Source organism: Pseudomonas uvaldensis (assembly GCF_021271205.1).
Lineage (GTDB): Bacteria > Pseudomonadota > Gammaproteobacteria > Pseudomonadales > Pseudomonadaceae > Aquipseudomonas > Aquipseudomonas uvaldensis.
The window spans coordinates 1-55,778 of the sequence record NZ_JAIWKS010000004.1 but is presented as its reverse complement, the minus strand read 5'-3'; the positions used below and the strand labels follow the sequence as shown (position 1 = coordinate 55,778).

Genomic DNA, 55,778 nt, shown 5'->3' with positions numbered 1-55,778 from the left:
TGACCGCTGCATAGCCACTTTCCACCGCCAGCACCTTGGCACCCATGTCCTCGAGCAGGGTTTGTACCAGCAGCAGGTTGGCCGGGTTGTCGTCCACGCACAGCACTTTGGGCGCACGGCTGGCCACCGGTTCGCTGGGTTCGTTGCGGGGTGGACGTGGATTGATCAGGTCGGACAGCGACCGGCGCAACTTGCGGGTACAGGCCGGCTTGGCCTGCAGTTGGCTGTGGGGGTTGGGTACTGAAAGGTGATACAGCGTCTGTTCGGTGGTAGGGCACAGTACCAGGACCTTGCAGCCCAGGTGTTCAAGATCCCAGACATGCTGGTTGAGGCGCTCAGGGGGCATGTCGTTGCTGGTGATGCCCAGCACCGCCAGATCGATGGCCTGGTCGGTCTGGTGAGCGATGGTCACACCGTTGGTCAGGCTTTCCAGCGTGTTGAACGGTGTGACCTGCAGACCGCAGTCTTCCAACTGGTGCTGCAAGGCCTGGCGGGCCAGTTCATGGTTTTCCAGCAGGGCCACGCGGCGGTTCAGCAACGGCGGGCCGGGCAGGTCTTCCGCGTCATCACGGGTCTTGGGCAAGCGCAGGCTGATCCAGAATTCCGAGCCTTCGCCCGGTGTGCTATCGACGCCGATCTCGCCGCCCATCTGTTCCACCAGGCGCTTGGATATCACCAGGCCCAACCCAGTGCCGCCCGGTTGCCGGGACAGTGAGTTGTCGGCCTGGCTGAACGCCTGGAACAGCGCCCGAACGTCCTGGCTCGACAGGCCGATGCCGGTGTCCTGGATGCTGATACGCAGCTGCACGCTGTCTTCGAGCTCATCTTCGAGCATGGCACGGGCGACGATGGTGCCCTCGCGGGTGAACTTGATGGCGTTGCTCACCAGGTTGGTGAGGATCTGCTTGAGGCGCAGCGGGTCGCCCACCAGCGACAGCGGGGTGTCGCGATAGACCAGGCTCACCAGCTCGAGTTGTTTGGCGTGGGCGGCAGGCGCGAGGATGGTCAGGGTGTCTTGCAACAGGTCCCGCAGGTTGAAGGGAATGCTGTCGAGCACCAGCTTGCCGGCTTCGATCTTCGAGAAGTCGAGGATCTCGTTGATGATGCCCAGCAGGCTGTCGGCGGATTTCTCGATAGTGCCCAGGTAGTCGAGCTGGCGCGGGGTCAGCTCGCTTTTCTGCAGCAGGTGGGTGAAGCCCAGGATGCCGTTGAGCGGCGTACGGATCTCATGGCTCATGTTCGCCAGGAATTCGGACTTGATCCGGCTCGCCTCCAGGGCTTCCTTGCGGGCCAGGTCCAGCTCGATGTTTTGGATCTCGATGGTTTCAAGGTTCTGGCGCACGTCTTCGGTGGCCTGGTCGATGCTGTGTTGCAATTCTTCCTGGGCGTTCTGCAGGGTGCTGGCCATGCGGTTGATGCCCGACGCCAGCTCATCCAGCTCCTGGCTGCCCAAGGGTGGCAGGCGGGTTTCCAGGTGGCCGTCCTTGAGTTGCGTCACGGCTTGCTTGATCTGGCTCAACGGCCGATTGATGGTGCGGCCCATGCGCAGGGCCAGCAGCGCGGTGAGGCCCAGGCCGGCGGCAATCAACAACAGACTGGCGAACAGGCTGCGGTAACCGCGTAGCAACATGCCGCTGTGGGACAGTTCCAGCTCGACCCAGCCCAGCAGGCGGTCGGCTTCTTCGGGTATCAGTTCGCCGGCCAGGTTGCGGTGCTTGCCGAAGACCGGCAGCAGATAGCGCGTGGCGTCGTTGCCGGTGCGTTGCAGCAATTGGGCGCTGTTGCCCTCCGGGGCCCGGTTGAGCATGGTCGGGCCCGCATGGGCCAACGGCGTACGATCGGGCGCGAGGAACGTCACGGCGCGCACGTCCGTCTGCTCCAGGGATTGTGTGGCGATGCGCTCCAGCAGGTCGGTGTCCTGGCGGCTCATGGCCGGTGCGACCAGTGGTGCAAGCTGTTCTGCAATCATTTCGCCGCGTTGCAGCAACTGGGCGTGCAGGTCAGATTGCTGCATCCAGGTGAAATAGCCGCCCAGGACCAGCGCCATCAGGCTGGTCGGCAGCAGGGTCAGCAGCAGTACGCGGCCTTTGATTCCCAGTTTCTTGAGCACACTTGTCTCCTGCATCCAGCGGTCAGATCGAACTTGCACGCATCCGGCATGCAATACCTGCGCAGTGTAGCGATTTGCGGATGGGCAATCTTCGTAAAATTCACGTCGCGGTTGCGGTGCCTTTACCTGCTCAAGCTTTGGAACCGCTACGCAGGCAGGCGCAAGCAAGCTCACTCGTCACCACCTTGGCTCGCTTATTCCCATAAGCCATAACCACCACACTTTGCGTGATATGGCCTGGCAACGTTTGCCGGTATGATAGGCGCCCCCGCAGCCCGGATTGCGAATACGCCATGACATTGCAGTACCCCACCATCGCCGATTGCGTCGGCAACACCCCGCTGGTCCGTTTGCAGCGCCTGCCTGGCGCCACCAGCAACACGCTTTTGCTCAAGCTCGAAGGGAACAACCCGGCGGGTTCGGTCAAGGATCGGCCGGCGCTGTCGATGATCACCCGGGGTGAACTGCGTGGACAGATCCGGCCCGGCGATACCCTGATCGAGGCGACGTCCGGCAACACCGGAATCGCCTTGGCCATGGCGGCGGCCATCAAGGGCTACAAGATGATCCTGATCATGCCCGACAATTCCAGCGCCGAACGCAAGGCAGCGATGACCGCCTACGGTGCCGAATTGATCCTGGTGTCCAAGGACGAGGGCATGGAAGGCGCCCGGGACCTGGCCGAGCGCATGCAGGCCGAAGGGCGTGGCAAGGTGCTGGATCAATTCGCCAACGGCGACAACCCCGAGGCCCACTACACCAGCACCGGCCCCGAGATCTGGCGCCAGACCGGCGGCACCATTACCCATTTCGTCAGTTCGATGGGCACTACCGGTACCATCATGGGAACCTCGCGCTACCTCAAGGAACAGAACCCGGGCGTGCAGATCATCGGTCTGCAGCCGATGGAGGGCTCGGCCATTCCGGGCATTCGTCGCTGGCCCGAGGAATATCTGCCGAAGATCTACCAGGCCGAGCGCGTGGACCGCATTATCGACATGGCCCAGAGTGAGGCCGAGGACGTGACCCGTCGGCTGGCCCGGGAAGAGGGTATTTTCTGCGGCGTGTCTTCGGGCGGTGCCGTGGCGGGCATGCTGCGCTTGTCCAAGGAAGTTGAAAACGCGGTGATCGTCGCGATCATCTGCGACCGGGGTGACCGTTACCTGTCCACCGGCATTTTCGACGCGCCCAACTGATGGCCAGGCATGAAAGAGGCCTGCGCTTCCAGCCCAGCGGCGGAAGCCGGGCCCCCCAGGTGCCCACTGGCAAAAAGCAGCGCTTGAGCATCGAACGTCTGGCCAACGATGGCCGGGGCATTGGCTTTGTCGATGGCCGTACCTGGTTCGTTATCGGCGCCTTGGCCGGCGAGGAAGTCGAGGCACGGGTGCTCGGCGCCCATGGCAAAGTAGTCGAAGCGCGCGCCGAGCGCGTATTTCAGGCCAGTGACCTGCGCCGCCCGGCACCTTGCGCCCATGCCGGCCAATGCGGTGGTTGCAGCGTCCAGCATTTGCCCCACGACGAACAGCTCGCCCTGAAACAGCGCATGCTCGCCGAGCAGTTGTCGCGGGTGGCCGGCGTCGAACCTCAGGAATGGGCCGCGCCGCTGAGCGGGCCGGAGTTCGCTTATCGACGTCGCGCCCGAGTGGCCGTGCGCTGGGATCAGAAAGCGAAGAAGCTCGAGGTGGGTTTCCGTGCCGCCGGCAGTCAGGACATCGTCGCCATTGGCGATTGCCCCGTGCTGGTACAGCCCTTGCAACCGATCATGAGTCGTCTGCCGGATATGCTCAGGCGCCTGAGCAAACCCCAGGCGCTGGGCCATGTGGAATTGTTCGCCGGCTCGTCCCTGGCGGTGTTGCTAAGGCACATGGCACCGCTATCGGAGGCCGACCTGACGATCCTCAAGGATTTCTGCGCGTTCCATGAGGCCCAGTTGTGGCTTCATGGCGAGGGAGAGCCGCAACCGGTGGAGCCCGGCCAGACCCTGGGTTATCGCCTGGATACCTGGGACCTGGAGCTGGCCTATCGACCGGGGGATTTCATCCAGGTGAACGCCGGCATCAACGAGGCGATGATTGCCCAGGCCCTGCAATGGCTTGCTCCTCAACCTGAGGAGCGAGTCCTGGATCTGTTCTGTGGCCTGGGCAACTTCGCCCTGCCGCTCGCCAGGCAGGTGCGTCAAGTAGTCGCCGTCGAAGGTGTGCAGACTATGGTGGACCGGGCGGCGACGAATGCGCTCAGCAACAATTTGCATAACACTGCCTTTTTTCAGGCCGATTTATCCCAGCCCCTGGCGGGGGCCGAATGGATCGGCGAGGGCTTTTCTGCGGTACTCTTGGACCCACCCCGTGACGGTGCTTTCGAGGTGGTGCGCAAACTGGCATCCCTGGGTGCCGGGCGGTTGGTATATGTATCGTGCAACCCGGCAACTTTGGCCCGGGACACGGTCGAATTGATCAAGCAGGGCTACCGGTTAAAACGTGCCGGGATTCTCGATATGTTTCCTCAGACGGCGCATGTCGAGGCCATGGCGTTATTTGAAGCGAGCCAGGATGGCTTGTCCGACTGACCCGTTCGTGCCAACCCGCTACAGTCCTGGGCGGAAGCACGGACAACGAAGGTCAGCGATGTTGACGCATTGAATCTGCGTCATAGGGAAGGTAAGTAAAGATGGTACAGGTGAGAGCACACCAGCCGATCAACACTGACGGCAGTATCAATCTCGAGGCTTGGCTCGATCACGCGGTCAGCATCGACATGGCGTTGGATCGCGAAGCCTTGAAGGAAGCTTGCGAGTTCGCTCGCGAGGCGGAACAGCAACACAATGCGGCGAAGAACCTCTGGTCCGAAGGCACCTCGAGTTTTCATACGGGCCTGGAGATTGCCGAGATCCTCGCCGACCTCAAGCTCGACCAGGATTCCCTCGTGGCCGCGGTGCTCTACCGCGGTGTGCGTGAGGGGCAGATCCCGCTCCCGGTGGTCAGTCAGCGCTTCGGTGCCGTCGTCGCCAAACTGATCGACGGCGTGCTGCGCATGGCCGCCATCAGCGCCAGTCTGAGCCCGCGCCACTCCATGGTCCTGGGCACTCAGGGCCAGGTGGAAAACCTGCGCAAGATGCTCGTGGCCATGGTCGACGACGTGCGCGTCGCGTTGATCAAGCTGGCCGAGCGGACCTGTGCGATCCGTGCGGTGAAGTCCGCTGATGACGAAAAACGCAATCGCGTCGCCCGGGAGGTATTCGACATCTATGCGCCCCTGGCCCACCGTCTCGGTATCGGTCACATCAAGTGGGAGCTGGAGGACTTGTCCTTCCGTTACCTGGAACCCGACCAGTACAAGCAGATCGCCAAGCTGTTGCATGAGCGACGCCTGGATCGTGAGCGTTTCATCACCGACGTGATGACCCAGTTGCGTGAAGAATTGCAGGCCACCGGCGTGGAAGCCGATATCAGCGGCCGGGCCAAGCACATCTATTCGATCTGGCGCAAAATGCAGCGCAAGGGCCTGGAGTTCAGCCAGATCTACGACGTGCGGGCCGTTCGCGTACTGGTCCCGGAAATGCGCGACTGCTATACCGCCCTGGGGATCGTCCATACCCTGTGGCGACACATTCCCAAGGAGTTCGACGATTACATCGCCAACCCCAAGGAAAACGGCTACCGCTCGCTGCACACTGCGGTGATCGGCCCCGAGGGCAAGGTGTTGGAAGTGCAGATCCGCACCCACGCCATGCATGAGGAAGCCGAGCTGGGTGTCTGCGCGCACTGGAAATACAAAGGCACCGACGTCAAGTCCGGCTCCAACCACTACGAAGAAAAAATCTCCTGGCTGCGCCAGGTCCTCGAATGGCATGAGGAACTGGGTGATATCGGCGGCCTGGCGGAACAGCTGCGGGTGGATATCGAGCCGGACCGGGTCTATATCTTCACCCCCGACGGGCATGCCATCGACTTGCCCAAGGGCGCGACACCGCTGGACTTCGCCTATCGGGTCCATACCGAGATCGGCCATAACTGCCGTGGCGCCAAGATCAACGGGCGGATCGTGCCGCTCAACTACAGCTTGCAGACCGGTGAACAGGTCGAGATCATCACCAGCAAGCACGGCACGCCGAGCCGCGACTGGCTGAACCCGAACCTGGGCTATATCACCACGTCACGGGCGCGGGCGAAAATTGTCCATTGGTTCAAGCTGCAGGCGCGTGACCAGAACGTCGCCGCCGGCAAGACCCTGCTGGAGCGCGAGCTGAGTCGTCTGGGCCTGCCGCAGGTGGATTTCGACAAGTTGGCCGAAAAGGCCAACATGAAAACCGCCGAAGACATGTTCGCCGCCCTCGGTGCTGGCGATCTGCGTCTGGCGCAACTGGTCAACCTGGCCCAGCAACTGGTGGAGCCGGAGCGCGGCAACGAGCAACTGGAGCTGATTCCGCGCAAGGCCGCCGGCTACAAGCCGGGCAAACGCGGCGATATCCAGATCCAGGGTGTCGGCAACCTCATGACCCAGATGGCCGGTTGCTGCCAGCCATTGCCGGGGGATGCCATCGTCGGTTACATCACCCAGGGCCGTGGCGTGAGCATTCACCGTCAGGACTGTGCCTCGGTGCTGCAACTGGCCGGTCGTGAGCCGGAACGGATCATCCAGGTCAGTTGGGGGCCGGTGCCGGTGCTCACCTATCCGGTGGACATTATCATCCGTGCCTATGACCGCTCCGGATTGCTGCGTGACGTGTCCCAGGTGCTGCTCAACGAGCGAATCAACGTGCTGGCGGTCAATACCCGCTCGAACAAGGAAGACAACACTGCGTTGATGTCCTTGACCATCGAGATTCCGGGGTTGGATGCGTTGGGGCGGTTGCTGGGACGGATTTCCCAGTTGCCCAACATCATCGAGACCCGGCGTAACCGGACGCCGGGGTAAGCGCAGTCCGAAAATGTGGGAGTGAGCTTGTGGGAGCAAAGCTTGCTCCCACAAGGTTTTTGTGTGATGGGATGATTTATGTACAGCCTCCAAGACCTGCTCCACCTGATGAGCCGCCTGCGCGATCCGCATTACGGCTGCCCGTGGGACATCAAGCAAACCTACGCAACCATCGTCCCCCATACCCTGGAAGAAGCCTATGAAGTAGCCGATGCCATCGAGCGCGGCGACTTCGATCACTTGCAGGGTGAGTTGGGCGATTTGTTGTTCCAGGTGGTGTATTACAGCCAACTGGCCCGGGAGGAAAACCGCTTCGAATTCGCCGGTGTAGTCGACAGCATCACCCGCAAGCTTATCCGTCGTCATCCCCATGTGTTTCCCACCGGGGACCTTTACGCTCCCCTGGACATGCCGCGCCTGAGCGAAGAACAGGTCAAGCATCGCTGGGAAGAAATCAAGGCCGAGGAACGGGCCGAGAAGGCTTCGGCCCCCGAGCAGTTGTCATTGCTCGATGATGTGCCAGCGGCCCTGCCGGCGCTGTCCCGTTCGGCGAAATTGCAAAAGCGTGCGGGCCAGGTCGGTTTTGACTGGCGGGTCCGTTGCCGGTCTTCGATAAGGTTCGTGAGGAGCTGGACGAAGTGCTCGAAGCCATGTCGGAAAACGATCAGGCTGCGGTGGCCGGGGAAATCGGTGATCTGCTGTTTTCGGTCGTCAATCTGGCCCGGCACCTCAAGGTCGACCCGGAAACCGCCCTGCGCGGCGCCAATGGGAAGTTCGAGCGACGCTTCCGATTTATCGAACAGGCATTGCGCGACACCCACCGTCCCATGGAAGATTGCACCCTCGAAGAGTTGGACGCCTTGTGGGGCGAAGCCAAACGTCAGGAAAAGAATTTGCCCAGCTGCGGCTGAGGCCGTTGCCTAAGTGAGTAAGCATCATGAGCCTTTCCCTTCGCGACCAGTTGCTCAAAGCAGGGCTGGTCAACCAAAAGCAGGTCAAGCAGGTCGGCAAAGAGAAGCAGAAACAACAGCGTCTGGCCCATAAAGGCCAGATCGAACTGGACGACTCCCAGCAACGCGCCGCCCAGGAAGCCATGGCCGAGAAGCTCAAGCGCGACCAGGAGCTCAACCGCCAGCAGCAGGAAAAGGCCGAGCAGAAGGCGCGTGCAGCCCAGATCAAGCAGCTGATCGAGGTTTCGCGCCTGCCGAAACTGACCACCGACGATTACTACAACTTCGTCGATGACAAGAAGGTCAAGCGCATTTCGGTCAATACCCTGATGCGCAACAAGCTGAGCAGCGGTTCGCTGGCGATTGTCCACCATGCCGGTGGTTACGAAGTGATCCCGCGCGAGGCCGCGCTGAAGATCCAGGAGCGCGATCCCAAGCGCATCGTCCAGCTCAACACCCAGACCGAAGAAGTGGATGCCGACGATCCGTATGCGGCGTATCAGATTCCTGATGATCTGATGTGGTAAACAGGACGGTAAGGTAAACGCGAAACCTGTGGGAGCGGGCTTGCTCGCGAAGACGGTGTGTCAGTCGACTGAATGTTGGCTGGTCATCCGCCTTCGCGAGCAAGCCCGCTCCCACAAGTGTTTCCATCTTCAGGATTCTGCCGCTTCACCCGAGCGCTGTCTTTCCTGCCTCTCCAGCTCGGCCTTATAGCGGTTCGCATCCGTCTCGGAATGGAACATACCCACCAACAGGTCCTGCTGAATCACATCCCAGATCCGGATCCCGGCGGCAATGGCTTCGTGGGACATGTGGGCATCGTCGCGTTCATTTACTTTCACAGTCATCTTGCAAACTCCAATCTTTGTCATCTGCAGCAAGGCGTGTGCAGGGCTTTGTTATAGGTTTGCGTAGCCTGCTAAGTAAATGCTTCGGTCGGTTAAGAAGTTTTCATGGAAAGCGCAGCGGTGCTACAGGCCCGACGGTGCGCGGCATTCGGTCGCAGGAATGGCTCATGAAAAAGGTTTCATGTTGCACGGTATTCCTTAAAACACGCAGACCTCTTGTGGGAGCGGGCTTGCTCGCGAATGCGGTGCGTCAGGCAGTCAGGTAGTGATTGACACACCGCCTTCGCGAGCAAGCCCGCTCCCACAGGGGCAGGTGTTGTGCATGAAATGACGGGCAAAAAGAAGCCCCGCATTGGCGGGGCTTCCTGGTGTTACGTGTTGATCAGCTGCCTTTCACGGTCTTGCCGTTGACCGTACCGTCCTGGAGCATGATGTTGTACTCCTTGCCGTCGGTTTCGACCTGCTGCAGGCGTACCAGCAGGTAGTCCCAATCCTTGGCGAACCAGAGCACGGTGATGCGTTTGCTTTGGGTCGGATCGCGTACACGCTCGACTTTGATCGCGTCGATCTGGCCTGCCTTGGTTTCGACCTTCTCGGCGCCCAATACACGGAAATCGTAGGTGTCGACTTCGCCATCATCGACCACCTGGTAACTCATGCTCTTCTTGCCAGCGGCCACATCGTGCTGGAGGGCCAACTGGTAAGTGGATTTATCCACCATGCCACGGTTCAGCGGCAGCTTCACCGCGTCGCCGCGATCGGTGCCGGTGACCATCTTCGTGCTCCAGTCGAAGTCCAGGTCGGCCTTCTTGGCCTTGCCCAGGCCGCTGCGCTCGAAGTGGTAGGACTGTGGCAGCAGGGTGTCCTTGTCCAGGGTCAAGGTGCTTTCTTCCGTCAGGCCGGCAATCATCATCGATGCCTTGAAGCTCAGCTTCCAGGTGCCGTTGGCCTCCTTGGTCAGGCTTCGTTCGGCGGTGCCGCTCATGGGCAACTGCTTCCAGTCGGCGGTGTAGCTGGCGGAGAAGGGTTGAAGCTCCGCAGCCTGTGCCAGAGGCAGGGCAAGCAGGGCGCAGGCGAAGAGCAGGGCGCGACGCATAAAATCTCCTAGTATCGAATCAAATGGCCGCTGGCGGCGAGTAACTGGCCGTCCAGCGAGGCACCACGATCGTCGAGGGTCAGCCTTCCTTCGGCAAACCAACGCACGGCCATCGGGTAGATCTGGTGTTCCCGGGCGTGGACCCGTTGTGCCAGGCTTTGCGGCGTGTCGTGCAACTCTACCGGTATTACTGCCTGTACGACCAGTGGTCCGCCATCGAGTTCCTCGGTGACGAAGTGCACCGAGCAGCCATGCTCCGTGTCTCCGGCCTCCAGTACGCGCTGGTGAGTGTGTAACCCTTTGTATTTGGGCAGCAGCGAAGGGTGGATATTGAACAGGCGCCCCTGGTAGTGACGCACGAAGCCGGCACTGAGGATGCGCATGAAGCCGGCAAGGACTACCAGGTGGGGGCTGAAGGCGTCGATCTGTTCGATCAGCGCGGCGTCGAAGGCTTCGCGCCCCTCGTATGCCTTGTGATCCAGAACGCGGGTGTCGATACCCGCATCCCTGGCACGTTGCAGGCCGTAGGCATCGGCGCGGTTGGAGATCACCGCGCGGATACGGACCGGGCTGTCTCCGGTCCGCGTGCTGTCGATCAGGGCCTGCAAGTTACTGCCGGTGCCGGACAACAGCACCACGACGTCACAGGTTGCAGACATCCGTTCTTGCATCAGTGAGCCTTAAGGTTTTTCAGCTCGACCTGGGCAGCGCCTTCGGCCGCAGCAGCGATCTGGCCGATGACCCAAGGTTGTTCGCCGGCTTCACGCAACACGTTCAAGGCGGTCTCGACGTGCTCCTGGGCCACGCAGATGACCATGCCCACGCCGCAGTTCAGTACGCGGTGCATTTCGGTTTCATTGACGTTGCCCTTCTCCTGCAGCCAGTCGAATACCGCCGGACGGGTCCAGCTCGCCACGTCGACTACCGCCTGGGCGCCTTTTGGCAGCACGCGTGGAATGTTGTCCAGCAGGCCGCCGCCGGTGATGTGAGCCATGGCCTTGACGGCGCCCGTTTCCTTGATCAGCTTGAGCAGCGGCTTGACGTAGATGCGGGTCGGGGCCATCAGCAGGTCGGTCAACGGCTTGCCGTCGAGCTGGGTGTTTTCGATGTCGGCGCCGGACACTTCGATGATCTTGCGGATCAGCGAGTAGCCGTTGGAGTGAGGACCGGAGGAGGGCAGTGCCAGCAGGGCATCGCCAGTGGCGACTTTCGAACCGTCGATGATCTCGGCTTTTTCCACGACGCCGACACAGAAACCGGCCAGGTCGTAGTCTTCGCCTTCGTACATGCCTGGCATCTCGGCGGTTTCACCACCGACCAGGGAGCAGCCGGACAGCTCGCAGCCGGCGCCGATGCCGGTCACGACCTGGGCGGCAGTGTCGACGTTCAGTTTGCCGGTGGCGTAGTAATCGAGGAAGAACAGTGGCTCGGCGCCGCAGACGACCAGGTCGTTCACGCACATGGCCACCAGGTCGATACCGATGCTGTCGTGCTTGTTCAGGTTCAGGGCCAGGCGCAGCTTGGTGCCCACGCCGTCGGTGCCCGAGACCAGCACGGGTTGTTTGTAGCCGGCCGGGATCTCGCAGAGGGCGCCGAAACCGCCCAGGCCGCCCATGACTTCAGGGCGCGCAGTGCGCTTGGCGACGCTCTTGATGCGTTCGACCAATGCTTCACCGGCGTCGATGTCTACACCGGCGTCCTTGTAGCTCAGGGAGGGTTGCTTGCTCATGATCCAGGCCTTTAAAGGGGGGATTTCTGGGTAACGACCGGTCGCCGGGCCGTGAACAACCGTTGTGCGGATGATTCCGGGTGCCCAGCCGTTGCCGGTCTGCGAAGGCGCGCGATTTTATCAGGCTTGTCGGGCAGCGGCCATCCTCGCGCCGACGGGCAGGGCCATATCCATGGAAAAAACCGAGATTTCTTCTATTGGTGCTGCGCGGCGCGGCTGTATAAGGTGTAGTCGTAACCGGCTATTGTGACGACCGTGCAAAACTTCCATCGGTGCGTGAGTGTTTTGCCGCAAGCGGTGGTCACATCCATGCTCGTTTTCTTCACTCGGCCTGTTCCAGCCATCCATGCTCGGGAATCTTCCATGCGTCTGTTCAAATTCTTGTCTGTGGGCTGCCTGTCGTTGATCAGCCTGGCGAGCCATGCCGAAACCCTCAATGGCCTTTATCAAGTGTATGAGCCTGTCAGCAGCCAGTCGCCCGACGAGCGTAATCAGGCGACGCTACGCGCCCTGGACACGCTGGTGCTGCGCCTGACCGGCGACGCCAAGGCCGTGCAGAATCCTGGCTTGGAGGCGATCCGCAAGGATCCGCAGCAGATCATTCTTCAATATGGCTATGACGCCGGCCCTCCCGAGAGCCTCAAGGTGGATTTCGATCCGGCGAGTACCGATCGCGCCTTGCGTTCGGCGGGGCTGTCGCTGTGGGGCGCGAATCGTCCTTCGATCCTTGGCTGGTGGCTGAACGATTCGACGGAAGGGTCAAGCCTGGTGGGTGATGGCCAGGCCAGCGCCACGCCGCTGCGCCGCGCCGCCCAGCATCGCGGCTTGCCGTTGCAGCTGCCGTTGGCGGACTTGAGCGAGCAGATCGTCGCCACTGCACCGAATCTGGAAGGCACTGATCCGGCACCGTTGCGCGATGTGTCGGAGCGTTATGGCGCCGATGCCTTGCTGGCGGTCCATGCCAAGGAGGAGGGCGGCCAATGGCGCGGGACATGGCGGCTGTGGCTGGGAGATCAGCGCGAACAGGGCAGCGTCCAGGGCGCCGATGCAGCTGCGTTGGCCGACGCGGTGATGCTGGCGGTGAGTCAGCGTCTGGCTCCGCGTTTCGTCGCCAAGCCAGGAGTGGCCACTGAACAGTTGCTGGAAGTACAGGGCATGAATTTCGAGCGTTATGCTGCGCTCGGGCGTTTGCTCGAGCCGTTCGGCGGGCAGTTGCAGCGTGTGGAAGGGGACCGGATCGTCTATCGGGTCAACGGCAGCGCAGAGCAACTGAAGGCGCAGCTGGCCCTGGCGAAACTCCAGGAAATTCCGGCTGGAGAGGCTGTCGCGCCGGTACCCGCGCCGCAACCGGCCGCGGACGGTTCGGTTCCAGTCGCAGCGCCGGCCCCCGCGCCGACGGCCAACCTGCGGTTTCGCTGGTAAATTTCTTTCTTCTATATAGCCAGGAGTGGTTCATGGGCGATACGCGGCGTTGGTTCTGGTTGGGTGGGGTCGCCCTGCTGTTCGCGTTTATCTATTTGTTGCATCCGATCCTGACGCCGTTCCTGGTCGCGCTGCTGTTGGCTTACCTGTTCGATCCAGTGGTGGATCGCCTGGAAAAACTCGGCTTGTCTCGAACCTGGGGTGTGGTGGCGGTGTTTGCCTTGTTCACCCTGATCATTGGCGCACTGTTGCTGGTATTGATCCCCATGCTGGCCAAGCAACTGCTGCGCCTGTACGAGCTGGCGCCGCAGATGCTCGACTGGCTGCAGCACACGGCGGTGCCATGGGTGCAGTCCAAGCTGGGCCTGGCCGACGGCTTCTGGAAATTCGACAGGGTCAAGGCTGCCATCAGCGAGCACATGGGCCAGACCACCGACATCGTCGGCGTGGTGCTGAGCCAGGCCACCGCTTCCAGCCTGGCGCTGATCGGCTGGCTGGCGAATCTTGTGTTGATCCCCGTGGTGAGCTTTTATCTGCTGCGTGACTGGGACCTGATGATGGCCAAGATCCGCATTCTGCTGCCGCGTCATCGTGAGGAGCGGATCATGACCCTCACTGGCGAGTGTCACGAGGTACTGGGTGCGTTCGTGCGCGGGCAGTTGCTGGTGATGGTGGCGCTGGGTTTCATCTACGCGGCGGGGCTGATGTTGGTGGGGCTGGAGTTGGGCCTGTTGATCGGCATGATCGCGGGGCTGGCGGCCATCGTGCCGTATATGGGGTTCGTGATCGGTATTGGCGCGGCGTTGATTGCCGGGTTGTTCCAGTTCGGCGGGGATCTCTATCCCATGATCGGCATCGTGGCGGTATTCATGGTCGGCCAGGCCCTCGAGGGTATGGTGTTGACTCCGTTGCTGGTGGGGGATCGCATTGGCCTGCATCCCGTGGCGGTGATCTTCGCGATTTTGGCGGGTGGCGAGTTGTTCGGTTTTACCGGGATTTTGCTGGCGCTGCCGGTGGCGGCCGTCATCATGGTGCTGGTGCGCCATGCGCGTGACCTGTACAAGGATTCGGACCTCTACAGTGGTGTCGAAGAGCCCGATCTGTAGGGCAGGATGAGCGACGAGAGCGGTCGCCCCGGTGTCAGCGAAACCGTCACCGCGCCTCGTTGCCGTTGCAAACCTTTGATTTTGCTCGCAGACCGGCGCATTGTGCGGCCCGCTTCACGAGTATAAACTTTGCGAACTTTACACAGAGGCCACTAACGGTTCCCAGGAACTGTCCAGCCAGCATGAAACCGATTCAGCTGCCCCTAGGTGTGCGTCTGCGTGATGACGCCACCTTCGTCAACTACTACCCAGGCGCCAATGCCGCTGCACTCGGCTATGTCGAGCGACTATGCGAAGCCGACGCCGGCTGGACCGAGAGTCTGATTTACCTCTGGGGCAAGGATGGGGTAGGGCGTACGCATCTGTTGCAGGCGGCTTGCCTGAGGTTCGAGCAGTTGGGTGAGCCAGCGGTGTACTTGCCATTGGCCGAGTTGCTGGATCGTGGTGTCGAGATCCTCGACAACCTGGAGCAATACGAGCTGGTCTGCCTGGACGATCTCCAGGCAGTGGCCGGCAAGGCCGACTGGGAAGAAGCGCTGTTCCATCTGTTCAATCGGTTGCGCGATAGCGGTCGGCGCTTGCTGATTGCCGCATCGACGTCGCCACGGGAGCTACCCGTGAAGCTGGCGGACCTCAAGTCCCGTCTCACCCTGGCGTTGATCTTCCAGATGCGGCCGCTTTCCGACGAAGACAAACTCCGCGCCTTGCAACTACGTGCCTCCCGGCGCGGACTGCACCTGACCGATGAGGTCGGACACTTTATCCTCACTCGTGGCACTCGCAGCATGAGTGCATTGTTCGAATTGCTCGAACGTCTCGACCAGGCCTCTCTTCAGGCCCAGCGCAAGCTGACCATTCCATTTTTGAAAGAAACCCTGGGCTGGTAGAACCTGTCCGACTAGTGGCTCTTGGCCTGCTTTGCGCAGGGCGAAATCCGCGGCGCTGCTGGGTTGCAGGCCACGCGTCATTCAAAATGGGCTTAAGCGCTTAGATGTGGCGGCAAAACCTGGAAGTCACATTTTTATCGATTGAATTTGCAAATGATTTCGATAGAGGGCATAGTCTCGCCATCTTTACAACTACAGCCACGGTCGTGCCCATGCTAAATCGCTTCGCACCCCTCGTGCCTCTCGCACTCGTTACCCTGTTGTTCGGTTGCGCTGCCCACTCTCCAGTGACCCAGCAAGTGCAGCAACCCCAGGTCAAGAATTCCGTTACCGCCCAGTCTTCCTCCGTTGCGTTCCAGGAAGAAGTGGCTTCCGACAAAGAGCTGGCGGCCTTCGCCAGCAACAAGCCTTATCAGCTTCCCGTGCTGGCCGACAGCATCCTGGAGCGCGGCATGTCTCTGATCGGTACGCGCTACCGTTTTGGCGGCACCTCCGAGGCTGGCTTCGATTGCAGCGGTTTCATCGGTTATCTGTTCCGCGAGGAAGCCGGCATGAACCTGCCGCGCTCCACGCGTGAAATGATCAACGTCGACGCCCCACTGGTAGCCCGCAATCAACTGGAGCCGGGTGACCTGCTGTTCTTCAGCACCAACGGGCGTCGTGGACGTGTCAGCCATGCTGGCATTTACCTGGGCGACAACCAGTTCATCCATTCCAGCAGTCGTCGCAGCGGTGGCGTGCGTATCGACAGCCTCGGCGACAGCTACTGGAGCAAGACCTTCATCGAAGCCAAGCGCGCCCTTGCCATGGCTCCGACGGTGGTCACTGCTCGCAAGTAAGCGCACAGTTTATAAGGCAAACTTAAAGTCTTACTTGAAGTTTGCCTCATAGCCGCTAGAATCCTTGATCATTGATTGATGGCAATCCGCCTGCGTACTACGCGGGCGGACTTGTTTTCATGCCTTCGGTGGAAAACGCCGAATCCCGATCAGGATTGTTTCGCCTATGTCGACGCCGGCCCGCTTCGCTCTCCTGCTCCTCGTCACGCTGCTGGGCGCGTGTTCAAGTCGTGCTCCAGCCCCCGCACCCGTACGGGCCCCGGTCGTATTTGCTCCTTCGCAGCCCATATCCCCGGCCGCCGAAGATGTGCTCTTCAGAGCGCTGGGCCTGGTGGGTACACCTTATCGCTGGGGCGGCAACACGCCCGACTCGGGATTCGATTGCAGTGGCTTGATCGGTTACGTCTACCGCGACGCAGCCGGTATTTCCCTGCCGCGCTCGACCCGTGAAATGATCGGCATGCGAGCCCCGGACGTCGGCAAGGACGCATTGCAGAGCGGGGACCTGATTTTCTTCGCCACCAACGGCGGCTCCCAGGTGAGCCACGCCGGCATTTATGTCGGAGAAGGCCGTTTCGTCCATGCGCCGGCTACCGGTGGTACGGTCAAACTCGACAGTTTGTCCAAGGCCTATTGGCAAAAAGCCTACCTCAGTGCCAAGCGCGTTCTGCAGCCGGAACACCTGGCGCGTAATCCCTGATGCATGGGTTGTGGCGAGGGAGTGACTCCCCCGCGCCACAGGGGACTATTTTCCCGACACCCGCCAAACCTTGTTCCCCACGTCATCGGCTACCAGCAACCCACCTTGCTTATCGATCACCACGCCCACCGGGCGGCCCTGGGCTTTTTCGTCAGCGTTCAGGAAGCCGGTCAGCACATCGACTGGTTGACCCGTCGGCTTGCCACCGTTGAACGGCACGAAAATCACTTTATAGCCACTGTGGGGCTTACGGTTCCATGAGCCGTGTTGTCCGACGAATGCTCCTTCGGTAAACGGTGCGGGCAGGCTGCTGCCTTCGGCGAAGGTCAGGCCCAGCGACGCGGTGTGTGGGCCGACGGCATAGTCCGGGGCGATGGCTTTGGCCACCATTTCCGGGTTTTGAGGTTCTACCCGTGCGTCGACGTGTTGCCCGTAGTAGCTGTATGGCCAGCCGTAGAAGGCACCGTCCTTGACCGAGGTGATGTAATCCGGCACCAGGTCGCTGCCGATCTCATCCCGTTCGTTTACCGCCGTCCATAACGCTCCGCTGCGCGGTTCCCAAGCCAGGCCGTTGGGGTTGCGCAGGCCCGAGGCGAAGATGCGGTGGCTACCGCTGGCGCGGTCCACCTCCCAAATGGCCGCGCGCCCCTCTTCGGCCTCCATACCGTTCTCCGCGACGTTGCTGTTCGAGCCGGTGGTGACGTACAGCTTGCTGCCGTCGCGGCTGGCGATGACGTTTTTGGTCCAGTGATGGTTGAGCGTGCCGCCCGGCAAGTCGACGACCTTGGTGGGTTGCGCCTTGATTTGCGTATCGCCTTCCTTATAGGGGAAGCGGATCAGCCGATCGGTGTCGGCTACATACAAGTCGCTGCCTACCAGCGTCATGCCGAACGGCGAATTGAGATTTTCCAGGAACACCGTGCGGGTTTCGGCGACGCCATCGTGATTGGCATCACGCAATAACGTGATGCGATTGGGGCTCGGCACGCCCGCGCCCGCGCGGCCCATGACCTTCTTCATCACCCAGCCACGAATGCCCTTGGCATCGTCCGGCTTGGGTGGGGCATTGGTTTCCGCCACCAGCACGTCACCGTTGGGCAGCACATAGAGCCAGCGTGGATGGTCCAGCCCTTCGGCGAATGCCGCCACTTGCAGGCCCTGGGCCGGCGTTGGCTTGGCGCCTTCCGGCCAGCCGACGGCTTCGGCGATGTTCACGGTGGGGATCAGGGTCTTGTTCGGTTCGGGCAGTTTTGGCGATGGGCCGGTGCCATCGGAGACTTGCAGCGTGGAAGACTCGCCACAAGCGACAAGCCCTGCGGCGAGGGCGATGGTCAGGAGATGAGGTGGCTTGAGCATGCTGGCTTCCCTATGAATGCATGTGGTTATTCATAGAGAAGCGTAGACCGGGGATGGTTCAACCTGTGGTTATGCCAGGACCTTATGGCATCAGCCGTGGGCCTGTTTGAACAGCACGGCGATGCCCGGGTGGTAGTGGCCGGCTTCGTTGCGCAACTTGCGATAGGCATAGGGGAAGTACCAGGCAACGGCGCAGGTGTTTTCCTTCTGCAGTTCATCGACCATGTCCTGCAACTCTTCGGGCGTGGTGCTTTGCTGGGCTTTCTGCGGCGCCACGAACAAACAACCCAGCTTCAGGTCGCTGGCATAGCTGATGCGTTTGGCATCGCTGGCGGCCTCGCTCAGGGGCTGGGTCAGGTTGAGGCTCTTGACCTTCGGCCAACGCTGGGTGGCCTGGATGAAGGCGCGCTCATCGGTGCTGGCGATGAACAAGTCGGCGCTGACGTTGCGCTCGCCTTCTTCATTCTGCTTGCGGGTCGGGGTGTGCTGAAGCGTGACCATCTCGGCCATCCAGGCGGCCGCCGAGAGCAATCCCAAATTGGCTTTTTCATCGAACCAGTAAGGGGTGTCGTTATCGCCACGCACGGCGTTATACCGGTCGATGCAGTCGAACCAGCGCTCCAGGACCGGGCGCAGGAATTCCAGTTTCGGATTGCTGATGATCATGCCTTGCATGCTTTTGCCCTCTTGTTATTGATATCGGGTCGTGATGCCCATTTGATATCACTTGCTGTAGCGTGGCACAAGATTGGCGTCACTTTATTGATTCGGGCCAATAAGTGGCGTTGAGCCTGCGGCAGCTTTAATTGACGCTCCAACCCCAACCCTCTAACCTTCGCGGCTTGTTTCAGGTGCTTTGTGGTCGCAGGCCGACAAAGTGAAACAGGGAAGCCGGTGAGCCAATGCGAACCCGGCGCTGCCCCCGCAACGGTAAATGAGTCAACGCTGCGCCTAGGCCACTGTGTCCGCGGACATGGGAAGGCGCGCAGCTCGGCATCGCGCCGCTCATGAGCCCGGAGACCGGCCTGATACATCCAACGGCATCACGGTGGGCGATGCCAGGCTTGTTGCCGTCTGTTTTCGTGCCCGCCCGCCGTTATCCTGTCCCCAACGGAGGCTTCCCCCATGACCGGTTCCCCCACCACCGATGCGTCCGAGCGCGACGAGCGCCATCTGGCGCGCATGCTGCGCAAGAAAGCCGTGATCGATGAGCGTATCGCCAACTCACCGAACGAGTGCGGCCTGCTGCTGGTGCTGACCGGCAACGGCAAGGGCAAGAGCAGTTCGGCCTTCGGCATGTTGGCCAGGGCCATGGGGCACGGTATGCAGTGCGGGGTGGTGCAGTTCATCAAGGGCCGCAACAGCACCGGTGAGGAACTGTTCTTCCGTCGCTTCCCGGAACAGGTGCGTTTTCATGTCATGGGCGAGGGCTTCACCTGGGAAACCCAGGACCGCCAACGCGACATCGTCGCTGCCGAGGCGGCCTGGGCGGTGTCGCGCCAATTGCTGAGCGACCCTTCCGTTGGGCTGGTGGTGCTCGATGAACTGAACATCGCCCTCAAGCACGGTTACCTGGATCTGGATCAGGTGCTGGGCGACTTACAGGCCCGTCCGCCCATGCAACACGTGGTGGTGACCGGTCGTGGCGCCAAGCCGCAGATGATCGAACTGGCGGACACCGTGACTGAGATGGGCATGATCAAACATGCCTTCCAGGCCGGCATCAAGGCGCAGAAAGGCGTCGAACTGTGATCAACCCTTGCATGAGCAGTCGCCAGTGCCCGGCGGTTTTGATCGCCGCCCCGGCCTCGGGACAGGGCAAGACCACCGTCACCGCCGCCCTGGCCCGGTTGCATCGCAACCAGGGGCGCAACGTGCGTGTCTTCAAGTGCGGTCCTGATTTTCTCGATCCGATGATCCTTGAGCGTGCCAGCGGTGCGCCGGTGTACCAGTTGGACATGTGGATGGTCGGCGAGCAGGAAAGCCGGCGGTTGTTGTGGGAAGCCGCCGCCGAAGCGGACCTGATCCTGATCGAAGGCGTCATGGGGTTGTTCGACGGTACGCCCTCCAGTGCCGATCTGGCGCGGCATTTCGGTGTACCGGTGCTGGCGGTGATCGACGGGACGGCGATGGCCCAAACGTTTGGTGCGCTGGCGCTGGGACTGGCTCGGTATCAGCCGGACTTGCCGTTTGCCGGGGTCCTGGCGAATCGGGTCGGCACTTTGCGCCATGCACAACTGCTCGAAGGCAGCCTGACCGAAGGTCTGCGCTGGTATGGCGCGCTGTCCCGCGAAACCGGCATCGAATTACCCAGTCGCCACCTCGGGTTGGTCCAGGCCCGTGAGTTGAACGATTTGGACCTGCGCCTCGACGCCGCCGCCGAGGCGTTGGCAAGCAGTTGCGAAGTGACCCTGCCGCCCGCTGTAACGTTCGCCGCACCTGAGTTGGTCGTTGCGCAACCGTTGCTCGAGGGCGTGCGCATTGCCGTGGCCCGGGACGAAGCATTCGCTTTCACCTATGGCGCGAGCCTCGACCTGCTGCGGGCCATGGGCGCGCAACTGAGCTTCTTCTCGCCGATTCATGACACAGCGCTGCCCGAGGCGGACAGTCTTTACCTGCCTGGCGGCTACCCTGAGTTGCACCACGTTGCCTTGGCGCAAAACACGCCGATGCTGACGGCGATCCGTGCTCATCACGAAGCGGGAAAACCCTTGTTGGCCGAATGTGGCGGCATGCTCTACCTGCTGGATTCGCTGACCGATGTCGAAGGGACCTGCGCTGAGCTACTGGGCCTGCTGCCGGGTGATGCGCAGATGCAAAAACGCCTGGCCGCCTTGGCCCTGCAATCGGTGGAACTGCCGGAAGGCCTTCTGCGAGGGCATACCTATCATCATTCATTGACCCGTACTGAACTCGCGCCGATTGCCCGCGGCCATAGCCCCAATGGCGGGCGCGGGGCGGAGGCGGTTTTCCGGCAGGGGCGGATGACGGCTTCCTACGTGCATTTTTACTTCCCGTCCAATCCGAGGGCGGTTGCCGCGTTGTTCGCACCCGATCCTGAGGCCGCTATCGCGAGCAGGCCATGACAGACACCGCTTTCTCCCCAGCCGAACGCGAAGCTGTCTATCGCGCCATCGCCGAACGGCGCGACATGCGTCATTTCATCGGTGGCACGGTCGAGCCGGCCTTGCTGCGTCGCTTGCTGGAAGCCGCGCACCAGGCTCCCAGCGTGGGCCTGATGCAACCGTGGCGGTTCATCCGCATCAGCGACCGCGCCCTTCGCGGCGATATCCAGCAACTGGTGGAGCAGGAGCGCATCCGGACGGCCGAGGCCTTGGGCGAGCGCAGCGATGAGTTCATGAAGCTCAAGGTCGAAGGCATCAACGACTGTGCCGAAGTGCTGGTGGCGGCGTTGATGGACGGCCGGGAGCGGCACATCTTCGGTCGCCGGACCTTGCCGGAAATGGATCTGGCCTCGCTCTCCTGCGCCATCCAGAATCTGTGGCTGGCGGCCCGCGCCGAGGGGCTGGGGATGGGCTGGGTATCGCTGTTCGAACCCTTGGCCCTGGCTGACCTGCTGGGCCTGCCTGCCGGCGCGAAGCCGCTGGCGATCCTGTGCCTGGGACCGGTCGAGGGCTTTTACCCGGCTCCTATGCTCGCCCTGGAAGGCTGGGCACAGCCGCGTCCGCTGCATGAACTGCTTTATGAAAACCGTTGGGGAATTCGCCCATGAGCGTGGCATTGCTCAGTGCTGCCGCCGTGGCGCTGGATGCGCTGCTGGGCGAACCCCGGCGCGGGCATCCACTGGTGGCGTTCGGTCGGTTTGCCGATCGTATCGAACAACGTTTCAACTCCGGTGGGCGTGGCTGGCGCAGCCATGGGGTGACAGCGTGGATCATCGCCGTGGTGCCGTTGACCTTGTTGGCGACAGCCTTGTCCTGGGCGCCACTGGTGGGTTGGCTGGTGGACATCCTGGCGTTGTACTGCGCCCTTGGCCTGCGCAGCCTGGGTGAGCATGTCGAGCCGGTGGCCCGGGCGTTGCGCTGTGGGGAGCTGGATGAAGCGCGTCGGCGGGTGGGTTATCTGGTCAGTCGCGAGACCCGTGAGCTGGACGAGACCGCCGTCGCCCGTGCCGCCACCGAATCGGTGCTGGAGAACGGCAGCGATGCGGTGTTCGCCGCGCTGTTCTGGTTCGCCGTGGCGGGTGCGCCCGGCGTAGTGTTGTATCGACTGAGCAACACCCTCGATGCCATGTGGGGCTATCGCAACGAGCGTTTCGAGCGGTTCGGCTGGGCAGCGGCCAAGATCGACGATGTGCTCAATTACATCCCCGCGCGATTGGTGGCATTGACTTACGCGCTGCTGGGGAAAACCCGCCTGGCGCTGCAATGCTGGCGCCGCCAGGGGCCGACCTGGGACAGCCCCAACGCCGGGCCCGTCATGGCGTCCGGTGCGGGGGCGCTGGGTGTGGAGCTGGGTGGCGCGGCGGTTTATCACGGCGAACTGCATCAGCGCCCACCTCTGGGCGAGGGCGTGCCGGCGAGTGCCGATTCCATCGATCGCGGCTGGCAATTGGTCCAGCGCGGGGTATGGTTGTGGCTACTGATTCTCTGCGTGGGGGCTGAGTTCTATGCTTGAACACGGTGGGCGCCTGCGCAATGCGGCCTGGCAATATGGAATCGCCGAGGCAGACTGGCTCGATTTGTCCAGTGGCCTGGCCCCCTGGCCATTCGAGGTCCCGGAGATTCCACTGCGGGCCTGGGCGCGCCTGCCGGAAACCGACGATGGCCTGGAGCAGGCGGCCCGCGATTACTACGGCGCTGAGCATGTGCTGCCGGTGGCGGGTTCGCAGATGGCCATCCAACTCCTGCCGCGCCTGCGCCGGGCCGGCAAGGTCGGCGTGCTGTCTCCGTGCTACGCCGAGCACGCCGAAGCCTGGCGCCGTAATGGCTATATCGTGCGCGAAGTGCTGGAAGCCGAAGTGGATTTCTTCCTCGACAGCCTCGACGTGCTGGTGGTGGTCAACCCCAACAATCCGACGGGCCTGAGCCTGACCCCGGAGCGTCTGCTCGATTGGCACGCCCGTCTGGCCCAGCGCGGGGGCTGGCTGGTGATGGATGAAGCGTTCATGGATGTCACGCCGCAACTGAGCGTGGCCGGCCATGCCCATCAGGTCGGGCTGATCGTGCTGCGCTCGTTCGGCAAATTTTTCGGTCTGGCCGGGGTTCGCCTGGGGTTTGTTCTGGCCGAGCGGCACTTGCTCAAGTTACTTGCCGAACAGGTCGGTCCATGGGCGGTCAGTGGGCCGACCCGGGTCCTGGGCCAGGTGTGTCTGCGGGACACTGCCGCCCACGCCCGGCAGCGGCAGCGCTGCGAAGCCGCCAGTCTGCGACTGGCGCTGATGCTGGAACGTCATGGCTTCAAGCCCCACGGTGGTTGCGGATTGTTCCAATGGCTGATCACCGGAGACGCCCAGGCGCTTCACGACTTCATGGCTCATCGCGGCATTCTCCTGCGGCTGTTTACCAACAACAGCAGTCTGCGTTTCGGCCTTCCTGCCGATGACGCACAATTTTTGCGCCTCGAACAGGCTTTCGAGGCTTACGCCAAGGACACGCCATGACGACCTTGATGGTGCAGGGCACCACGTCCGATGCGGGCAAAAGTACTCTGGTAACCGCGTTGTGCCGCTGGATCCGTCGCCAGGGCGTGAGCGCAGTGCCGTTCAAGCCGCAGAACATGGCCCTGAACAGTGCGGTGACTGCCGATGGCGGTGAAATCGGTCGCGCCCAGGCGGTGCAGGCCCAGGCCGCCGGCCTCGAGCCCCATACCGACATGAATCCGGTTCTGCTCAAGCCCAACAGCGATACCGGCGCTCAAGTCATCATCCACGGGCGCGCCGTCACCACCATGAATGCTGTCGCTTATCACGACTACAAGGCCATCGCGATGCAAGCGGTGTTGGCCTCCCACCAACGATTGAGCGCGGCCTATCCGGTGGTGATGGTAGAGGGCGCCGGATCGCCGGCGGAGATCAATCTGCGGGCCGGCGACATCGCCAACATGGGATTTGCCGAGGCGGTGGATTGCCCGGTGCTGTTGATCGCCGATATCAATCGTGGCGGAGTCTTCGCTCATCTGGTGGGCACCCTGGAGCTGCTGTCGCCCAGCGAGCAGGCGCGTGTCAGAGGTTTCATCATCAATCGCTTTCGTGGCGACATCGCCTTGCTGCAGCCGGGCCTGGACTGGCTGCAAGCGCGCACCGGCAAACCGGTGGTCGGCGTGCTGCCCTACGTGATGGATCTGCACCTGGAAGCCGAAGACGGCCTGGACCAGCGCCAGGCCGACAAGGCCGAACAGGTGCTCAAGGTGGTAGTGCCGGTGCTGCCGCGTATCAGCAACCACACCGATTTCGATCCGCTGCGCCTGCATCCGCAGGTGGATTTGCAATTCATTGGTCCCGGCCAGGCCATCCCGCCAGCCGACCTGATCATACTGCCCGGCTCGAAAAGTGTGCGCAGCGACCTGGCCCATTTGCGTGCCAACGGCTGGGAAGCGGCTATTCAGCGTCACTTGCGTTATGGCGGCAAGGTGCTGGGGATTTGCGGCGGATTGCAGATGCTCGGCCAACAGGTCCACGATCCCCTGGGGCTCGAAGGGGCAGCGGGCTCCAGCGCCGGGCTGGGGCTGTTGGCGTTCGAAACGACCCTGGAGCAAGAGAAGCAGCTACGTAACGTGCGAGGGCGGCTGATGCTGGAAGATGCCGAGATCAGCGGCTACGAAATTCATGCCGGCGTCACCGTCGGCCCAGCCCTGGAAACCCCCGCAGTGCAGTTGGATGACGGCCGCTGCGACGGTGCCCGCAGTCTGGATGGACAGATTTTCGGCACCTACCTGCACGGTCTGTTCGAATCGCCAGCGGCCAGCAGCGCCTTGTTGCGTTGGGCCGGGTTAAAAGATGTGCAGGCGGTGGACTACCACGGCTTGCGCGAGCGGGACATCGAGCGGTTGGCGGATCTGGTGGAGCGGCATTTGGATACCGGGCTGCTGCGTGAGCTCTGTGGGATTTGAGGTGGATGGGCTGGCCTCATCGCGAGCAGGCTCGCTCCCACAATGGATCGGCATTCACAATTTCCTGTGGGAGCGAGCCTGCTCGCGATGAGGCCAGCCGCCACACCACCTATTTAAAGGCAGAACTCCATGCTCCAACTCATCCTCGGCGGCGCCCGTTCCGGCAAGAGTCGCCTGGCGGAAAAACTCGCGGCGGATACTGGCTTGCCGGTGACCTACATCGCCACCAGCCAACCCCTGGATGGCGAGATGAACGAACGGGTCGCCCGCCATCGTCAACGACGGCCGGTGCACTGGTCACTGGTGGAGGAGCCGCTGGCCCTGGCGCGGGTGCTGCGCGAGAACGCCGGCCACGGGCAATGCCTGCTGGTGGATTGCCTGACCCTCTGGTTGACCAACCTGCTGATGCTCGATGATCCGCAGCAACTGGACACGGAGCGCGAAGCGTTGTTGGGCGACGTGGCCTCGCTGCCCGGTGAAATCATTTTTGTCAGCAACGAGACCGGGATGGGTGTCGTGCCGCTGGGCGAGTTGACTCGCCGTTACGTCGATGAAGCCGGTTGGCTGCATCAAGCCCTGGCCGAGCGTTGTCAGCGTGTCGTGCTGACCGTTGCCGGCCTGCCCCTGACACTCAAAGGTAGCGCGTTATGAATCACCGCTGGTGGCTGGAACCTTGTAAACCCGTTGACACCCAGGCCCTGGAACAGGCTTCGGCCCGCCAGCAGCAACTGACCAAACCCACCGGTTCCCTGGGACGGCTCGAATCGGTAGCGGTGCAACTGGCGGGCCTGCAAGGGCAGCTCAAACCGCGCCTGGATCGGCTTTGGATCGCGATTTTCGCGGGTGATCATGGGGTCGTGGCTGAAGGTGTGTCGGCCTATCCCCAGGAAGTGACCGGGCAGATGCTGCTCAACTTCGTCAGTGGCGGCGCGGCCATCAGTGTCCTGGCGCGGCAATTGGATGCCCGGCTGGAAGTCGTGGACCTGGGCACAGTGGTGTCGTCGTTGGAACTGCCGGGTGTCAGGCACCTGCGAGTCGGGCCCGGCACCGCGAACTTCGTCCAGGGGCCGGCGATGACTCCGGAGCAAGGCGGGCAGGCCTTGCAAGCGGGACGCGACAGTGTGATGCGCGCCGTCGAGGCCGGAACGCAGTTATTCATCGGTGGAGAAATGGGGATTGGCAACACCACGGCGGCCAGCGCCCTGGCCTGCGCCTTGCTGGATTGCCCGGTGGCGCACCTGGTCGGGCCGGGTACGGGGCTGGACGCGGTGGGTGTCAATCACAAGGCGCAAGTCATCGAGCGCGCCCTGGCGTTGCATGGTGCCCAGCGCAACGATCCGCTGCAGACGCTGTTCAATCTGGGCGGTTTTGAAATCGCGGCGCTGGTCGGTGCCTGCCTGGCCTGTGCTCAGCAAGGTGTCGCGTTGCTGGTGGACGGTTTTATCTGCAGCGTCGCGGCATTGGTGGCGGTGCGGCTCAACCCGGGCTGCCGGCCATGGCTGTTGTTTGCCCATCGCGGTGCCGAGCCTGGGCATCGCCATGTGCTGGAAACCCTCGATGCCGAACCGCTGCTGGACTTGGGCCTGCGCTTGGGAGAGGGCAGTGGCGCAGCGCTGGCGGTGCCGCTGCTGCGCCTGGCCTGTGACCTGCACGGGCAAATGGCGACGTTTGCCGAGGCGGCGGTGGCGGATCGCCCGGCATGACTTTGCGCCTGGACCTTTTGCGCCACGGTGAGACCGAGCTGGGCGGCGGGCTGCGCGGCAGTCTCGATGACGCTCTGACATCCCGCGGCTGGGAACAGATGCATGCGGCGGTGGCGGGGGGCGGACCCTGGGACCGGCTGGTGAGTTCGCCATTGCAGCGTTGTGCGCATTTCGCGCAACAGCTGGGTGAGCGACTCGACGTGCCGGTGCACTTGGACAAGGACCTCCAAGAGTTGCACTTCGGTGCTTGGGAGGGCCGTAGCGCGGCGACATTGATGGACACCGACGCTGAGGCTCTGGGCCGGTTCTGGGCGGATCCTTACCGGTTCACGCCGCCCGACGGTGAGCCGGTGCTGGCGTTTTCGGCACGCGTCCTGGCGGCGGTGGACCGTCTGTATGCGGCCCATGCAGGGCAGCGTGTCCTGCTGGTCAGTCATGGTGGTGTGATGCGCTTGCTGTTGGCCCGGGCCCGGGGCCTGCCACGGGAACAATTGCTCAACGTCGAAGTGGCCCATGGTGCGCTGTTTTCACTGTGCGTGTCACCCGGTTCGGTTCTGGTGGAGATGACCTGACGATGTTGGCGTTCTGGATCGCCTTGCAGTTTCTTAGCAGCTTGCCGGTTCGTCTGTCCGGCATGCCCGAGCCCGCGCAGCTTGGTCGTTCGTTGCTGTTCTATCCGTTGGTGGGGCTGTTGTTCGGTGTTGTACTGTGGGGCCTGAACATCCTGCTGGCGGGCGCGCCACCGTTGCTGCACGGGGCGCTGTTGTTGACGGCGTGGGTGTTGCTCAGCGGCGGTCTGCACCTCGATGGCCTGGCCGATAGCGCGGATGCCTGGCTCGGCGGCTTTGGCGATCGTGAGCGCACGTTGCTGATCATGAAAGATCCCCGCAGCGGCCCCATCGCCGTCATTACATTGGTGTTGGTGCTGCTGCTCAAATTCGCGGCGCTGTTGGCATTGATCGAGCAAGGTCAGACCCTGGTGTTGGTCATCGTGCCTCTGTTGGGGCGCGGCGCGTTGCTGGGCTTGTTTCTGACCACACCTTACGTACGGGCTGGCGGATTGGGGCAGGCGCTCGCGGACCACTTGCCACGGTCTGCGGGGTGGCAGGTGGTATTCGTCGGTGCCCTGGGTTGCGTTCTGGTGGCGGGTTGGACGGGGGCGGCGGCACTGATCATCGCGTCGGGGGTGTTTGTTGGCCTGCGGCACATGATGTTGCGTCGTTTGGGCGGATGCACCGGCGATACGGCCGGGGCCTTGCTGGAGCTGCTTGAAATGGCGGTGTTGGTGGGTTTGGCGTTGATCTGAGCCTGGTTGCCTGGCCGGATAACTTTGCCAAAATAATCCATTTAAATTTGCATTCATCTATTCACGGGTATATACACGCATCATGCTTCCTTCCCAATGTTTGTGCATCAACCTGCGTCGTGCCGCCCGGGGCGTCAGCAAGTACTACGACGGCGCCCTCGATGGCTTCGGGATCAACGTTGCCCAGTATTCGCTGCTGAATAACCTGGCGCGCCTGGACCAGCCGAGCATTTCCTCCCTGGCCGAGGCCATGGGCCTGGACCGCAGCACTCTGGGGCGTAATCTGCGGGTGCTGGAAGGCGAGGGGTTGGTCAGCCTCGCCGAGGGCGAAGACCTGCGCAACCGCATCGTTGTATTGACCGACGCCGGGCATGCCAGGCTGGAGGCTGCGCAGCCGGCTTGGGAAGCGGCGCAACAGAAACTGATCGATAAGCTGGGCGCCGAAAAGCGCGAAACCTTGCTGGCCTTGCTGGATGAACTGGCGTGATGCCGGTTCGTTCGCTGATAAGTGGGTATATACCCGCGACTGGAGAATAAAATGACATCGATGTGGCGAACCTGTGGTTGGGTCCTGGTGGGCAGTGCGCTGATCCTTGCGCTGTCCCTGGGGGTGAGGCATGGCTTCGGATTGTTCCTCGCGCCCATGAGCGCCGAGTTCGGCTGGGGTCGCGAAGTGTTCGCTTTCGCCATTGCCTTGCAAAACCTGATCTGGGGCCTGGCTCAACCCTTCACCGGTGCCCTGGCTGACCGCTTCGGCGCGGCCAAGGTGGTGTTGATCGGTGGCGTACTCTATGCCCTCGGTCTGGTGTTCATGGGGTTGTCGGATTCTGCCTGGTCGTTGTCGTTGAGCGCGGGCCTGCTAATCGGGCTCGGCCTGTCCGGCACGTCGTTTTCGGTGATCCTGGGGGTGGTCGGCCGTGCCGTTCCGCCGGAAAAACGCAGCATGGGGATGGGCATCGCCAGCGCCGCCGGGTCTTTCGGCCAGTTCGCCATGTTGCCCGGTACCCTGGGGTTGATCGGCTGGCTGGGCTGGTCCGCCGCGCTGTTGGCGCTGGGCTTGCTGGTGGCGTTCATTGTGCCGCTGGTGAGCATGCTCAAGGACTCGCCCGCGCCGCTTGCCGGCCACGAGCAGACCTTGTCCGAAGCATTGCGCGAAGCATGCAGCCATTCCGGGTTCTGGCTGCTGGCGATCGGCTTTTTTGTCTGCGGTTTCCAGGTGGTCTTCATCGGCGTGCATTTGCCCGCGTACCTGGTGGACCAGCATCTGCCGGCCAGTGTCGGGACCACCGTGCTGGCGTTGGTCGGGCTGTTCAATATATTCGGCACCTACACCGCAGGCTGGCTGGGCGGGCGCCTGTCCAAGCCCCGGCTGCTGACCGGCTTGTACCTGTTGCGGGCGGTGGTCATTGGTTTGTTCTTGTGGCTGCCGGTGACCACTACCACGGCCTACCTGTTCGGCATGGCGATGGGCTTGCTGTGGCTGTCTACGGTGCCGTTGACCAACGGTACGGTAGCGACGTTGTTTGGTGTGCGAAATCTTTCCATGCTCGGTGGGATCGTATTCCTGTTCCACCAATTGGGGTCGTTCCTGGGCGGTTGGCTGGGCGGCGTGGTGTATGACCACACCGGCAGCTACGACCTGATCTGGCAGGTGTCGATCCTGCTCAGTCTGATGGCGGCGGCGCTGAACTGGCCAGTGAGCGAGCGTCCGGTAGCGCGCCTGCAAGTACAGGCGGGTGCAGCGTGAGTCGCGTCGGCCCTTGGTTGATTGCCGCGGGCGCCGGCCTGCTGCTCGCGTTCGCCTGGTGGGGCTGGCATCAGGGCGGGCTGGCCTTGATGCAACTGGGCATGGGTAACTGCTGAATGATGGACGGCACGGGGTGCAGCGGAGTAACGTCATGGCCTGACTTGTCTTCAAGGACATCCGACATGCTGATGCGCTGGTTTGCTGTTCCCGCCCTGTTGCTGGCTGCAACGGGGCAAGTCTGGGCCGCCGATTGCCCGCCGTTGCTGGAGGGTTCGCTGCCCAAGCTGCGGGCCAAGGAAACCATCGATTTGTGCCAGCGCTTCGCCGGCAAGCCGCTGGTAGTGGTCAACACCGCCAGCTTTTGCGGGTTCGCGCCGCAGTTCAAAGGCCTCGAAGCGCTGAACCAACGATACAAGAGCGAAGGGCTGCAGGTGCTGGGCGTGCCGTCCAATGATTTCAAGCAGGAGTCCAAGGACGGTGCCGAGACGGCCAAGGTCTGCTACGTCAACTACGGAGTGACCTTCACCATGACCGAGCCACAACCGGTGCGCGGTGCTGACGCCATCCCGTTGTTCAAGCACTTGGCCGAACAGTCCGGGGCGCCGAAATGGAATTTCTATAAGTATGTCGTGGACCGCCAGGGCAAGGTGGTCGGCAGTTTCTCCAGTCGGATCAAGCCTGACGATCCGGAGTTCATCAAGGCGGTAGAGACGGCTATCGCCTCCAAGCCTCAGGAATCCAAGCCCTGAGTCCAGGCACGAAAAAGCCCCGCCTCTTTGCAGAGCGCGGGGCTTTTTTCGTTTCGGCCGGCGAGCGGTTCAGGCGCGCCGTGGATCATCAGAAGCGGTAGGTTGCGCCAACACCAAAACCGTTTGCGCTGTTTTCATACTCGGCGCTATAGGCCTGGCCTAGCGCGTTGGTACGGTTGACGCTGACTTTTTCTTCCTTGAGGTAGGAATAAGCCACGTCGATAGTCAGGTCTTCGGTCGGGCTCCAGCCGGCACCCAGGCTGAAGATGGTCCGGTCACCGGTAGGGATACGTGGCGAGCGGTCGGTATTGTTGGTAGGCGACTGGTCGAAGGTCAGGCCGGTACGCAGCACCCACTGTTTGTTCAACTGGTAGGAGGTACCGATGGCGTAGGCCCAGGTGTCGTGCCAGTTCTGTTCTTCGGTAATGGTGCCGAGTTGAGGGTTCACCAAACCGCCGCCAGTTTCAGTACCGTCGTTTTGCACGGTAATGTCTTTCAGGCGGCTCCAGCGAGTCCATGTGCTGCCCGCATAAACGGTCCAGGCATCATTGATTTGCTGGGTGACCGAAAAGTCCACCGATTCAGGCGTGGTGATGTCCAGCGAAGCGTCATACTTCGCGCCGCTCAGGATTACGCCAGGAATGCCAGCGCCTGGGTTGACTTCAGTATGACCTTCGAGCTTGTACTTGACTTTGGAGTGGTAGGTCAGGCCGACACGAGTAGTGTCGGTCGCCTGGACCAACAGGCCGATATTGTAGCCATAGCCAATGTCATCGCCCTTGATGGTGACATTGTTATCGCCATTGAGCGGAGCGCCCAAAGGCAAATTCAAAGTTGATTCCAACTTACCGGAAATACGGTTGATAGTCGGACCGAAACCAATCGATACCTTGTCGTTGAAGGCATAGCTGACTGTCGGCTGGAAGGTAACGACTTTTACTTCGCTTTTGCTGCCGAAGTTTTGACCCTGGAAGCTGCTTTCATAGTCAGTGATCAGGCCAAATGGCGCATAAACGCCCAGGCCGAAGGTCCATTGGTCATCGATAGGCTTGACGTAATAGCCCATAGGAACACCGGTGAGCGGGACCATGTCGCCTTTGTTGGTGCCGGAACGGGTACCGCTGGTATCGTTGATATCGGTGGAAGCGTCGATAGCGGCAAAACCGCCAGTCACTTGCTGGCGCTTGAGGCGCGACATGCCGGCAGGGTTGCCGAACACGGTACTTGCATCATCGGCAGAAGAGGAACGACCTGCGAAGCCAGTGCCCATGCCACTGATGCTTTGTTCGTTCAAGGCGAAACCACTGGCGAAGAGCTGAGTGGATGCCAAGGTAACGGCAAGGCCAAGGGTGGTTTTGAGCATCATTTTTTTCATTGTTAGAACTCCAGGTGATCACCGGGGCAAAAACTACCAACATTTTCGGTCAAGCGCTATAGCCTGTATTGCTTGATTTAGAGCGGTTTTGTAGGACAATCCGACCAAAATCGCTACCAACACCGGAACTTTACAATTCCCGTTCAGCAAGCGACCTGATTCAAAGGGCACACACATTTTTGCCAGGCGCACGTGAAATCCCTCAGGCGCCCTTGGGGATGAAAGGTATGGCGCCAGATCCGCGCCATACCCAGCAGATCGTCGGCTTCCGGAAGTGGAGTGTTTTGTTCTTCCACCAATAGCCATGCGATGGCGGTGGCGTAGCGAAGGTTGACGGTCAATTCGAGGTGGGGGCCGCTGAGAAAAGCATGCTGGCTGGCAAGACCACGTACCAGGCTGGCGCGTTCCGGATCCCGCGCCAGGTAATGATCCCAGAGAGCACGATGGCGAGGTTCGGGAATGCGGTACAAACCATGCCCGCGACGGTCATGCAGGGCAGAACCCAAGGCGGATTGGCTGGCGGCGATTCCCAACAAGAGGGATTCCGCCGTGGCACTGTGGCTCCCCAGGTAGAGGAGCGTGGGGCGGATCACATATCGACACAGTTCGCTGGCAGCGATACCCATAAAACCCTCGAAACGTGAAAGGGGCGAAGCCTGAAGGTGTGGGCTTGGCAGCGGTGGGTCGGTTCAGGCTCCGCCGGAAGCGGATCATGCCGCTTGACTTGAAGTGTAGTGTGATATTCCCGCTGTAAAGGACTGTTTTTAAAACATCTTCAGCAAAGGGTTATAAACCTTATACCCCTTGGTGCTTAAGCCGCTTCGCTTTCCTGCGCCATTTCCAGGCAATAAAAAGCCCCGCTTTTTCAGGGCGGGGCGTTTTCTTTCAGCTCGCTGGCGCCTCAGGCAACCAAGGCCTGACGAGTACGCTCGATCACAGCCTGCAGTGGTTCTGCGCTGGAGTATTGGTCTGGATAAAGGCGCTCGCTGTGACGGGCGATGCCATGTTCGTTGACCAGCGTGAAGCTGAAACAGCCTTTGCGAGCGGCCAGGATCAGGCAGTTCATTGGAGCGAAGGCGTTGGTGAGGGTGCGGATGGCATCCTGTGTCTGGATTTGAGTCGACATGTTATGGGTGTTCCTACAAATGACACGGTTAAGAACCGTGCAACGTTAAAACGTTCCAGTAACGTCGACCACCATTGGTCGAACGAAGAACCCGACTGGAACAAAGCAGCCAGTTCGAGCGCTGTAAAAGGTGCGCGCTTGGGCCGGCAGGTAGGTACTTAGGAGGGCAGGCGACACATCAAGGGCAGAGGTTCTGGGCCCAGGGTGAAGATCCTGATCAATTTACAGGCTGGTTCGGTCAGAGTAAGGAACCTGGCGACACCTTTGTAATCGATCAAAGGCCGTGCGGTTGCGAATCTTACCTGGAAACCATCGAGGGGTCCGGTCTCTTCCATCGGTAGGCTGCCCTTGGGGCTGGCGACCGTATGCGAAGCGTTTGACCCGGAATTGATTTTCAGCTTGGTACTAACGGCGCGGATAGTAACGAATCAATCCGCAAAAAGGAAGACTGTTGATCAAGAAATCTCCAACCGGCGACATCTGGGGCGCTTGACCCTGTTCTTTGGGACACAGGCACCAGGTTCGCACGATAGAAGGCGAGCGCTTTGCGACCGTGGCGCGTATGCAAACGCACCAAAAAAAAGCAGCGATATAACCTTTTCGATGTTACTTGTGCACACTCGTGGCGATAGCTGTCATGTGACTGTCACGTCGAAACAATCCCGGGTGGCTGCCTGTATCCAAAATTTAAGTCAATGAAAAACATCGGTTTTTTTTACTGGTGAAAAAATCGTCAGTTTGAGCGCAGGCCCCGTCCTACAGGGCTTACGACCCATTAAGGGGGGGTTGTCCACTGAGTTATCCACAGCTTCTGTGGATTGTCCCAAGCACTTGCTCTAGGACGGGCGTGCCGGTTTTTTTCGACTTTACCCACACGAAAAAAGGAGTAGAGTGGCGCGCCTTCCGATCTGTCCCACAGTGCTTTATGAAGTTTCGCTCAGTATCACCTGCTGTTACCTCCACACCCTGTGGTGTTACCTCTCCCAAGCGTATATCGATGCGAGTCGCCGAGTGGTTGCTCGACAGTCCACGGCTTGGCACAAGCCCCAGCGTCAAACACCTTGCCGGGCGCTTGCTCAAGCAGCCGGCCCGTGATGGCGTGGTGGCCGCGCAAAGTCGCCTGGGGCAATTGATGTGTCGTGAGTGCGGTAACGCCCGGGACCGGCGTATCGGCCAGGATTTGTTGCGCCAGGCCGCCCGGGCCGGGGACGCTCGTGCACAACAGGCCCTGACTGAAATAGAAGGATGAAATCGTAGACGCGACTGGGCAACCCACAGCGGCTTGGTTAACCTTCGGGCTTTATTCGACCGGCAGGATTTGTCATGGCTATGGATTTGACCAGCCTGTTGTTTGGCCTGGCAGGCGCAGCGGTGCCGCTGCTCGCATTGGCCTGGCACCTGCAGCGCCAGGCCGGTGCCGCGCAGACGGAATTGGCGTTGCTGGAAGAGCGCCTGGCCATGGCCCATATGGCTCATGATGGCCTGAACGCCCAGCTCGACGCCTGCCGTGATGAAATCAGCGACCTGAGCCAGGCCAATGCCGTAAGGCAAGCAGAACTTGCTGCTGCCCGCCGCGAGGTCGAGTTGCTGCAAATCGAGCGCGACAACTCCCGGGACGCGGCTCACGCCTGGAACCTGGAACGTGCCGGCAAGGAAGCGGAATTGCGTCGTCTGGACGCCCAGGCGGCGTCCCTGCAGGCCGAGTTGCGCGAGCAACAGGAAAGCCATCAGCAGCGCTTGGACGACCTGCAAGGCTCGCGAGACGAACTGCGTGCGCAATTCGCGGAGCTGGCAGGGAAAATCTTCGACGAACGTGAGCAGCGCTTCGCCGAAACCAGTCATCAGCGCTTGGGGCAGTTGCTCGATCCGCTGAAAGAGCGCATCCAGTCCTTCGAGAAACGCGTTGAAGAAAGCTATCAGGCCGAGGCACGGGAGCGGTTTTCCCTGGGCAAGGAGCTGGAGCGTCTGCAGCAATTGAACCTGCGCCTGAGCGAGGAAGCCACCAACCTCACCCGAGCGCTCAAGGGCCAGAAGACCCAGGGGAACTGGGGCGAGTTGATCCTGGAGCGGGTGCTCGAACACGCGGGTCTGGAGAAAGGCCGTGAATACCAGACGCAGGTCAGCCTGAAGGGGCCGGACGGCGAACGATTCCAGCCTGATGTACTGATTTATCTGCCCGGCGACAAACAGGTGGTGGTCGATTCCAAGGTCAGTCTCACGGCTTATCAACAGTATGTGGGCGCCGACGACGATGCCATTGCCCTGCATGCGCTCAAGCAACACGTTGCGTCATTGCGGGCCCACGTCAAGGGCTTGGCCGGCAAGGATTACAAGCGGCTGGACGGTTTGCACAGCCTGGATTTCGTCCTGCTGTTCGTGCCGATCGAAGCCGCATTTTCTGCTGCCTTGCAAGCCGAGCCGAACCTGTTCCAGGAAGCGTTCGACCGCAACATCGTGATTGTCAGTCCCACCACGCTGCTGGCGACGTTGCGGGTGATCGACAGTCTTTGGAAGCAGGAGCGCCAGAGCCAGAACGCCAGGGAAATCGCCGAGCGGGCAGGGTGGCTGTACGACAAGTTCGTACTGTTCATCCAGGATCTGGACGAAATCGGAAGCCGCTTGCAGCAGCTGGACAAGGCCTACAGTGCGGCGCGCAATAAACTGACGGAAGGGCGTGGCAACCTGATCAGTCGTAGCGAACAGCTCAAACTGCTCGGCGCCAGGGCCAGCAAGAGCCTGCCCACTGAACTGCTCGAACGGGCGATGGCCGATGGGGATGGGTTGCGTGAGTTGTCGGAAGAAACCGCAAAAGCCCAGGATTGATCAAACCCTTGGGCTCGCCACAGGCTCGGTGTCCGGCCGGAAACCCCGGCGCCTACAACGGCAAATGCCGACTCAACAAGGCCCTCAGCGCCGCCGGCTTCACCGGTTTGGCCAGGTAATCCAGGCCCGCGGCGTGCACCTGGGCCACGGTTTCCGGCCGACCATCGGCACTGATCACCACTCCAGGCACCGGTTCCCCCATGCGTGTACGCAGCCAGGCCATCAACTCAGTACCGGTCTCGCCATCGTCCAGATGGAAATCCACCAGGGCCAGTTGTGGCCGCCCGCCCTGGGCCAGCCAGCGCTCGCATTCATCACGGTTACGCGCTGTCCGGACCTGACAACCCCAGCGCGTCAGCAGGCTGTTCATGCCGATCAGGATGCTGTCTTCGTTATCGACACACAGCACCTGGGCTCCGTTTGCCAAGAGGCCGTTGGGTTCGACGACGGTGCTGGGCACGGCGGTCTGCGTGCGGGCCAACGGTACGCTGACGCTGAACACGCTGCCGCGTCCCGGCCAGGAGCGCACGCGCAACGTATGACCCAGTACCCGGCATAGCCCGTCTGCAATCGCCAGGCCCAGGCCGAGGCCTTTTTCGGCCCGGGTCTGATGGCTGTCCAATCGTTTGAATTCTTCGAAGATGACTTGTTGCTTGTCTTCGGCGATGCCGGGGCCGCGATCCCAGACCTCCAGGCACAATTCGCCATTACGCCGACGCGCCCCCAGCAGCACCGGCCCCTTGGCATAGCGGAAGGCGTTGGTCAGGAAGTTCTGCAGGACGCGACGCAGCAATTTGATGTCGCTGTCGACCCGCAGACGAGAACCGCGTACCCGGAACTTCAGGCCCTGTTCCCGGGCCAGTACCGTGAATTCGGCACCGAGGATATCGAACAGCTCGTTCAGTGCGAACGGCTGGCGGTCGGGATTGATCTTGCCGTTTTCCAGGCGGGAAATGTCCAGCAGGTCGGTGATCAGGTCTTCGGCCGAGCGCAATGAGCTGTCGAGGTGCTGTACGAGTTGCCGGGCTTCGCTCGGCAGGCTTTCGTGCTGATGGGACAGGGCGGCGGAAAACAGGCGAGCGGCGTTGAGGGGTTGCATCAAGTCATGACTGACGGCGGCCAGGAAGCGGGTCTTGGACTGATAGGCCGCTTCGGCCGTACTCTTGGCTTCGGTCAGGGCCAGGTTCAGTTGAGACAATTCCCGGGTCCGTTCGGCCACACGTTGTTCCAGTCCTTCGTTGGCCGCGGTCAGGGCGTGTTCGGCTTCGCGGAAGGCGGTGATGTCAGTGAAACTCATGACGAAACCGCCGCCGGGCATCGGGTTGCCGATCAGCTCGATCACCCGACCGTTGGGGAACAAGCGTTCGGATGTGTGGGCCCGGCCCTGGCGCATCCAGTGCAGTCTTCGGGCGACGTGGACCTCCGCCTCGCCCGGTCCACAGAGACCGCGTTCAGCGTTATAGCGGATGATGTCAGCAATCGGCCGGCCGACACTGATCAAGCCGTCCGGATAGTTGAACAGTTCCAGGTAGCGGCGATTCCAGGCCACCAGCCTCAGGGACTGGTCCACCACGCTGATGCCCTGGGTGATGTTCTCGATGGCGCCTTGCAGAAGGGCTCGGTTGAATTGCAGCACCTCCGACGCTTCGTCCGCGATGCGCACGACATCTTCGAGTTGCATCTCCCGGCCTTCGATCGCGGCCTTTACCACGGCCCGGGTGGACGAGGCCCCCAGTACACCCGCCAGCAGGCGTTCGGTGTGGGCGATCCATTCGCTGTCGGCATTCTGGTTCGGGTTGAATCCCTTGCCCTGGCGATAAGCAAAGCGGATGAAGCTCTGGCGCGCCCGCTCCTCGCCGACGAAGCGGGCGGCCAGTTGCAGCAGGTCTTCGATCTGCACCGCCAGCATCGAACGGGCGTTGGGTCGAGCGCTGATCTCTTGGCCGATGAACCGTCCGGCCTGCCAGTGCTCCGACACCCGCGTGCGTGACAATACGGAAACCCAGGCGAACAGACTGAAGTTGCCCGCCAGGGACAGCACAACGCCTTGAGTCAGTGGGCTGATGGGCAGGCTCAGCGGATTGCCATGCAGCCAGGCCAGCCCAGGAAAGCTGTTCAGCGACCAGCCCAGGCTATGGGCCGCAATCGGTAACACCAACGTGTAGAACCACAGGAAGATCCCAGCGGCGAGGCCGGCGAACACCCCGCGGCGGTTGGCCTGCTTCCAATACAACGCCCCCAGCATGGCGGGCGCCAGTTGAGTCACGGCGGCGAAGGCGATCTGGCCGATGGTCGCCAGGCTTGCTGTCGAGCCCAGCAACCGGTAGCTGACATAGGCCAGCAACAGGATTACCACGATGCTGACCCGGCGAACCGAGAGCATCCACTGACGGAATACTTCGAACGGCCGTTCGGCATTGTTGTGCCGTAGCAGCCAGGGCAGCAGCATGTCGTTGGACACCATGGTGGAGAGCGCGACACTTGCCACGATCACCATGCCGGTGGCGGCCGAGGCGCCGCCGATGAACGCCAGCACTGCCAGCGACGGATGGGCCTGGGCCAGGGGCAGGCTGATGACGAACGAATCCGGCAATACCGAGCTGGGCAGCATCATTTGCCCGGCGAGAGCGATGGGCACCACGAACAGGGCGGCCAGGGCCAGGTAGGCGGGGAATACCCATTTGGCCAGACGCAGGTCCTGGGGTTCGATGTTCTCGACCACGGTCACGTGGAATTGCCGTGGCAAACAGATGATCGCCATCATCGCCACGCCGGTCTGCACCACCATGGACGGCCAGTTGATGGTTTCCTTCCAGTACTCCTCCAGCCGCGGCGCGAGCATCGCCTGGCTGAACAGGTCGTCGAAGCCGTCGTAAAGGCCAAACGTCACGAAAGCGCCCACCGCGAGGAAGGCGAGCAGCTTGACCAGGGATTCGAACGCAATCGCCAGCACCATGCCGCGGTGGTGTTCGGTGGCGTCCAGGTTGCGGGTCCCGAACACGATGGTGAACAACGCCAGGATCAGCGAGACGATCAATGCGGTGTCCTGAGCGCGGGTGCCCATGGCGTCGGCGCCGGCGCCGATCAGCAGGTTCACCCCCAGCACGATGCCCTTGAGCTGCAAGGCAATGTAGGGCAGCACGCCGACCAGGCAGATCAGAGCGATCACGATGGCCAGGGATTGGGATTTGCCGTAGCGGGCGGCGATGAAGTCGGCGATGGAGGTAATGTTCTCCTGCTTGCTGATCATCACCATCTTCTGCAAGACCCAGGGCGCCAGCACCAGCAACAGAATCGGCCCGAGATAGATCGGCAGGAACGACCAGAGCTGCTCGGCGGCCTGGCCCACCGCGCCAAAGAAGGTCCAACTGGTGCAGTAAACCGCCAGCGACAGGCTGTAGACCCAGGCCCGGACCCGGGGGGGCAACGGCGTACTGCGCCGGTCGCCGTAGAAGGCGATGGCGAACATGATGGCCATATAGGCCAGGGCAACAACGGCAATCAGCCCGCTGGACAGCGACATGGAAACTCCCGAACGAAGAACACCGGGACCTGGGCCCGGCAGGACAGTCTCGCATGCCCGCTCGGGTTCGTCAGTGTCGACCAAGGTCGGGGCGTGGCGGGGTGTCGCAAGGTGCGACAGGCAATGGCCTCGAGGTGTGTGGGGTGGCCTCATCGCGAGCAGGCTCGCTCCGGGTGTTCACAGATCCCGCGTCCACCTTAGCTCCATTGTGGGAGCGAGCCTGCTCGCGATAGCGTTTTTACTGACCCAACGCGATATCAACCAACCGATGCAACTCCTCGACCTCCAGCGGCGAGGTGGCGAAGAGAATGCGAAACACCGTCGGCGCCACCACCACATTGATCAGCCGCTCGAGGCCAGGGTTTGGTTCCCCTGGATAGCGATCCAGAATGATCTGCAATTGGCTGCTGATAATCCCCACGCAATGCCCCGGTGTAGCGCAGGCCTGGATGTCGCGCATCATATTGCGACCGGGCTCGGAGCTCATTTCATCCAGGTACTGTTCGGCCCAGGCCAGCAGGTCGCCGCGCAGGCTGCCAGTATTGGCCGGCTCGCTGTCGGGGCGCATGCGGGCGATGGCGACGTCGGCCAGCAGCGCCGGCAGATCACCCCAGCGTCGGTAGATGGTGGATGGTGTCACCCCGGCGCGTGCGGCGATTTGCGGCACGGTCAGGGTGGCCCGGTCCTGTTCCTGGAGCAGGGCGCGGACGGCCGAGTGGATCGACTCTTGTACCCGGGCGCTTCTGCCGCCGGGGCGTAAACCTTCTTTAATAGCCATGTATCGGACCTTAACGCAAAGAATTTGCTTTAAGCGCTTCTCGGTAGCACACTTCGCAAAAGCAAAAAATTAGCTTTTGCTGATGGCCTGTGAATAGCTTTTGTGGAGCGTGCCCATGTCTCGTCCAGCTTCGACCCGTGCCAGCCTGATTTTCCTGGCGATGACTTTGCTCGGTTTCCTCGCTGCATCCAGTGCGCCGACGCCGTTGTATCACCTCTATCAGGAGCATATGCAATTTTCTCCGGCGATCCTTACGCTGATCTTCGGGGTATATGCCTTCAGCCTGCTGGCCGCCTTGTTGACCGTGGGATCGCTGTCGGATTACCTGGGCCGCAGGCCCGTGATCTTCGTGGCGTTGTTGCTCAACATGCTGGCGATGATGCTGTTTATCAACGCCGACAGCATCGGTTGGCTGATCGGAGCACGCCTGATCCAGGGATTCGCCACAGGCATGGCCACCAGTGTGCTGGGCGCCGCGTTGCTGGACTTCGATCGTCAGCAAGGGCCGCTGATCACCAGCGTTGCGCCATTGCTGGGCATGGCGTGTGGAGCGCTGGGCTGCGGCATGTTGGCCGAGTTCGCGCCACGGCCGTTGCAACTGACGTATTGGCTTCTGCTGGGGCTGTTCCTGGTCCAGGCGATTTATCTCTGGCGCCTCAGGGAAAGCGTCAGCCCACAACCCGGAGCCTGGCAATCCTTGCGTCCGACCTTGCACGTGCCGGTCCAGGCGCGGCGAGCCTTGTGGTTGATACTGCCATTGAATCTGGCGGCCTGGGCAGTGGGCGGCTTCTATTTGTCATTGGCGCCATCCTTGGTTCGGGCCGCCACTGGCTCGACTTCCAACCTCATCGGCGGCGCATTGGTCGCTGCCCTGACGCTCACCGGGGCGTTGTCCATCTACACGCTACGCAACCAGCATGCAGAGAACATGCTGCGTCTTGCCGCCAGCTTGTTGATAACGGGCCTTATGCTGGTTTTGGTCGCTGCACACTCGGGCAGCCTGCCTTTGTTCTTTATCGGTACGTTGGTGACCGGCAGTGGTTTTGGTGCCGGTTTCCTGGGTGCGCTGCGCAGCATCATGCCCCTGGCGCTGCCCCATGAACGAGCCGGTTTGATGTCGGCTTTTTATGTGCTCAGCTATCTGGCGTTCAGTTTGCCCTCCTTGTTGGCGGGTAACCTGACCCGAGTGTTCGGATTGATTGCGACTACCGATGGTTATGGCGCCGTGTTGATGGCGCTGGCCGTTGGTGCGCTATGGAGCTTGTGGCGTAAATCCCGGGGACTGGCGAACGCCCCAGATAACGCATGAGCTTATCTATAAAACAGATTAACCATAGAGAAATTACCCGTTATATAGATATTCGATCTGGCTCTAGCATGGCTCCCATCTCTTCAGGGGACAGGAGTTCGCCATGACATGTTGCGCTGCAAAAAATCGCTTACGTCCATTGAGCCATTTGCACAGGCCATTGGAAGCCATCCGTCAATTCACTCCGAATTGGTTCGCCGTGACCATGGGGACCGGCGTATTGGCCTTGGCGTTAGCGCAATGGCCCGGCAACGTGTCCGGGCTTCGCCTGTTGGGTGAAGGTCTGTGGCTGTTCAATGTTTTCCTGTTTGTATTGTTCACCGGCCTGTACGCCGCCCGCTGGGTGTTGTTCTTCGACGAGGCGCGGCGGATTTTCGGGCACTCCACGGTTTCAATGTTCTTCGGCACCATCCCCATGGGGCTGGCGACCCTCATCAACGGTCTTCTGGTGTTCGGCCTGCCACGCTGGGGAGAGGGCGTGGTGCCCTTGGCCGAGGTGTTGTGGTGGATCGACGTGGCGATGTCGCTGGCCTGCGGTGTGCTGATTCCCTTCCTGATGTTCACCCGGCAGGAACATCGGATCGACCAGATGACCGCCGTGTGGCTGTTGCCGGTGGTGGCCGCCGAAGTCGCGGCCGCCAGCGGCGGGCTGTTGGCGCCGCATCTGGCCGATGCTCATGCGCAGCTGCTCATGCTGGTCACCAGCTACGTGCTCTGGGCATTTTCCCTACCGGTGGCGTTCAGCATTCTGACAATCCTGTTGTTGCGCATGGCGCTGCACAAACTGCCTCACGAAAACATGGCGGCTTCGAGCTGGTTGGCCCTCGGCCCCATCGGTACCGGAGCCTTGGGCATGTTGCTGTTGGGCGGCGATGCGCCAACGATTTTTGCCGCCAATGGCATCCCAGGCGTGGGCGAAATCGCCGCCGGGTTGGGGATGGTGGCCGGCATCACCTTGTGGGGCTTGGGCTTGTGGTGGATGTTGATGGCGTTGCTCATCACGGCCCGTTACCTGCGCACCGGCATCCCGTTCAACCTTGGCTGGTGGGGCTTTACCTTCCCGTTGGGTGTGTATGCTCTGACCACGCTGAAGCTGGCGGACCTGCTGGGTCTCAAATTCTTCGGCGTGTTCGGCAGCGCACTGGTGGCAATGCTCGTAGCGCTGTGGCTGCTCGTCGCCCGGCGCACGGTACTGGGTGCCTGGCACGGTGAGCTGTTTGTATCACCGTGCATTGCAGGGCTGGCGAAATAATCACTAAAGAAAGGTAATGTGTGGCCTGGATCGAAAAACCTCATTCCAATAAGTGTCCACGCCACTCAGGTACATGGAAGATGAGTCACCCTTCGCAGTTCACCTTGCTTCGCACGCGGCGGTTCTTGCCGTTCTTCATTACGCAGTCCCTTGGCGCATTCAACGATAACGTGTTCAAGCAGTCGTTGATCCTCGCGATTCTTTACCGCCTCACCATCGAGGGTGACCGTTCGATCTGGGTCAACCTCTGTGCGTTGCTGTTCATCCTGCCATTCTTCCTGTTCTCGGCACTGGCGGGGCAGTTCGGGGAAAAATTCGCCAAGGATGCGTTGATACGCCTGATCAAGCTTGGCGAAATCGTGATCATGGCGGTCGGCGCGGTGGGCTTTCTGTTCGATCACTTATGGCTGATGCTGCTGGCACTGTTTGCCATGGGCACCCATTCGGCCCTGTTCGGGCCGGTGAAATATTCGATCCTGCCGCAGGCGTTGCGCGAAGATGAGCTGGTCGGTGGCAACGGCCTGGTGGAGATGGGCACCTTCCTGGCGATCCTCGCCGGCACCATTGGCGCCGGGATCATGATGTCTTCGGTTCATTACGCGCCGGTGGTGTCCACGGCGATTGTCGGTATCGCAGTGCTGGGTTACCTGGCCAGCCGCGGCATCCCACGGGCGGCGGCCGCTTCGCCGCAGATGCGCCTGAACTGGAACATCTTCAGCCAGTCCTGGGCCACGCTGAAGCTGGGATTGGGACAAACCCCGGCGGTGTCCCGCTCCATTGTCGGCAACTCCTGGTTCTGGTTCGTCGGGGCGATTTACCTGACGCAGATTCCCGCCTATGCCAAAGAGTGGATGCATGGCGACGAAACCGTGGTGACCTTGATCCTGACGGTGTTCTCGGTGGGGATCGCGTTGGGCTCGATGCTTTGCGAGAAGTTGTCGGGACGTAAAGTCGAGATCGGCCTGGTGCCGTTCGGATCGTTCGGCCTGACGGTGTTCGGGCTGTTGCTGTGGTGGCACTCCGGTTCGATTCCCGACAGCGTCGACGGCCACGGTTGGCTCCAGGTGCTGGGTTTTGGCCACGCCTGGCTGGTGCTGATGGACATCCTCGGCCTTGGCATCTTCGGTGGTTTCTACATCGTGCCGCTGTATGCGCTGATCCAGTCGCGCACAGTCGAGAATGAACGGGCGCGGGTTATCGCGGCCAACAACATTCTCAACGCGCTGTTCATGGTAGTTTCGGCGATTGTCTCCATCGTCTTGCTGAGCCTGGCGAAACTGTCGATCCCGCAGCTGTTTCTTGTGGTGTCGCTGCTGAACGTCGGTGTCAACGCCTACATCTTCAAGATCGTCCCCGAGTTCAGCATGCGCTTCATGATCTGGTTGCTGAGCCATTCCATGTATCGCGTGGAGCATCGCAATCTTGATGCGATCCCCGATGAAGGTGCAGCGCTGTTGGTCTGCAACCATGTGTCATTCGTCGATGCCTTGCTGATTGGCGGCGCGGTCCGTCGGCCGATTCGCTTCGTGATGTACTACAAGATCTACAACCTGCCGGTGCTGAACTTCATCTTCCGTACCGCCGGGACGATTCCGATTGCCGGACGCCAGGAAGATATACACATCTACGAAAAAGCCTTCACCCGGATTGCGCAGTACCTGAAGGACGGCGAGCTGGTGTGCATTTTCCCTGAAGGAAAATTGACCGCCGACGGTGAGATCAATGAGTTCAAGAGCGGACTGACGCGCATTCTCCAGGAAACCCCGGTGCCGGTGATTCCCCTGGCGCTACAGGGCTTGTGGGGCAGTTTCTTCAGTCGTGACCCGGCCAAGGGCCTGTTTCGCCGGTTCTGGTCGCGGGTAACACTGATCGCCGGGCCGCCGGTGGCAGTCGAGATGGCTGAGCCGGCCAAGCTGCAAGCGTTGGTGGGGGAGTTGCGCGGGGCGGCCAGATAAAACGATGAATTTGTGGGGGTAAGACCTTTAGAAGCAGAAAACTGTGGGAGCAAGGCTTGCCCGCGATGACATTCTTGAGATGGTCATCGCGGGCAAGCCTTGCTCCCACAGATTGTTCCTGCATTCACCTGCTCTAGAAGTCAACTTAGGCGCTGACCTTGAGCCCGATCAGCCCAGTGACGATCAACGCCACACTGACCAGCCGAACCAACGCCATCGATTCACCAAACAGAATGATCCCGGCGATCACCGTGCCCACCGCGCCGACCCCGGTCCAGACCGCATAGGCGGTTCCCAGGGGCAACTCCTTCATGGCAAGGCCCAGCAGGCCAAGGCTGATTCCCATGGCGGCAATCGTCAGGGCAGTGGGTAGAGGACGGCTGAAGCCGTCGGTGTACTTCAGGCCGACAGCCCAACCCACTTCGAACAGGCCGGCAAAAAACAGAATGATCCAGGACATCACATACCCTTCATGAATGGATGGGGTCGTCCCCGGATTGACAGTCGATTCAAGCTGCGGGGTCGTCCCCGCACTGGCAGCAGAGTGCCCATGATCGGGCACTCGATCAAGCCCGTCTTAATCGGCGGTTTGCCGGGCGGTGAGGGTTTCGCCGTCCCGCTTTTCGCTCATGCGCCGGAAGTACGTCGAGAGCAGTGCTCCGGAAATGTTGTGCCAGACGCTGAACAGCGCACTGGGTACTGCCGCTAAAGGTGAAAAATGCGCACTCGCCAATGCAGCACCCAGGCCGGAGTTCTGCATGCCCACCTCCAATGCCAGGGACTTTCGCTGCGCCAGCGGCAGCTTGAACAAATGCCCGGTGAAGTAACCCAGCAAGAAGCCGAAGCCATTGTGCAGCATCACCACGGCCATGATCAGCAGGCCGGATTCGGCAATCTTCGCCTGGCTGGCGGCGACTACCGCCGTGACGATGATCACGATGCTCACCACCGACACCAGCGGCAGCACATCCACCGCCACGCGCACCTTGTCACCCAGTAGCCGTTGCGCCACCACGCCCAGCACGATCGGCAACAGCACCACTTGCAGGATCGACCAGAACAGCTCCATGAACGACACTGGCAGCCAGGCCGAGGCCAGCAGCCAGATCAACGCAGGTGTCAGCAGCGGAGCGAGGAGGGTGGTGACGGCCGCGATTGCCACCGACAACGCCAGATCACCGCGGGCCAGCCAAGTCATGACATTCGATGAGGTGCCGCTCGGGCAGCAACCCACGAGGATGACGCCTACGGCAATTTCCGGTGGCAGATGAAACACCTGGCAAAGCAACCACGCCACGCCGGGCATGATCACGAAGTGAGCGACCACGCCCAGGGCCACACGCCACGGATGACGCGCGACTTCGGCGAAGTCTTCGAGTTTGAGGGTCAGGCCCATGCCGAACATCACCAGGCCAAGCAGCGGCACGATGGCGCTTTTCAGGCCAATGAACCAGGTGGGTTGCACAAACGCCACGATGGCGAAAATCAGCACCCAGTAGGCGAAGGTATTGCCGACGAAGCGGCTCAGTGCAGCCAGTGCGCGCATGACCAGATCCTTGTTGTTAGTGGATTACACAAAACCATTGTGGGAGCGGGCTTGCTCGCGAAGGCGGTGTGTCAGCTGAGAAATTGCTGTCTGACACACCGCTTTCGCGAGCAAGCCCGCTCCCACACTGGAAGTCATCAGCCTTTAGATCCCCTGCGGAATCTCTTCTCCACCCAGCGCCTCGACCAGCGCCGGCAGGAATTCACCGAATGTCAGCATCATCAGCGTGAAGCTGGCATCCAGTTGGCCGAGGGCTTCGTCGCCGCCGTCCTGCTCCGCCTGGTCCTGCAGCAGGTCTTCGAACTTCAGGCGCTTGACCACCATTTTGTCGTCGAGCACGAACGACAGTTTGTCCTGCCAGGCCAGCGACAGTTGGGTTACAACTTTGCCGGTGTTCAGGTGCAGCTGGATTTCGTCGCTGGTCAGGTCCTGGCGCTTGCAGCGCACGATGCCGCCGTCTTCGTGGGTGTCGCGCAGTTCGCATTCGTCCAGCACGAAGAAGTCGTCCGCGGCTTTCTGGGTCTTGACCCAGTCGGTCATGATGGCCGTCGGCGCCGTTTTTACGGTCAGCGGACGCACCGGCAGCGAGCCGATGACTTCACGCAGGGTGGAAAGCAGGTCTTCGGCACGTTTCGGGCTGGCGGAGTTCACCAGGATCAGGCCCTGCTTCGGCGCGATGGCGGCGAAGGTGGACGAGCGCCGGATGAAGGCGCGGGGCAGGAAAGCCTGGATGATCTCATCCTTGAGCTGGTCCCGTTCCTTTTTGTAGACCTTGCGCATCTGTTCGGCTTCGATTTCTTCGACCTTTTCCTTCAAGGCATCGCGTACAACGCTGCCCGGCAGGATGCGCTCTTCCTTGCGAGCGGCGATCAGCAGGAAGTCCTGGCTGACGTGCACCAGCGGTGCGTCTTCGCCTTTGCCGAACGGCGCGACGAAACCGTAAGTGGTCAACTCCTGGCTTGCACAGGGACGCGCCAGTTTGCTGGCCAGTGCAGTTTCCAACGCCTCGGCATCAAAAGGCAGATCTTGGGTCAGGCGATAGATAAGCAGGTTTTTGAACCACATGGGGCGAGTCTCTCCTTTATACAAAGGGGGGCATTATTCTCTTCGTGGCGGCGTAGGCCAACCCTCCGCTAAGCCTTTGGAAGGGCTGAGAAAATTAATTTAAAAAGTGCTTGCCAGCTTCGAGGTCGCTCCGTAGAATGCGCGCCACACCGAAAGCGAAGGGTGATTAGCTCAGCCGGGAGAGCGTCTGCCTTACAAGCAGAATGTCGGCGGTTCGATCCCGTCATCACCCACCATTTCGCTACAAGTGTTTCGCGCAGCGGTAGTTCAGTCGGTTAGAATACCGGCCTGTCACGCCGGGGGTCGCGGGTTCGAGTCCCGTCCGCTGCGCCATATTCAGTTATCTGGAACACTGAACGCCAGGTAACTACCGAAGAGCCCGCTAACGCGGGCTTTTTGCTGTCTGGTGTTTCTGCGCTGTGTATCGAACATTTTTTCTGATTTTGCTAATTAAATCAGCACGTTACAAAAAAGTGTGAGAGAATGCGCCCCGCATCGAAAGTGCAGGGTGATTAGCTCAGCCGGGAGAGCGTCTGCCTTACAAGCAGAATGTCGGCGGTTCGATCCCGTCATCACCCACCACGCTTTCAATGTTTCGCGCAGCGGTAGTTCAGTCGGTTAGAATACCGGCCTGTCACGCCGGGGGTCGCGGGTTCGAGTCCCGTCCGCTGCGCCATATTCGGTCATCTGGAACACTGAACGCCAGATCACCTACGAAAAGCCCGCTCATTGAGCGGGCTTTTTGCTGTCAGGTGTCTGGAAATACCGGCGTATTACTGCTCGGCATTACGGCTGTGACGGTAATCGCTGACCGCCTCATACACCGCCTTGCGCAATCGGTTGATGCCGCCAATGGGACGGTGAGCCTCGATGCCAAACCAGGGGTTGAAGGACAGGTTGTCACAGGCCAGGTTCTGCTTGGGGGTGTCGAAGTCCTGGGCGGGGACCTTGATTCGCGCCACCGTTTCGAACGGTGCGTCGCTCTCCTGCCATTCGATACTGGTGTCTTCGATCGGCATGTAGCGGCTCGGATCCTGGCGTTGGACCTGCAAGACGAAACACGCCGGCACCCGGTCTGTGGATAACTGCTGGTTCAACGCGCTGCGCAAAAAGTTGGGCAGGTCCTGGTTCTGCGGCGGCAAGGTGTAATTCGGGCAACTGTCCGGATCCGGTGCGACTCGAAACTTGGCGTTGGCCTCACCAAACTTGTAAGGCGATACGGAAAAATACGTGGTCTGGGTCGGGCTGGCCGGCGGCGGCGAGAGGGTCGCCAAAGCGATGAACAGATGGCGGATCTGCCAGCTGCGCGGATCCAGGCTCGGAAAGAATGCCATCGCCTTTTTCCCATCGGCCTGGGCGGCGACGTTCTGACGATACTCGGCGACGTCACTGACGAAGAAGTTCGGGTGATTGAACATCACGAAATCCTGTTCGCCCTGAGACTGCCGTTCTGCCAGCAGTTGTTTACCCGGCACGTTCAACAGCTTGATGGCCATTCCTCGCGCATCCCGCAGGCTGTCGAACTGAGGGTAGGCGTTGCCGTTGGACAGGCGCATCGTTGCCTGCCAGACCTTTCCCGGTTCGGCGAACACACCCTGGCGCAACGGTGCCGGCAGGTTGTCCGGCACCTGGACTTCGGCCATTACGCAGCCGTGGGCCTTGGCATGGGCGTCGCGCAGATAGCGAGTGCCTTCGCGATGCTGATCGACGATGCGAATGGCGGTCTGGATGATGTCCTGCGTCATGGCACTTTCACCGGGCGGGATCTGCTCCTTGTCCGGGACCGGACCACGGTGCTGCCAGGCGAACCAGGCCGTGGCCAGCGCCCAGCCGAGCAGGCCGATGCCCACCAGCCACAAGAGCGTCTTGCCCAGAAAGGCGCCGAGGCGCAGCCAGAGTGTGATCAGCATGGGGCGATCCTTTTACCTGAAACGTTCATCATCACAGTTGCGACTCCAACGGCCCGCCGAGCACCTTGAGGTATTCCAGCAGCGCCCAGCGCTCCTGCGGTTGCAGCAGACGGCCAATTACGCCGTTGCCTCGCTCACCCGAGCGGAATTCATGGCCGCTGTTGTGGTTGCCGGTGATCCGGGTGTCGAAGACAAAACCATTGGTAAAGGCCTCGGTGCGATAGCCCAGGTGTCGTGGATCGTATTCGAAGCTGCCTTTATAGAAGGTTGTTTCCCGCTCGGCCTGAGGCGAAAGCAATTGGTAGATCGTCGGCACCGAGCCGTTATGCAGGAACGGCGGCGTGGCCCAGACGCCCTCCAGCGGGCGGGCCTTGTAGGCGCGCAGTTCGCGCACGCCGATGGGCAGGCCGAAGCCATCCAGCGCCGGACGTTCCTCGGGCGTAACGCCTGCGTCACGGTACGCCCGGTTTTCGACGAACGCGGTGACATAAGCCAGGCCTTTGGCGACCGAGATCTGGCTCATGTCCAAGGGTTGGGTCGGGGTCGGGTGCAGTTCCACTTCCAGTTTCGCCAGTTCGGCCGGGTCCCATTGCAGACTGGTCAGGTCGAAACGGTGGTCGGCGATGTTGTTGGCGGTCCCCGGGTCGGTGCCGATCACCTTAACGGCAAGCATGTGCAGTTGCTGGACCGGTCTGTCGGGTCCCTGTATCACTTTGGGCACATGGCAACCGGCACAGTTTTCGGCGAACAGTGCCCGGCCTTTGGCCGCCAGGGGCTTATCGATCGGGCCGAGGACGGCTTCGGGCCAGACCGGTGGCTTGAGCAATTGCAGGGTTTCTTCAATGGTGTGCAAGTCGCGCACGCGCACGCTGGAAGGGTATCGCGCGTCGCCCTGCAATGGCTTGCCCTGGGCGTCGAAGAAATTCAGCGTGGCGCCTACCCCCAGCGCTTCGCCGACGTTGCGTGCCATCGGCTGCTGGGCCGAACCGTTCCACTGGACCCAGTCGAACGTCCATATATCCCACAGTTGCGGATAATCCACCGGCGCGTCCGCGACCCGGTAGTTCTTGGCCGAAATGGCATCGCCGAAGCTGGCGTTGGCGATACGACCGAAGGCGTCGGTTCGGCCGGGACCTTCTTCGGTGGGGTAGAGGCCACGGTGGGTGTCGTTCCATGCCGTGCGCACGAAAGTGTCCAGGGAGTCCTTGAAGGCCTCGCGCAGGTCGTCTTTGCGGGCGTCATACTCCGCACCCAATACCTTGCGGGCGAAGCGTTCGAATTTCCAAGGGTTGTAGTAGGTCGACGCCAGACTGGCGACCAGAGCCTGTCCGAAACTGCCACCGCGCAATGTCGGAACACTGGAGGGCAGCACGTGCTGGGCCGAGCCGCCGTCGATCCGTATCGCCTGACCCTTGAAGTGCAATTCACCGGTATGACACGCGGCGCAGGTGATATCCAGAAACTGCTCGGTGCTGCCGGGGTTCTGGTGGCGGGTGAAGCCCACCGGCAGGTTGCCGGGATTCTGCGGCGTGGCCTTTTGCGCCGGATCGACCAGAAAACCGAAGCGCGCCAGGTATTCGGGCGAGGCGAAGCGCTGCTGCGAAAATGGCAGTTCCAGGGCGGTGAACCAGTCGTAGCGCAGGCCTTTGACCTGGGTGCCTTGGGGCGTGAAGTAATACGTCTGGCGCTCGGCGGCGCTCCATTGATCCAGGTAGTGGACCTGTTCCACCGGCGTGTAGAAGGGAAGACGGGGGTTGGCAACGTAGTAGAGCACTACGGCCACTGCGACAAAAAGCAGCACCAGGATCAACAATAGAATGCGGGAGAGAAGGCGCACGGTAACGTCCTTGTTTTTTTTGATAAGCCCTTATGCCTCAGAGCTGCGTGGCCGGCAAGTGGCCATTATCGTGGGATTGCGGGGCGCGGCAATTTGTCTTCATCTGTCCCGAATAACAGAGCCTTAATCCGCCCAGGATTAAATTGCGTTTTCAGACCTGAACTTATCACGGGTTTGTGGCTCACATGCCGGTAGCCATTGGTCGTGGCCGCCTGATAAGCTCGCGGCTTTATTCGATTGCCCTTTAGGCGCATGAACAAGGAAATAGCATGAAACAGCATCGGTTGGCGGCGGCGGTTGCCCTGGTTGGCCTGGTACTCGCAGGTTGCGACTCGCAGACCAGCGTTGAGCTGAAAACCCCGGCGCAGAAAGCTTCCTACGGTATCGGCCTGAACATGGGCAAAAGCCTGGCTCAGGAAGGTATGGATGACCTGGACTCCAAAGCTGTAGCCCAGGGCATCGAAGATGCCGTCGGCAAGAAAGAACAGAAGCTGAAAGACGAAGAGCTGGTCGAAGCCTTCGCCGCGCTGCAGAAGCGTGCCGAAGAGCGCATGGCCAAGATGAGTGAAGAGTCGGCGGCCGCTGGCAAGAAATTCCTCGAAGAAAACGGCAAGAAGTCGGGTGTCACCACCACCACTTCCGGTCTGCAGTACGAAGTGGTCAAGAAGGCCGACGGCCCACAGCCCAAGCCGACCGACGTGGTGACAGTTCACTACACCGGCAAACTGATCGACGGCAAGGTGTTCGACAGCTCCGTAGAGCGTGGCAGCCCGATCGACCTGCCGGTCAGCGGTGTGATCCCGGGTTGGGTCGAAGGCTTGCAACTGATGCACGTCGGCGAGAAGTACAAGCTGTACATCCCGAGCGACCTGGCCTACGGCGCCCAGAGCCCGAGCCCTGCCATCCCTGCCAATTCGGTCCTGGTGTTCGACCTGGAACTGCTGGCAATCAAGGACCCGACAAAAGAAGACGCAGCCAAGTAATCGCGTCTGCTATAACGACAACGCCTCGCTTATGCGGGGCGTTGTCGCATCCGGGCCTTGGAAAACAGCAAAAAACCGAACGCACACCGCGGGCGGCAGTCATAGGCAATACGGGCGCTGCTCTAGACCCAGCCAGCCCGTCAAGTCAATGAAATATTGGGTTTTTTTATGTGAGTAAAAAACGCCCGATCTGAGCCGGGGCCTTGTGAAACGGGGGCTCTAGCGGTGAAATGCAGCTCTGTTCACAAGGTTATCCACAATTTGTGTGGATAACATTTCAGTGGGAAGAAGAAATGAAGGCACCGTGGAATTTTGCTCGATTTCTGCCTCTGGCGGGGCGGTTGCTGGCCCGAGGTCGGCTACCGACGCTGTTGTTTGCAGTCGCCAGCAAGGGCGCGCGGGAGGGTAGTCGGTTGGGCAGGCTCAAGGAAGATCTGCGTTTGCTCCAGGCCCTGTGTCTGGCGTATTGGCGGGGCGACTATCGGGCTGTCAGCGCAAAATCCCTGCTTTCCATCGTGGCGGGTCTGATGTATTTCCTCAGTCCACTGGACGCGATTCCAGACCTGTTGCCGATGTTTGGCATGATCGACGATATCGCCGTGCTGGCCTGGATCATGAAGACCCTCGACGATGAGCTCAGCGCCTTCCGTGCCTGGCGTGACCGACAATCACCCGAGAAGCTCGTGCGAGTCGAGAGGCTGCCCGACACGCCGGAACAGCTCCAGCTCGAAGGTCAGAAAAAGTCCTGATCCCGTCCCGTTTCCCTCAGGGATTCATTGCCCCGCGACCTTAGCCGTCATTTAGGATTACACTTCCTAGGAAAAAGGCTGGCTAGTTAAGTGTCGTTGTCCTACGGGGTAGTCATGGATATCCAAATAATTACACGCGACGGAGAGCCCGAATACGCGGTTTTACCGTGGGATCAGTACCAGTCGTTGTTGAAAGCCGCAGGCATCCATCAAGCTCCGCCGCACGAAGCAACAGTCCGTCATGCGGCGGCACCCGGCCAGGTTCTTCCTGGTCTGGATCAATTACGCAGTTTGCGCGAAGGGAAGGGCATCGCCATCGAGGCGTTGGCCCGCACGGTAGGCATCAGCCCGTCTTATCTGGCCTTGATCGAAAGCGGCGAGCGACAGCCCGATGCCGCGATTCGGCGCAGTCTGGCCTGGGAACTGACGGTGCCGGGGTGGAGGGATGAATCGTGAGTGTACGTATCAGTCGGCAGCATTGGGATGGGTTGTTGGGTGAGCTGGACCAGGCGCGCCGCCAGCGCCATTTATTGACGTATCGGGCCTTGCTGGAGCGCTTGCAGTTGCCCAGCCCGGCCATGCAGACACTGACCGCGGCACTTGAGCATCTGGCTGCGCTGGACGCCCGGGCCGAACAGCCGCTGCGCAGTTCGCTGGTGATCAGCCAGGGCGCCAGCCGATTGCCGCGCACCGGTTTTTTTGAATGTGTCGAGCGCCTTGGACGCTTTTCGGGGCCTTCCGATGGTGTGGCCGCTGCCTCATGGCATGCTTCCGAGGTCGTCCGCGTGTTCGAGTACGAATACCCCGAGTCGGCGGAGGCCTGAATGTTCTGGCGGATCAAGGCGCGAGCCGGCTACTGGCTGGCGCGTCGACTGTTTCATTGGCCATGGTTCGTTCGGCAGCCACGTGGCTGGGCCTGGCTCGAGGGACAGTTCTCCCGCATGGCCAACCTGGGTGATGTCGGTGCTCAAAGTTTCTATGGTCATATCCTCACGTTTCGTGGCCAAGGGCTGGGCGCTCGAGCGGAAGGCGTTCGCCTGTTGCGACTGGCTGCATTGGCGGGTGATGGCAAGGCGGCCTATCAAGTCGGCGTGCTCAGCATGACCGGGGCCGTCGGCAAGGCACCGGACCCGGTCGAAGCGGCACGCTGGTGGGCCCTGGCGGCAAAAGCCGGACATCCGTTGGCCGAGGACAAGCTCAAGCACCTTGAAGGCCATGACCTCTAGGTCTAACCACAGGTCGGATTGAAGCTGTTTTTCCCCCGGTCGGCTGCTCGTTTGCTCCTTCTGGGGCCATTTAAAGAATTGCCCTACATCCATCGCTTCTTTCCCTGACTTACTTCCCCAGCCACCCCCGGCAAAGTCTCGTCCTTCCTGAGTGTTGCGAGACTTTTGCCCATGTTCGACCGGTTTTTCCTGTGCATCCTTGATCGAGCCAGATCCTGATGGATCAGGTCAGCCGCATCGAGCAGGAGCTCGACAGTTTCAAGGACACACTGTCCGTCTACCGCGAACAGCTCGAGCGCTGGTACAGCCGGGCCGCGGACCGGGCCAGCCAGGCCGCCGACCTGCCTTCGCTGCTGGGCATGGAGCGGGTGATTCGCTTCGGTGACAGCACCACCGTCGTCAGTACTGGCGATGATGACTTTCTTTCCACGGTCGTCCAATGCCCCCTGGGTGGGGTGATGACCCTCGAGAGCAAATTCGAATCGGTATACGAGATCCCGTTGGGCTACATCGTGGTGGATGTGGTGGCGGTGGACGACGGCAAGGTCACGCCTGTAACACTGGATGCCCAGGGCCTGGGGACCTTCAAGGGGGAGGCGGGCCGGTTCTATCGGGTGCATGTCCAGGGCGAGGTGGCGCCCGAGCAGATCGCGGATCTGTTTTCTTCCTACGAGGGCCTGACCGGTGAGCTGACGGCGTGGTTGCGCGGCGAGTGGCAGGGGTTCAAGCCGCAATGGGCGCAGCAATCCCTGGCGACTTCGGCGGCCGCGGTGGGCAATGGGTTGCTGGCCGGCAGTTGGGCGGCCATCGAAGGGGTGTGGGACAGCATCGGCTTGCTCTCGGACATCCTCAAGGATCCCGGCGAGTTTGCAGATCGATTGGGTGAGAGTGCCGGCCAGTTGGTAAAGGTGGCGCGGGATGCGCCGCAAATGATGGCCAGGCTGCAACTGCTGGTCAGTGACGAAGCGGCGCTGTGCCTGCTGATGCGCACCGCCAGCCTCTGGCTGGAGATGCTGCCGCCCAGTGAACTTGCGGGCGAAACCGCCGAAGCCCTGTCGACGGTGGTGGTGCAGCTGTTGCTCGACCTGCTGATCGGTTTGGTCCTGACCTTCGCCGGAGCGGGCGCCGGTATCGCTTATCTGTCGATGCGGCTGGCCAAGCATGGTGCGGGTTTGATGAATACCGTGCAGCGCTTCATCGACTCGATCTTCACCGTGATCAACGGTTTCATGGGCTACGTCGACCGCTACAAAACCGTGGCCGCGCGGGGGATCGTGGCCGGCGTGAAGAAAGGCCGGATGCAACTGCGCTGGGACGCCAAACGCAATACCACCTTGAAAAAAGACGAACCCCACGACGACGCCCCAGCCCAATCGAAGAACCCCAACGGCGACAGTGCCGACAGCGCGGCCCTGACCCGCACCGACGGCTGCCCGGTGTCCATGGTCACCGGCGAGGAGCTGCTGACCCTGGAGGACGGTACCCTCGATGGTCGGCTGCCGTTTGTCTTCACCCGCTTGTACCGCACCAGTGCAGTGGAGCTGGACGTGGGCCTGGGGCGCGGTTGGAGCCATGCCCTGGCCCATCGCCTGGAGCTTGAGGACGGGCAGGTCATCTGGATCGACCAGGAAAACCGGCGCACACCCTTTCCGCTGCCCGGCGTCCAGCGCCCGACGATCCACAACAGCCTGGCCCGCGCCGCGATCTACCTGGGCGGTGAGCCGGACGAACTGATCATCGCCCAGCCCGGCGAGAACGCACCTTTCCTGCACTTTCGCGACGGCC

50 protein-coding genes, 4 tRNA genes, 1 pseudogene and 1 riboswitch (1 of these 56 running past the window's edge) are annotated in these 55,778 nt (G+C 61.3%); of the genes and pseudogenes, 38 read left to right on the top strand and 17 right to left on the bottom strand.

The genetic code is table 11. The features are described 5' to 3' along the window. Positions 1-2,110: the 5' portion of a response regulator gene (locus tag LCU97_RS09980; protein ID WP_053147324.1), read on the bottom strand. Its footprint begins 641 nt before the window's first position; 2,110 of the gene's 2,751 nt are visible here — the first part of the coding sequence; it begins with the start codon at positions 2,108-2,110; its stop codon lies off the left edge, out of view. A 293-nt stretch (positions 2,111-2,403) separates the two neighbouring features. Here LCU97_RS09980 and cysM point away from each other — a divergent pair, with 293 nt between their 5' ends. The 5 genes and pseudogenes from cysM (at position 2,404) to LCU97_RS09955 (ending at position 8,501) form a co-directional block, all read left to right on the top strand. After that, a complete protein-coding gene (gene cysM / locus LCU97_RS09975; RefSeq protein ID WP_053147326.1) occupies positions 2,404-3,306 on the top strand; it encodes a cysteine synthase CysM in 903 nt (300 codons plus the stop codon). Continuing rightward, the gene (rlmD, locus tag LCU97_RS09970; protein ID WP_232776276.1) at positions 3,306-4,676 is read left to right on the top strand and encodes a 23S rRNA (uracil(1939)-C(5))-methyltransferase RlmD; all 1,371 of its coding nucleotides are present in this window, start codon (positions 3,306-3,308) and stop codon (positions 4,674-4,676) included. The genes cysM and rlmD overlap by 1 nt, the downstream gene beginning before the upstream one ends. 101 nt (positions 4,677-4,777) lie before the next feature. After that, a complete protein-coding gene (gene relA, locus LCU97_RS09965; RefSeq protein WP_053147330.1) occupies positions 4,778-7,024 on the top strand; it encodes a GTP diphosphokinase in 2,247 nt (748 codons plus the stop codon). 78 nt (positions 7,025-7,102) lie between these two features. Beyond that, a pseudogene (mazG, locus tag LCU97_RS09960) lies at positions 7,103-7,935 on the top strand (nucleoside triphosphate pyrophosphohydrolase). Positions 7,936-7,961: 26 nt separating this feature from the next. Then, on the top strand, positions 7,962-8,501 hold the full coding sequence (locus tag LCU97_RS09955) for a DUF2058 domain-containing protein (RefSeq protein WP_053147334.1): 540 nt from the start codon (positions 7,962-7,964) through the stop codon (positions 8,499-8,501). A 129-nt stretch (positions 8,502-8,630) separates the two neighbouring features. Here LCU97_RS09955 and LCU97_RS09950 read toward each other — a convergent pair whose 3' ends face one another. From LCU97_RS09950 to purM, 4 genes are all read right to left on the bottom strand, one after another. Further along, complete coding sequence (locus tag LCU97_RS09950; protein ID WP_232776275.1) at positions 8,631-8,825, bottom strand: hypothetical protein; 195 nt, start codon at positions 8,823-8,825, stop codon at positions 8,631-8,633. Between the two features lie 382 nt (positions 8,826-9,207). Beyond that, on the bottom strand, positions 9,208-9,921 hold the full coding sequence (locus tag LCU97_RS09945; protein WP_053147339.1) for a DUF3108 domain-containing protein: 714 nt from the start codon (positions 9,919-9,921) through the stop codon (positions 9,208-9,210). An 8-nt stretch (positions 9,922-9,929) separates the two neighbouring features. Next, positions 9,930-10,580: a phosphoribosylglycinamide formyltransferase gene (gene purN / locus LCU97_RS09940; protein WP_053147453.1), complete on the bottom strand. Its 651-nt coding sequence runs from the start codon at positions 10,578-10,580 to the stop codon at positions 9,930-9,932. A gap of 11 nt (positions 10,581-10,591) precedes the next feature. After that, positions 10,592-11,650 carry a phosphoribosylformylglycinamidine cyclo-ligase gene (gene purM / locus LCU97_RS09935; protein WP_053147341.1) on the bottom strand — a complete coding sequence of 353 codons (1,059 nt, stop codon included), beginning with the start codon at positions 11,648-11,650 and terminating at the stop codon, positions 10,592-10,594. 363 nt (positions 11,651-12,013) lie between these two features. On the opposite strand from purM, the gene LCU97_RS09930 reads away from it, so the two are divergent. The 5 genes from LCU97_RS09930 to LCU97_RS09910 all read left to right on the top strand — a co-directional run bounded on the left by LCU97_RS09930 (position 12,014) and on the right by LCU97_RS09910 (position 16,604). Next, on the top strand, positions 12,014-13,072 hold the full coding sequence (locus tag LCU97_RS09930) for a DUF2066 domain-containing protein (protein WP_053147343.1): 1,059 nt from the start codon (positions 12,014-12,016) through the stop codon (positions 13,070-13,072). A gap of 32 nt (positions 13,073-13,104) precedes the next feature. Then, a complete protein-coding gene (locus LCU97_RS09925; RefSeq protein WP_053147346.1) occupies positions 13,105-14,178 on the top strand; it encodes an AI-2E family transporter in 1,074 nt (357 codons plus the stop codon). A 182-nt stretch (positions 14,179-14,360) separates the two neighbouring features. Beyond that, positions 14,361-15,065, top strand: a complete 705-nt coding sequence (hda, locus tag LCU97_RS09920; RefSeq protein ID WP_053147348.1) for a DnaA regulatory inactivator Hda — start codon at positions 14,361-14,363, stop codon at positions 15,063-15,065. Positions 15,066-15,277: 212 nt separating this feature from the next. After that, positions 15,278-15,904, top strand: a complete 627-nt coding sequence (locus LCU97_RS09915) for a C40 family peptidase (RefSeq protein WP_053147350.1) — start codon at positions 15,278-15,280, stop codon at positions 15,902-15,904. Between the two features lie 166 nt (positions 15,905-16,070). Beyond that, positions 16,071-16,604, top strand: coding sequence for a C40 family peptidase (locus tag LCU97_RS09910; protein WP_053147352.1), 534 nt, complete (start codon positions 16,071-16,073; stop codon positions 16,602-16,604). 45 nt (positions 16,605-16,649) lie between these two features. On the opposite strand, the gene LCU97_RS09905 is transcribed toward LCU97_RS09910, so the two are convergent. After that, a complete protein-coding gene (locus LCU97_RS09905) occupies positions 16,650-17,960 on the bottom strand; it encodes a PQQ-dependent sugar dehydrogenase (protein WP_232776273.1) in 1,311 nt (436 codons plus the stop codon). A 90-nt stretch (positions 17,961-18,050) separates the two neighbouring features. Next, positions 18,051-18,635 (bottom strand): hypothetical protein, encoded by a 585-nt coding sequence (locus tag LCU97_RS09900; protein ID WP_053147357.1) that lies wholly within the window; start codon positions 18,633-18,635, stop codon positions 18,051-18,053. Positions 18,636-18,792: 157 nt separating this feature from the next. Beyond that, a riboswitch (cobalamin riboswitch) is annotated at positions 18,793-19,003 on the top strand. Positions 19,004-19,085: 82 nt separating this feature from the next. On the opposite strand from LCU97_RS09900, the gene cobO reads away from it, so the two are divergent. The 13 genes from cobO to LCU97_RS09835 all read left to right on the top strand — a co-directional run bounded on the left by cobO (position 19,086) and on the right by LCU97_RS09835 (position 30,536). Beyond that, positions 19,086-19,712 (top strand): cob(I)yrinic acid a,c-diamide adenosyltransferase, encoded by a 627-nt coding sequence (gene cobO / locus LCU97_RS09895; RefSeq protein ID WP_232776271.1) that lies wholly within the window; start codon positions 19,086-19,088, stop codon positions 19,710-19,712. Between the two features lie 11 nt (positions 19,713-19,723). Then, positions 19,724-21,046 carry a cobyrinate a,c-diamide synthase gene (locus LCU97_RS09890; RefSeq protein ID WP_232776542.1) on the top strand — a complete coding sequence of 441 codons (1,323 nt, stop codon included), beginning with the start codon at positions 19,724-19,726 and terminating at the stop codon, positions 21,044-21,046. Then, complete coding sequence (gene bluB / locus LCU97_RS09885; RefSeq protein WP_232776269.1) at positions 21,043-21,693, top strand: 5,6-dimethylbenzimidazole synthase; 651 nt, start codon at positions 21,043-21,045, stop codon at positions 21,691-21,693. The genes LCU97_RS09890 and bluB overlap by 4 nt, the downstream gene beginning before the upstream one ends. Continuing rightward, on the top strand, positions 21,690-22,598 hold the full coding sequence (gene cbiB, locus LCU97_RS09880; protein ID WP_053147363.1) for an adenosylcobinamide-phosphate synthase CbiB: 909 nt from the start codon (positions 21,690-21,692) through the stop codon (positions 22,596-22,598). Before bluB ends, cbiB begins: the two co-directional genes overlap by 4 nt. Further along, positions 22,591-23,583: a threonine-phosphate decarboxylase CobD gene (cobD, locus tag LCU97_RS09875; RefSeq protein ID WP_232776267.1), complete on the top strand. Its 993-nt coding sequence runs from the start codon at positions 22,591-22,593 to the stop codon at positions 23,581-23,583. Before cbiB ends, cobD begins: the two co-directional genes overlap by 8 nt. Then, entirely contained in the window at positions 23,580-25,031 is a 1,452-nt protein-coding gene (locus tag LCU97_RS09870; protein WP_232776265.1) for a cobyric acid synthase, read from the top strand. The genes cobD and LCU97_RS09870 overlap by 4 nt, the downstream gene beginning before the upstream one ends. Before the next feature lie 129 nt (positions 25,032-25,160). After that, positions 25,161-25,682, top strand: a complete 522-nt coding sequence (gene cobU, locus LCU97_RS09865; RefSeq protein WP_232776263.1) for a bifunctional adenosylcobinamide kinase/adenosylcobinamide-phosphate guanylyltransferase — start codon at positions 25,161-25,163, stop codon at positions 25,680-25,682. Further along, positions 25,679-26,734, top strand: a complete 1,056-nt coding sequence (gene cobT / locus LCU97_RS09860) for a nicotinate-nucleotide--dimethylbenzimidazole phosphoribosyltransferase (protein WP_232776262.1) — start codon at positions 25,679-25,681, stop codon at positions 26,732-26,734. Before cobU ends, cobT begins: the two co-directional genes overlap by 4 nt. Next, positions 26,731-27,306 (top strand): alpha-ribazole phosphatase family protein, encoded by a 576-nt coding sequence (gene cobC / locus LCU97_RS09855; protein WP_232776260.1) that lies wholly within the window; start codon positions 26,731-26,733, stop codon positions 27,304-27,306. The genes cobT and cobC overlap by 4 nt, the downstream gene beginning before the upstream one ends. Positions 27,307-27,308: 2 nt before the next feature. Beyond that, positions 27,309-28,040 (top strand): adenosylcobinamide-GDP ribazoletransferase, encoded by a 732-nt coding sequence (locus tag LCU97_RS09850; RefSeq protein ID WP_232776258.1) that lies wholly within the window; start codon positions 27,309-27,311, stop codon positions 28,038-28,040. An 82-nt stretch (positions 28,041-28,122) separates the two neighbouring features. After that, a complete protein-coding gene (locus tag LCU97_RS09845) occupies positions 28,123-28,527 on the top strand; it encodes a MarR family winged helix-turn-helix transcriptional regulator (RefSeq protein WP_053147375.1) in 405 nt (134 codons plus the stop codon). A 51-nt stretch (positions 28,528-28,578) separates the two neighbouring features. Continuing rightward, positions 28,579-29,787 (top strand): MFS transporter, encoded by a 1,209-nt coding sequence (locus tag LCU97_RS09840; RefSeq protein ID WP_053147377.1) that lies wholly within the window; start codon positions 28,579-28,581, stop codon positions 29,785-29,787. A gap of 182 nt (positions 29,788-29,969) precedes the next feature. Further along, a complete protein-coding gene (locus tag LCU97_RS09835) occupies positions 29,970-30,536 on the top strand; it encodes a glutathione peroxidase (RefSeq protein ID WP_232776256.1) in 567 nt (188 codons plus the stop codon). Positions 30,537-30,624: 88 nt separating this feature from the next. Here LCU97_RS09835 and LCU97_RS09830 read toward each other — a convergent pair whose 3' ends face one another. The 3 genes from LCU97_RS09830 to LCU97_RS09820 all read right to left on the bottom strand — a co-directional run bounded on the left by LCU97_RS09830 (position 30,625) and on the right by LCU97_RS09820 (position 33,037). After that, complete coding sequence (locus LCU97_RS09830; RefSeq protein WP_053147381.1) at positions 30,625-31,911, bottom strand: OmpP1/FadL family transporter; 1,287 nt, start codon at positions 31,909-31,911, stop codon at positions 30,625-30,627. Between the two features lie 143 nt (positions 31,912-32,054). Continuing rightward, positions 32,055-32,537, bottom strand: a complete 483-nt coding sequence (locus LCU97_RS09825; protein WP_053147383.1) for a hypothetical protein — start codon at positions 32,535-32,537, stop codon at positions 32,055-32,057. 275 nt (positions 32,538-32,812) lie between these two features. Beyond that, a complete protein-coding gene (locus tag LCU97_RS09820; protein WP_053147385.1) occupies positions 32,813-33,037 on the bottom strand; it encodes a hypothetical protein in 225 nt (74 codons plus the stop codon). 925 nt (positions 33,038-33,962) lie between these two features. On the opposite strand from LCU97_RS09820, the gene LCU97_RS09815 reads away from it, so the two are divergent. Together LCU97_RS09815 and rmuC are read left to right on the top strand one after the other, a co-directional pair. Next, the gene (locus LCU97_RS09815) at positions 33,963-34,286 is read left to right on the top strand and encodes an SEL1-like repeat protein (protein ID WP_082339649.1); all 324 of its coding nucleotides are present in this window, start codon (positions 33,963-33,965) and stop codon (positions 34,284-34,286) included. A gap of 188 nt (positions 34,287-34,474) precedes the next feature. Beyond that, positions 34,475-35,860, top strand: a complete 1,386-nt coding sequence (rmuC, locus tag LCU97_RS09810) for a DNA recombination protein RmuC (RefSeq protein WP_232776541.1) — start codon at positions 34,475-34,477, stop codon at positions 35,858-35,860. A gap of 52 nt (positions 35,861-35,912) precedes the next feature. On the opposite strand, the gene LCU97_RS09805 is transcribed toward rmuC, so the two are convergent. Continuing rightward, entirely contained in the window at positions 35,913-39,383 is a 3,471-nt protein-coding gene (locus LCU97_RS09805; protein ID WP_232776254.1) for a hybrid sensor histidine kinase/response regulator, read from the bottom strand. Between the two features lie 238 nt (positions 39,384-39,621). Then, positions 39,622-40,161, bottom strand: coding sequence for a TetR/AcrR family transcriptional regulator (locus LCU97_RS09800; protein ID WP_232776253.1), 540 nt, complete (start codon positions 40,159-40,161; stop codon positions 39,622-39,624). A 115-nt stretch (positions 40,162-40,276) separates the two neighbouring features. On the opposite strand from LCU97_RS09800, the gene LCU97_RS09795 reads away from it, so the two are divergent. From LCU97_RS09795 to LCU97_RS09785, 3 genes are all read left to right on the top strand, one after another. After that, positions 40,277-41,470 carry an MFS transporter gene (locus LCU97_RS09795; protein ID WP_232776252.1) on the top strand — a complete coding sequence of 398 codons (1,194 nt, stop codon included), beginning with the start codon at positions 40,277-40,279 and terminating at the stop codon, positions 41,468-41,470. 103 nt (positions 41,471-41,573) lie between these two features. Next, complete coding sequence (locus tag LCU97_RS09790; RefSeq protein WP_232776251.1) at positions 41,574-42,722, top strand: TDT family transporter; 1,149 nt, start codon at positions 41,574-41,576, stop codon at positions 42,720-42,722. Between the two features lie 80 nt (positions 42,723-42,802). Next, positions 42,803-44,677 carry an MFS transporter gene (locus tag LCU97_RS09785; RefSeq protein WP_053147404.1) on the top strand — a complete coding sequence of 625 codons (1,875 nt, stop codon included), beginning with the start codon at positions 42,803-42,805 and terminating at the stop codon, positions 44,675-44,677. Positions 44,678-44,822: 145 nt separating this feature from the next. Here LCU97_RS09785 and sugE read toward each other — a convergent pair whose 3' ends face one another. The 3 genes from sugE to rdgC all read right to left on the bottom strand — a co-directional run bounded on the left by sugE (position 44,823) and on the right by rdgC (position 47,288). Then, positions 44,823-45,137 carry a quaternary ammonium compound efflux SMR transporter SugE gene (sugE, locus tag LCU97_RS09780; protein WP_232776250.1) on the bottom strand — a complete coding sequence of 105 codons (315 nt, stop codon included), beginning with the start codon at positions 45,135-45,137 and terminating at the stop codon, positions 44,823-44,825. Positions 45,138-45,254: 117 nt separating this feature from the next. Further along, positions 45,255-46,223, bottom strand: coding sequence for a bile acid:sodium symporter family protein (locus LCU97_RS09775; protein ID WP_053147407.1), 969 nt, complete (start codon positions 46,221-46,223; stop codon positions 45,255-45,257). A 144-nt stretch (positions 46,224-46,367) separates the two neighbouring features. Beyond that, on the bottom strand, positions 46,368-47,288 hold the full coding sequence (gene rdgC, locus LCU97_RS09770) for a recombination-associated protein RdgC (protein ID WP_053147409.1): 921 nt from the start codon (positions 47,286-47,288) through the stop codon (positions 46,368-46,370). A gap of 160 nt (positions 47,289-47,448) precedes the next feature. On the opposite strand from rdgC, the gene LCU97_RS09765 reads away from it, so the two are divergent. The 4 genes from LCU97_RS09765 to LCU97_RS09750 all read left to right on the top strand — a co-directional run bounded on the left by LCU97_RS09765 (position 47,449) and on the right by LCU97_RS09750 (position 47,964). Then, positions 47,449-47,524, top strand: a tRNA-Val gene (locus LCU97_RS09765). 20 nt (positions 47,525-47,544) lie between these two features. After that, positions 47,545-47,621, top strand: a tRNA-Asp gene (locus tag LCU97_RS09760). Between the two features lie 173 nt (positions 47,622-47,794). Continuing rightward, positions 47,795-47,870 (top strand) — tRNA-Val (locus LCU97_RS09755). Between the two features lie 17 nt (positions 47,871-47,887). Continuing rightward, a tRNA-Asp gene (locus LCU97_RS09750) sits at positions 47,888-47,964 on the top strand. A 97-nt stretch (positions 47,965-48,061) separates the two neighbouring features. On the opposite strand, the gene LCU97_RS09745 is transcribed toward LCU97_RS09750, so the two are convergent. Together LCU97_RS09745 and LCU97_RS09740 are read right to left on the bottom strand one after the other, a co-directional pair. Further along, complete coding sequence (locus LCU97_RS09745) at positions 48,062-49,198, bottom strand: catalase family protein (protein WP_053147411.1); 1,137 nt, start codon at positions 49,196-49,198, stop codon at positions 48,062-48,064. 31 nt (positions 49,199-49,229) lie between these two features. After that, positions 49,230-51,035, bottom strand: coding sequence for a di-heme-cytochrome C peroxidase (locus LCU97_RS09740; RefSeq protein ID WP_232776249.1), 1,806 nt, complete (start codon positions 51,033-51,035; stop codon positions 49,230-49,232). A 269-nt stretch (positions 51,036-51,304) separates the two neighbouring features. On the opposite strand from LCU97_RS09740, the gene LCU97_RS09735 reads away from it, so the two are divergent. The 6 genes from LCU97_RS09735 to LCU97_RS09710 form a co-directional block, all read left to right on the top strand. Then, complete coding sequence (locus LCU97_RS09735) at positions 51,305-52,018, top strand: FKBP-type peptidyl-prolyl cis-trans isomerase (protein ID WP_232776247.1); 714 nt, start codon at positions 51,305-51,307, stop codon at positions 52,016-52,018. A 293-nt stretch (positions 52,019-52,311) separates the two neighbouring features. Continuing rightward, the gene (locus LCU97_RS09730) at positions 52,312-52,767 is read left to right on the top strand and encodes a YkvA family protein (RefSeq protein ID WP_053147418.1); all 456 of its coding nucleotides are present in this window, start codon (positions 52,312-52,314) and stop codon (positions 52,765-52,767) included. Between the two features lie 114 nt (positions 52,768-52,881). Further along, positions 52,882-53,223, top strand: coding sequence for a helix-turn-helix domain-containing protein (locus tag LCU97_RS09725; RefSeq protein WP_053147421.1), 342 nt, complete (start codon positions 52,882-52,884; stop codon positions 53,221-53,223). Continuing rightward, positions 53,220-53,591 (top strand): hypothetical protein, encoded by a 372-nt coding sequence (locus tag LCU97_RS09720; RefSeq protein WP_003179080.1) that lies wholly within the window; start codon positions 53,220-53,222, stop codon positions 53,589-53,591. The genes LCU97_RS09725 and LCU97_RS09720 overlap by 4 nt, the downstream gene beginning before the upstream one ends. After that, complete coding sequence (locus LCU97_RS09715; RefSeq protein WP_053147423.1) at positions 53,592-53,993, top strand: SEL1-like repeat protein; 402 nt, start codon at positions 53,592-53,594, stop codon at positions 53,991-53,993. It abuts the gene before it with no gap. Between the two features lie 218 nt (positions 53,994-54,211). Continuing rightward, positions 54,212-55,778, top strand: a 1,567-nt coding sequence (locus LCU97_RS09710) for a DUF6531 domain-containing protein (RefSeq protein ID WP_232776245.1), incomplete at its 3' end; no start/stop codon positions are given.

What these genes read in the sequence shown, in the direction of transcription:
- LCU97_RS09950 (WP_232776275.1), bottom strand. Translation starts at nt 8,825, where the DNA reads ATGACTGTGAAAGTAAATGAACGCGACGATGCCCACATGTCCCACGAA.
- rdgC (WP_053147409.1), bottom strand. Translation starts at nt 47,288, where the DNA reads ATGTGGTTCAAAAACCTGCTTATCTATCGCCTGACCCAAGATCTGCCT.
- LCU97_RS09905 (WP_232776273.1), bottom strand. Translation starts at nt 17,960, where the DNA reads ATGCTCAAGCCACCTCATCTCCTGACCATCGCCCTCGCCGCAGGGCTT.
- LCU97_RS09910 (WP_053147352.1), top strand. Translation starts at nt 16,071, where the DNA reads ATGTCGACGCCGGCCCGCTTCGCTCTCCTGCTCCTCGTCACGCTGCTG.
- LCU97_RS09715 (WP_053147423.1), top strand. Translation starts at nt 53,592, where the DNA reads ATGTTCTGGCGGATCAAGGCGCGAGCCGGCTACTGGCTGGCGCGTCGA.
- LCU97_RS09805 (WP_232776254.1), bottom strand. Translation starts at nt 39,383, where the DNA reads ATGTCGCTGTCCAGCGGGCTGATTGCCGTTGTTGCCCTGGCCTATATG.
- LCU97_RS09725 (WP_053147421.1), top strand. Translation starts at nt 52,882, where the DNA reads ATGGATATCCAAATAATTACACGCGACGGAGAGCCCGAATACGCGGTT.
- rlmD (WP_232776276.1), top strand. Translation starts at nt 3,306, where the DNA reads ATGGCCAGGCATGAAAGAGGCCTGCGCTTCCAGCCCAGCGGCGGAAGC.
- purN (WP_053147453.1), bottom strand. Translation starts at nt 10,580, where the DNA reads ATGTCTGCAACCTGTGACGTCGTGGTGCTGTTGTCCGGCACCGGCAGT.
- LCU97_RS09845 (WP_053147375.1), top strand. Translation starts at nt 28,123, where the DNA reads ATGCTTCCTTCCCAATGTTTGTGCATCAACCTGCGTCGTGCCGCCCGG.
- LCU97_RS09735 (WP_232776247.1), top strand. Translation starts at nt 51,305, where the DNA reads ATGAAACAGCATCGGTTGGCGGCGGCGGTTGCCCTGGTTGGCCTGGTA.
- LCU97_RS09915 (WP_053147350.1), top strand. Translation starts at nt 15,278, where the DNA reads ATGCTAAATCGCTTCGCACCCCTCGTGCCTCTCGCACTCGTTACCCTG.
- LCU97_RS09870 (WP_232776265.1), top strand. Translation starts at nt 23,580, where the DNA reads ATGACGACCTTGATGGTGCAGGGCACCACGTCCGATGCGGGCAAAAGT.
- LCU97_RS09945 (WP_053147339.1), bottom strand. Translation starts at nt 9,921, where the DNA reads ATGCGTCGCGCCCTGCTCTTCGCCTGCGCCCTGCTTGCCCTGCCTCTG.
- sugE (WP_232776250.1), bottom strand. Translation starts at nt 45,137, where the DNA reads ATGTCCTGGATCATTCTGTTTTTTGCCGGCCTGTTCGAAGTGGGTTGG.
- LCU97_RS09955 (WP_053147334.1), top strand. Translation starts at nt 7,962, where the DNA reads ATGAGCCTTTCCCTTCGCGACCAGTTGCTCAAAGCAGGGCTGGTCAAC.
- LCU97_RS09930 (WP_053147343.1), top strand. Translation starts at nt 12,014, where the DNA reads ATGCGTCTGTTCAAATTCTTGTCTGTGGGCTGCCTGTCGTTGATCAGC.
- LCU97_RS09890 (WP_232776542.1), top strand. Translation starts at nt 19,724, where the DNA reads ATGAGCAGTCGCCAGTGCCCGGCGGTTTTGATCGCCGCCCCGGCCTCG.
- LCU97_RS09785 (WP_053147404.1), top strand. Translation starts at nt 42,803, where the DNA reads ATGAGTCACCCTTCGCAGTTCACCTTGCTTCGCACGCGGCGGTTCTTG.
- cobC (WP_232776260.1), top strand. Translation starts at nt 26,731, where the DNA reads ATGACTTTGCGCCTGGACCTTTTGCGCCACGGTGAGACCGAGCTGGGC.
- cobU (WP_232776263.1), top strand. Translation starts at nt 25,161, where the DNA reads ATGCTCCAACTCATCCTCGGCGGCGCCCGTTCCGGCAAGAGTCGCCTG.
- LCU97_RS09790 (WP_232776251.1), top strand. Translation starts at nt 41,574, where the DNA reads ATGACATGTTGCGCTGCAAAAAATCGCTTACGTCCATTGAGCCATTTG.
- LCU97_RS09850 (WP_232776258.1), top strand. Translation starts at nt 27,309, where the DNA reads ATGTTGGCGTTCTGGATCGCCTTGCAGTTTCTTAGCAGCTTGCCGGTT.
- LCU97_RS09925 (WP_053147346.1), top strand. Translation starts at nt 13,105, where the DNA reads ATGGGCGATACGCGGCGTTGGTTCTGGTTGGGTGGGGTCGCCCTGCTG.
- LCU97_RS09820 (WP_053147385.1), bottom strand. Translation starts at nt 33,037, where the DNA reads ATGTCGACTCAAATCCAGACACAGGATGCCATCCGCACCCTCACCAAC.
- LCU97_RS09730 (WP_053147418.1), top strand. Translation starts at nt 52,312, where the DNA reads ATGAAGGCACCGTGGAATTTTGCTCGATTTCTGCCTCTGGCGGGGCGG.
- LCU97_RS09795 (WP_232776252.1), top strand. Translation starts at nt 40,277, where the DNA reads ATGTCTCGTCCAGCTTCGACCCGTGCCAGCCTGATTTTCCTGGCGATG.
- LCU97_RS09775 (WP_053147407.1), bottom strand. Translation starts at nt 46,223, where the DNA reads ATGCGCGCACTGGCTGCACTGAGCCGCTTCGTCGGCAATACCTTCGCC.
- LCU97_RS09815 (WP_082339649.1), top strand. Translation starts at nt 33,963, where the DNA reads ATGAAGTTTCGCTCAGTATCACCTGCTGTTACCTCCACACCCTGTGGT.
- cysM (WP_053147326.1), top strand. Translation starts at nt 2,404, where the DNA reads ATGACATTGCAGTACCCCACCATCGCCGATTGCGTCGGCAACACCCCG.
- purM (WP_053147341.1), bottom strand. Translation starts at nt 11,650, where the DNA reads ATGAGCAAGCAACCCTCCCTGAGCTACAAGGACGCCGGTGTAGACATC.
- cobO (WP_232776271.1), top strand. Translation starts at nt 19,086, where the DNA reads ATGACCGGTTCCCCCACCACCGATGCGTCCGAGCGCGACGAGCGCCAT.
- LCU97_RS09830 (WP_053147381.1), bottom strand. Translation starts at nt 31,911, where the DNA reads ATGAAAAAAATGATGCTCAAAACCACCCTTGGCCTTGCCGTTACCTTG.
- LCU97_RS09835 (WP_232776256.1), top strand. Translation starts at nt 29,970, where the DNA reads ATGCTGATGCGCTGGTTTGCTGTTCCCGCCCTGTTGCTGGCTGCAACG.
- bluB (WP_232776269.1), top strand. Translation starts at nt 21,043, where the DNA reads ATGACAGACACCGCTTTCTCCCCAGCCGAACGCGAAGCTGTCTATCGC.
- LCU97_RS09900 (WP_053147357.1), bottom strand. Translation starts at nt 18,635, where the DNA reads ATGCAAGGCATGATCATCAGCAATCCGAAACTGGAATTCCTGCGCCCG.
- cbiB (WP_053147363.1), top strand. Translation starts at nt 21,690, where the DNA reads ATGAGCGTGGCATTGCTCAGTGCTGCCGCCGTGGCGCTGGATGCGCTG.
- LCU97_RS09745 (WP_053147411.1), bottom strand. Translation starts at nt 49,198, where the DNA reads ATGCTGATCACACTCTGGCTGCGCCTCGGCGCCTTTCTGGGCAAGACG.
- relA (WP_053147330.1), top strand. Translation starts at nt 4,778, where the DNA reads ATGGTACAGGTGAGAGCACACCAGCCGATCAACACTGACGGCAGTATC.
- cobT (WP_232776262.1), top strand. Translation starts at nt 25,679, where the DNA reads ATGAATCACCGCTGGTGGCTGGAACCTTGTAAACCCGTTGACACCCAG.
- hda (WP_053147348.1), top strand. Translation starts at nt 14,361, where the DNA reads ATGAAACCGATTCAGCTGCCCCTAGGTGTGCGTCTGCGTGATGACGCC.
- LCU97_RS09840 (WP_053147377.1), top strand. Translation starts at nt 28,579, where the DNA reads ATGACATCGATGTGGCGAACCTGTGGTTGGGTCCTGGTGGGCAGTGCG.
- LCU97_RS09825 (WP_053147383.1), bottom strand. Translation starts at nt 32,537, where the DNA reads ATGGGTATCGCTGCCAGCGAACTGTGTCGATATGTGATCCGCCCCACG.
- LCU97_RS09800 (WP_232776253.1), bottom strand. Translation starts at nt 40,161, where the DNA reads ATGGCTATTAAAGAAGGTTTACGCCCCGGCGGCAGAAGCGCCCGGGTA.
- cobD (WP_232776267.1), top strand. Translation starts at nt 22,591, where the DNA reads ATGCTTGAACACGGTGGGCGCCTGCGCAATGCGGCCTGGCAATATGGA.